Source organism: Pseudoxanthomonas sp. Soil82 (assembly GCF_040446535.1).
GTDB classification, from domain to species: Bacteria; Pseudomonadota; Gammaproteobacteria; order Xanthomonadales; family Xanthomonadaceae; genus Pseudoxanthomonas; species Pseudoxanthomonas kaohsiungensis.
Window position 1 is genome coordinate 508,538 of sequence record NZ_JBEAAK010000003.1, and the last position, 53,731, is coordinate 562,268.

The 53,731-nt window shown below is 70.2% G+C and carries 41 protein-coding genes (1 of these 41 only partly in view); 17 read left to right on the plus strand and 24 right to left on the minus strand.

Features of this window, described 5'->3' with window-relative positions; translation table 11 throughout:
• The 4 genes from tpiA to accD all read right to left on the minus strand — a co-directional run.
• Window positions 1-10, minus strand: partial view of a triose-phosphate isomerase gene (tpiA, locus tag ABKA19_RS11275; protein ID WP_353688970.1) — the start only. 740 nt of this gene lie to the left of the window's left edge; only the first 10 of its 750 coding nucleotides appear in the window; its start codon is at window positions 8-10; its stop codon lies beyond the left edge, outside the window.
• Window positions 11-113: 103 nt separating this feature from the next.
• Window positions 114-1,067 (minus strand): isopenicillin N synthase family dioxygenase, encoded by a 954-nt coding sequence (locus ABKA19_RS11280; protein WP_353688971.1) that lies wholly within the window; start codon window positions 1,065-1,067, stop codon window positions 114-116.
• Window positions 1,068-1,147: 80 nt separating this feature from the next.
• The gene (gene glmM, locus ABKA19_RS11285; protein ID WP_162377966.1) at window positions 1,148-2,506 is read right to left on the minus strand and encodes a phosphoglucosamine mutase; all 1,359 of its coding nucleotides are present in this window, start codon (window positions 2,504-2,506) and stop codon (window positions 1,148-1,150) included.
• The gene (gene accD / locus ABKA19_RS11290) at window positions 2,503-3,396 is read right to left on the minus strand and encodes an acetyl-CoA carboxylase, carboxyltransferase subunit beta (RefSeq protein WP_353688972.1); all 894 of its coding nucleotides are present in this window, start codon (window positions 3,394-3,396) and stop codon (window positions 2,503-2,505) included. Before accD ends, glmM begins: the two co-directional genes overlap by 4 nt.
• A gap of 147 nt (window positions 3,397-3,543) precedes the next feature.
• Between accD and ABKA19_RS11295 the strand changes: the two genes are divergently transcribed.
• Window positions 3,544-4,023 (plus strand): DUF4442 domain-containing protein, encoded by a 480-nt coding sequence (locus ABKA19_RS11295; protein WP_162377964.1) that lies wholly within the window; start codon window positions 3,544-3,546, stop codon window positions 4,021-4,023.
• Here ABKA19_RS11295 and ABKA19_RS11300 read toward each other — a convergent pair.
• Window positions 3,999-5,387 (minus strand): hypothetical protein, encoded by a 1,389-nt coding sequence (locus ABKA19_RS11300; protein ID WP_353688973.1) that lies wholly within the window; start codon window positions 5,385-5,387, stop codon window positions 3,999-4,001. The genes ABKA19_RS11295 and ABKA19_RS11300 overlap by 25 nt on opposite strands.
• A gap of 65 nt (window positions 5,388-5,452) precedes the next feature.
• Between ABKA19_RS11300 and ABKA19_RS11305 the strand changes: the two genes are divergently transcribed.
• The 6 genes from ABKA19_RS11305 (at window position 5,453) to ABKA19_RS11330 (ending at window position 14,662) form a co-directional block, all read left to right on the plus strand.
• Window positions 5,453-6,127, plus strand: a complete 675-nt coding sequence (locus ABKA19_RS11305; RefSeq protein WP_162377962.1) for a DUF502 domain-containing protein — start codon at window positions 5,453-5,455, stop codon at window positions 6,125-6,127.
• Between the two features lie 75 nt (window positions 6,128-6,202).
• Complete coding sequence (locus ABKA19_RS11310) at window positions 6,203-6,973, plus strand: queuosine precursor transporter (protein WP_353689013.1); 771 nt, start codon at window positions 6,203-6,205, stop codon at window positions 6,971-6,973.
• Between the two features lie 79 nt (window positions 6,974-7,052).
• On the plus strand, window positions 7,053-8,918 hold the full coding sequence (locus tag ABKA19_RS11315) for a DUF885 domain-containing protein (RefSeq protein WP_502945770.1): 1,866 nt from the start codon (window positions 7,053-7,055) through the stop codon (window positions 8,916-8,918).
• Window positions 8,919-8,958: 40 nt separating this feature from the next.
• A complete protein-coding gene (locus ABKA19_RS11320) occupies window positions 8,959-10,029 on the plus strand; it encodes a serine hydrolase domain-containing protein (RefSeq protein ID WP_353688974.1) in 1,071 nt (356 codons plus the stop codon).
• A gap of 135 nt (window positions 10,030-10,164) precedes the next feature.
• Window positions 10,165-11,061 carry an ABC transporter ATP-binding protein gene (locus tag ABKA19_RS11325; protein ID WP_162377959.1) on the plus strand — a complete coding sequence of 299 codons (897 nt, stop codon included), beginning with the start codon at window positions 10,165-10,167 and terminating at the stop codon, window positions 11,059-11,061.
• Between the two features lies 1 nt (window position 11,062).
• Entirely contained in the window at window positions 11,063-14,662 is a 3,600-nt protein-coding gene (locus ABKA19_RS11330) for an ABC transporter permease/M1 family aminopeptidase (protein WP_353688975.1), read from the plus strand.
• 590 nt (window positions 14,663-15,252) lie between these two features.
• Here the strand turns inward: ABKA19_RS11330 and ABKA19_RS11335 are convergent.
• The gene (locus tag ABKA19_RS11335) at window positions 15,253-16,854 is read right to left on the minus strand and encodes a phytoene desaturase family protein (protein ID WP_353688976.1); all 1,602 of its coding nucleotides are present in this window, start codon (window positions 16,852-16,854) and stop codon (window positions 15,253-15,255) included.
• Window positions 16,855-17,021: 167 nt separating this feature from the next.
• Between ABKA19_RS11335 and ABKA19_RS11340 the strand changes: the two genes are divergently transcribed.
• Window positions 17,022-18,479, plus strand: a complete 1,458-nt coding sequence (locus tag ABKA19_RS11340; protein WP_353688977.1) for a CHASE2 domain-containing protein — start codon at window positions 17,022-17,024, stop codon at window positions 18,477-18,479.
• Window positions 18,480-18,487: 8 nt separating this feature from the next.
• Here the strand turns inward: ABKA19_RS11340 and ABKA19_RS11345 are convergent, their stop codons facing one another.
• On the minus strand, window positions 18,488-19,873 hold the full coding sequence (locus tag ABKA19_RS11345; protein ID WP_353688978.1) for an MBL fold metallo-hydrolase RNA specificity domain-containing protein: 1,386 nt from the start codon (window positions 19,871-19,873) through the stop codon (window positions 18,488-18,490).
• A 175-nt stretch (window positions 19,874-20,048) separates the two neighbouring features.
• On the opposite strand from ABKA19_RS11345, the gene ABKA19_RS11350 reads away from it, so the two are divergent.
• Both ABKA19_RS11350 and ABKA19_RS11355 read left to right on the plus strand, forming a co-directional pair.
• Window positions 20,049-22,124, plus strand: coding sequence for a M13 family metallopeptidase (locus ABKA19_RS11350; protein ID WP_353689014.1), 2,076 nt, complete (start codon window positions 20,049-20,051; stop codon window positions 22,122-22,124).
• 656 nt (window positions 22,125-22,780) lie between these two features.
• Window positions 22,781-24,781: a M13-type metalloendopeptidase gene (locus tag ABKA19_RS11355; protein ID WP_353688979.1), complete on the plus strand. Its 2,001-nt coding sequence runs from the start codon at window positions 22,781-22,783 to the stop codon at window positions 24,779-24,781.
• Between the two features lie 82 nt (window positions 24,782-24,863).
• Here ABKA19_RS11355 and ABKA19_RS11360 read toward each other — a convergent pair whose 3' ends face one another.
• Window positions 24,864-25,532 carry a rhomboid family intramembrane serine protease gene (locus ABKA19_RS11360; protein WP_162377953.1) on the minus strand — a complete coding sequence of 223 codons (669 nt, stop codon included), beginning with the start codon at window positions 25,530-25,532 and terminating at the stop codon, window positions 24,864-24,866.
• Between the two features lie 277 nt (window positions 25,533-25,809).
• Window positions 25,810-26,160, minus strand: coding sequence for an MGMT family protein (locus ABKA19_RS11365; RefSeq protein WP_353688980.1), 351 nt, complete (start codon window positions 26,158-26,160; stop codon window positions 25,810-25,812).
• 39 nt (window positions 26,161-26,199) lie between these two features.
• On the opposite strand from ABKA19_RS11365, the gene ABKA19_RS11370 reads away from it, so the two are divergent.
• Window positions 26,200-26,610: a hypothetical protein gene (locus ABKA19_RS11370; RefSeq protein ID WP_353688981.1), complete on the plus strand. Its 411-nt coding sequence runs from the start codon at window positions 26,200-26,202 to the stop codon at window positions 26,608-26,610.
• A 130-nt stretch (window positions 26,611-26,740) separates the two neighbouring features.
• Here the strand turns inward: ABKA19_RS11370 and ABKA19_RS11375 are convergent, their stop codons facing one another.
• Both ABKA19_RS11375 and ABKA19_RS11380 read right to left on the minus strand, forming a co-directional pair.
• Window positions 26,741-27,862 carry an inorganic phosphate transporter gene (locus ABKA19_RS11375; RefSeq protein WP_162377950.1) on the minus strand — a complete coding sequence of 374 codons (1,122 nt, stop codon included), beginning with the start codon at window positions 27,860-27,862 and terminating at the stop codon, window positions 26,741-26,743.
• Window positions 27,863-28,052: 190 nt separating this feature from the next.
• Window positions 28,053-28,679 (minus strand): DUF47 domain-containing protein, encoded by a 627-nt coding sequence (locus ABKA19_RS11380; RefSeq protein WP_162377949.1) that lies wholly within the window; start codon window positions 28,677-28,679, stop codon window positions 28,053-28,055.
• Window positions 28,680-28,917: 238 nt separating this feature from the next.
• Here ABKA19_RS11380 and ABKA19_RS11385 point away from each other — a divergent pair, with 238 nt between their 5' ends.
• Both ABKA19_RS11385 and ABKA19_RS11390 read left to right on the plus strand, forming a co-directional pair.
• The gene (locus ABKA19_RS11385) at window positions 28,918-30,234 is read left to right on the plus strand and encodes a hemolysin family protein (protein WP_353688982.1); all 1,317 of its coding nucleotides are present in this window, start codon (window positions 28,918-28,920) and stop codon (window positions 30,232-30,234) included.
• Complete coding sequence (locus ABKA19_RS11390; protein ID WP_353688983.1) at window positions 30,218-30,871, plus strand: exopolysaccharide biosynthesis protein; 654 nt, start codon at window positions 30,218-30,220, stop codon at window positions 30,869-30,871. The genes ABKA19_RS11385 and ABKA19_RS11390 overlap by 17 nt, the downstream gene beginning before the upstream one ends.
• Before the next feature lie 32 nt (window positions 30,872-30,903).
• Here the strand turns inward: ABKA19_RS11390 and ABKA19_RS11395 are convergent, their stop codons facing one another.
• The 3 genes from ABKA19_RS11395 to ABKA19_RS11405 all read right to left on the minus strand — a co-directional run bounded on the left by ABKA19_RS11395 (window position 30,904) and on the right by ABKA19_RS11405 (window position 34,792).
• A complete protein-coding gene (locus ABKA19_RS11395) occupies window positions 30,904-33,033 on the minus strand; it encodes a putative bifunctional diguanylate cyclase/phosphodiesterase (RefSeq protein ID WP_353688984.1) in 2,130 nt (709 codons plus the stop codon).
• A complete protein-coding gene (locus ABKA19_RS11400; protein ID WP_353689015.1) occupies window positions 33,030-33,932 on the minus strand; it encodes a phosphate/phosphite/phosphonate ABC transporter substrate-binding protein in 903 nt (300 codons plus the stop codon). Before ABKA19_RS11400 ends, ABKA19_RS11395 begins: the two co-directional genes overlap by 4 nt.
• A 65-nt stretch (window positions 33,933-33,997) precedes the next feature.
• Window positions 33,998-34,792 (minus strand): RNA methyltransferase, encoded by a 795-nt coding sequence (locus tag ABKA19_RS11405; protein ID WP_353688985.1) that lies wholly within the window; start codon window positions 34,790-34,792, stop codon window positions 33,998-34,000.
• A gap of 92 nt (window positions 34,793-34,884) precedes the next feature.
• Between ABKA19_RS11405 and ABKA19_RS11410 the strand changes: the two genes are divergently transcribed.
• Entirely contained in the window at window positions 34,885-35,709 is an 825-nt protein-coding gene (locus ABKA19_RS11410; RefSeq protein WP_162378566.1) for an inositol monophosphatase family protein, read from the plus strand.
• A gap of 216 nt (window positions 35,710-35,925) precedes the next feature.
• On the opposite strand, the gene secF is transcribed toward ABKA19_RS11410, so the two are convergent.
• The 6 genes from secF to ABKA19_RS11440 form a co-directional block, all read right to left on the minus strand.
• Window positions 35,926-36,891, minus strand: a complete 966-nt coding sequence (gene secF, locus ABKA19_RS11415) for a protein translocase subunit SecF (protein WP_353688986.1) — start codon at window positions 36,889-36,891, stop codon at window positions 35,926-35,928.
• 16 nt (window positions 36,892-36,907) lie between these two features.
• Window positions 36,908-38,749, minus strand: coding sequence for a protein translocase subunit SecD (secD, locus tag ABKA19_RS11420; RefSeq protein WP_353688987.1), 1,842 nt, complete (start codon window positions 38,747-38,749; stop codon window positions 36,908-36,910).
• Between the two features lie 58 nt (window positions 38,750-38,807).
• Window positions 38,808-39,149, minus strand: a complete 342-nt coding sequence (yajC, locus tag ABKA19_RS11425) for a preprotein translocase subunit YajC (protein WP_162378557.1) — start codon at window positions 39,147-39,149, stop codon at window positions 38,808-38,810.
• Window positions 39,150-40,025: 876 nt separating this feature from the next.
• Window positions 40,026-41,141, minus strand: a complete 1,116-nt coding sequence (gene tgt, locus ABKA19_RS11430; RefSeq protein ID WP_353688988.1) for a tRNA guanosine(34) transglycosylase Tgt — start codon at window positions 41,139-41,141, stop codon at window positions 40,026-40,028.
• 808 nt (window positions 41,142-41,949) lie between these two features.
• The gene (gene queA / locus ABKA19_RS11435) at window positions 41,950-43,002 is read right to left on the minus strand and encodes a tRNA preQ1(34) S-adenosylmethionine ribosyltransferase-isomerase QueA (RefSeq protein ID WP_353689016.1); all 1,053 of its coding nucleotides are present in this window, start codon (window positions 43,000-43,002) and stop codon (window positions 41,950-41,952) included.
• A 235-nt stretch (window positions 43,003-43,237) separates the two neighbouring features.
• Window positions 43,238-43,669: an Lrp/AsnC family transcriptional regulator gene (locus ABKA19_RS11440; RefSeq protein ID WP_162378555.1), complete on the minus strand. Its 432-nt coding sequence runs from the start codon at window positions 43,667-43,669 to the stop codon at window positions 43,238-43,240.
• Window positions 43,670-43,800: 131 nt separating this feature from the next.
• On the opposite strand from ABKA19_RS11440, the gene ABKA19_RS11445 reads away from it, so the two are divergent.
• Complete coding sequence (locus ABKA19_RS11445) at window positions 43,801-45,297, plus strand: aminotransferase class III-fold pyridoxal phosphate-dependent enzyme (protein ID WP_353688989.1); 1,497 nt, start codon at window positions 43,801-43,803, stop codon at window positions 45,295-45,297.
• Window positions 45,298-46,107: 810 nt separating this feature from the next.
• On the opposite strand, the gene ABKA19_RS11450 is transcribed toward ABKA19_RS11445, so the two are convergent.
• From ABKA19_RS11450 to ABKA19_RS11460, 3 genes are read right to left on the minus strand one after another with little or no spacing between them, the layout of a single operon-like run.
• Window positions 46,108-46,725 carry an inorganic diphosphatase gene (locus tag ABKA19_RS11450; protein WP_353688990.1) on the minus strand — a complete coding sequence of 206 codons (618 nt, stop codon included), beginning with the start codon at window positions 46,723-46,725 and terminating at the stop codon, window positions 46,108-46,110.
• 45 nt (window positions 46,726-46,770) lie between these two features.
• Complete coding sequence (locus tag ABKA19_RS11455; RefSeq protein ID WP_353688991.1) at window positions 46,771-48,150, minus strand: purple acid phosphatase family protein; 1,380 nt, start codon at window positions 48,148-48,150, stop codon at window positions 46,771-46,773.
• The gene (locus ABKA19_RS11460) at window positions 48,147-49,310 is read right to left on the minus strand and encodes a phytase (protein WP_353688992.1); all 1,164 of its coding nucleotides are present in this window, start codon (window positions 49,308-49,310) and stop codon (window positions 48,147-48,149) included. The genes ABKA19_RS11455 and ABKA19_RS11460 overlap by 4 nt, the downstream gene beginning before the upstream one ends.
• Before the next feature lie 171 nt (window positions 49,311-49,481).
• Between ABKA19_RS11460 and ABKA19_RS11465 the strand changes: the two genes are divergently transcribed.
• Entirely contained in the window at window positions 49,482-51,827 is a 2,346-nt protein-coding gene (locus ABKA19_RS11465; protein WP_353688993.1) for a TonB-dependent receptor plug domain-containing protein, read from the plus strand.
• Window positions 51,828-51,939: 112 nt separating this feature from the next.
• A complete protein-coding gene (gene upp / locus ABKA19_RS11470) occupies window positions 51,940-52,572 on the plus strand; it encodes a uracil phosphoribosyltransferase (protein ID WP_353688994.1) in 633 nt (210 codons plus the stop codon).
• 63 nt (window positions 52,573-52,635) lie between these two features.
• Here upp and ABKA19_RS11475 read toward each other — a convergent pair whose 3' ends face one another.
• Window positions 52,636-53,094 (minus strand): SRPBCC family protein, encoded by a 459-nt coding sequence (locus tag ABKA19_RS11475; RefSeq protein ID WP_353688995.1) that lies wholly within the window; start codon window positions 53,092-53,094, stop codon window positions 52,636-52,638.
• Window positions 53,095-53,731 lie beyond the last annotated feature (637 nt).

The window sequence follows — 53,731 nt, forward strand, 5'->3', positions numbered from 1 at the left end:
TGCGACGCATGCCCTTCCCCGCATAGCCTGTATTGCCGGAAAGGATACCGCGCGGTACGGATGTCCTGCGCGCTGACAACGCAGGACACCGGTCGGGCAGCCCCGGCCCGGCGCTACTTGAGCTTGATCTCGCGCAGCCGCTCCTCGAGGTAGCCCTGCGCGGTTATCGGCTCGGGGTAACGGCTCGGGTTGTCCGCGGTGACCGTGGACGGCAGCACGTCGATCACGAAGTCCGGGTTCGGGTGCAGGAAGAACGGCACCGAGTAGCGCGGCTTGCGCGCCTGTTCGGCCGGCGGGTTGACCACGCGATGGGTGGTCGACGGATACACGTGGTTGGTCAGGCGCTGCAGCATGTCGCCGATGTTGACCACGATGGTGTCGGCGTCGGCGGTGAACGGCACCCACTCGCCCTTGCGCGACAGCACTTCCAGGCCCGAGGCGCTGGCCCCGACCAGCAGCGTGATCAGGTTGATGTCCTCATGCGCGCCGGCGCGCACGTTGGGGATGTCGTCGGCGGTGATCGGCGGATAGTGGATCGGGCGCAGGATCGAGTTGCCCGAGTCGGTCTTGTCGGCGAACCAGTGCTCGGGCAGGCCGATGTGCAGGGCCAGCGCGGAAAGCACGCGCGAACCGAGCTGGTCCAGCGCCCGGTACAGGCCATAGCCGTGCGCGCGGAAGCCCTCGACCTCTTCCGGCCACAGGTTCGGCGGCATCACCGCCCGGTACTTCGAATCGTCCGGGATCTCGCGGCCGATGTGCCAGAACTCCTTGAGGTCGAAGTGCTTGGCACCCTTGGCGGTTTCCACGCCGAACGGGGTATAGCCGCGCGCGCCGCCACCGCCGGGGACGTGATACTTCATCTTCACCGCTTCGGGCAGCGCGAAGAAACGCTTGAACACGTCGTAGGCCGCGTCGATGTCGGCCTGCGGGATGCCGTGGTTGCGGATGCCGGCGAAGCCCCACTCGCGGTACGCGGCGCCCAGCTCGGCGATGAAAGCCTCGCGGTCGGCGGCGCTGGCCGGCGCCGTGAAGCGGGTGATGTCGAGGGTGGGGATGCGTGCAGACATGGTGCGTGCTCCGGTGATCGTCCGCGGCGATTCGACCACGCCGCGGTTCGGGTGTCCTTGATCCTGCGCAGGCGGCCTGGTCAGGCCGCCGCGGCCTCGCGCACGGCGGCGGCCAGGCGGTCCAGGGTGTCCTGCATCAGCAGTGCGTCGTCGGCTTCCACCGTCACCCGCACCACCGGCTCGGTGCCGGACGGACGCAGGAACGCACGTCCCCTGCCCTGCACCGCCGCCTGCGCGCCCTCCAGCGCACCGCGAACGCCGTCGGCTTCCACAATGGCCTTGGCCGAGGCACCTTCCAGGCGCACGTTGATGGTCCTCTGCGGCACCGCGGACAGCCCGTCCAGCGCCTCGCGCAGGCTGCGGCCACTGCGCCGCAGCACGTCCAGCACCTGCAACGCGCTGACGATCGCATCGCCGGTGGTGGCCCGGTCCAGGCACAGCAGGTGGCCGGAGGCCTCGCCGCCGAGCACGCCATCGTTCTCGACCAGCGCCTGGTGGACATAGCGGTCGCCGACCCTGGCCCGCTGGAACGGGATGCCGGCCTGGGCCAGCGCCTTCTCCAGTCCGTAGTTCGTCATCAGCGTGCCGACCACCGGTCCGCGCAGGCGCCCGCTTGCCTGCCAGGCCCGCGCCAGTACGTACAGCAGGCCGTCGCCGTCGACCGGGTTGCCCAGATCGTCGGCCATCAGCACCCGGTCGCCGTCGCCGTCGAAGGCGATGCCCAGGTCGGCACCGGTTTCGCGCACCTTGGCGGCGAGGTTGTCGACATGCATCGAGCCGACGCCGGCATTGATGTTGAGTCCGTCCGGCGAAGCACCGATCGCGGTGACCTCGGCGCCCAGCTCGCGGAACAGCAGCGGAGCGATGTGGTACGTGGCGCCATGCGCGCAGTCGATCACGACCTTCAGCCCGCGCAGGTCGAAGCCGCGCGGCACCGACGCCTTGCAGAATTCGATGTAGCGGCCGACCGCGTCGCGCGCGCGCACCGCCTTGCCCAGTTGCTCCGAGCCGACGGTGGTGAACTGGCCGTCCAGCGCCGCCTCGATCGCCAGCTCGGTGGCGTCGTCCAGCTTCTCGCCCTCGGCCGAGAAGAACTTGATGCCGTTGTCGTAGTGCGGGTTGTGCGAGGCGCTGATGACGATGCCGGCGTCCGCGCCCAGGGTGCGGGTCAGGAATGCGACCGCCGGGGTCGGCATCGGCCCCAGCAGCTGCACGTCTACACCGGCGGCGACCAGGCCGGCCTCCAGCGCCGCCTCGAACATGTAGCCGGAAATGCGGGTGTCCTTGCCGATCACCACCGTGCGCCGGACCGGCTGGCCCGCAGCCAGCACGCGGCCCAGCGCGTTGCCCAGGCGCAGGACGAAGTCGGCGGAGATCACGCCCTCGCCGACCCGGCCGCGAATGCCGTCGGTACCGAAGTAGCGGCGCGCACTGCTCATGCCGCGTCCAGGGTGTCGCTGTCTTCCGGCTGCGGCTGGCGCATCATCATCGCCAGCAGCCCTGCCAGGCGGTCGCGCAGTTCGCGGCGATCGCAGATCTGGTCGATGGCGCCGTGCTCGAGCAGGAATTCCGAACGCTGGAAGCCCTCGGGAAGCTTCTCGCGCACGGTCTGCTCGATCACCCGCGGGCCGGCGAAGCCGATCAGCGCCTCGGGCTCGGCGATGTTCAGGTCGCCGAGCATCGCGAACGAGGCCGAGACGCCGCCGGTGGTCGGATGGGTCAGCACCGAGATGTACGGCAGCCCGGCCGCGCGCAGCTTGCCCAGCGCCGCGGAGGTCTTGGCCATCTGCATCAGCGAGAACAGGCTCTCCTGCATGCGCGCGCCGCCGCTGGCGGAGAAATTGACGAACGGGGAGCCGATCTCCAGCGCCTTCTCCGCGGCCAGGGTGAACTTCTCGCCCACCACCGAGCCCATCGAGCCGCCCATGTAGGCGAAGTCGAACGAGCTGGCGACCAGCGGCCGGCCCTTGAGCAGGCCCTGCATCGCCACCAGCGCGTCGTACTCGCCGGTGGCCTTCTGGGTGGACTTGATCCGCTCGGCGTAGCGCTTGGAATCCTTGAACTTGAGCACGTCGGTCGGCGCCAGGGTCGCGGCGATCTCGGTGGTGCTGCCCGGGTCGAACAGCGAGGCCAGGCGGGCGCGGGCCCGGATCGGCATGTGGAAGTCGCACTTCGGGCAGACCTCCAGGTTCTCCTCCAGCTCCGGCCGGTACAGCACCGCGCCGCAGCGGTCGCACTTCTCCCACAAGCCTTCGGGCACGGAGCGCTTGCGGTTGGCGGCGTTGTCGGTGCGGATGCCGGAGGGCATCAATTTGCTGAGCCAGCTCATTCGAAAGGGTGTGTTCCGTTCAGGGGCCGTCGCCGGCCGGAAAAGGGCGACAGTCTAGCTCACGCGCCCCGCGCCGGTGCCTGCCGCGACCGCATCCGTACTGGCTCGTATGGTACGCTCGCACGCCCTCCGCCCCGTCGTCCCGTGATGAAGCCTTCGATCCTGCGCCACGGCATGAACCTGTGGCCGCCTTTCCTGTTCGCCGGCATCCACGTGGCGGCGATCTCGCCGGACTGGCGGCACGCGCGGGTCGAGCTGAGGATGCGACCGTGGAACCGCAACTACGTGGGCACCCACTTCGGCGGCAGCCTGTTCGCGATGACCGACCCGTTCTGGATGCTGCTGCTGATGCGGTTGCTGGGCCGGGAGTACTACGTCTGGGACCAGTCCGGCGCGATCGACTTCCTCAAGCCCGGCCGCGGCACGGTATCCGCCCGCTTCGACATCGACGACGCGGTCCTGGCGGAGATCCGCCAGGCCACGGCGGGCGGCGCCAAATACCTGCACTGGTTCGAGAACGAGGTCGTCGATGCCGGCGGCGAGGTCGTCGCCCGGGTACGCAAGCAGGTCTACGTGCGCCGCAAGCCGGACCGCCGACCCGCTCAGGGCGACACGCCAGCCGATTGAAGCCGACTGCCCGGCAGCGGCACCGACCAGGTGCCGTCGTGGCCGTGGGTTCCGGACCGGGGCTTCTCGTACAGCGCCGTGCCGAGGGTGCCGGTCGCCAGGTCCAGCCGCAGCGGCCGCTCCGGGCTGCGCAGCGGTGCCGGCGCCCGCGCCAGCGCGGCCTCGTCGATCGGCCCGTCGAGCCCGCGCAGCCACAGCAGCGCCGCCGTGGTCCGCAGGCGCGCGCCGGCGTCCTGCAGGCGCACGCCGTAATCCGCATAGGCGGGCTGGGCGATGTCCGCGAGGATGCACCCGACCGGGTTGGAGGCGCAGCGCAGCGACCACAGCGAAGGCGGCGGCGTCTGGTCCGCCAGTGGCCGGTCCGCGGCGACCAGCGCGCGGGCCTGGTCGCCGCAGTACCAGGCGAAGGTCGGCGCCATCCGCGCGGCGGTGCGTTCGGGATCGAACAGCAGGCGCGTGCCCCAGGCGGGCACGTCGTGGCCGGACGCCTCCGCGGCGATCTGCCCGGTGACCTGGGTACGCATGCCGCCGATGGAAAAACGCCCCTCGCCCAGCATGACGCGACACACGCCCTGCTCCAGCGCCAGCGGGCGCGCCACGGCCTCGGAGCATTGCGCCGGCAGCGGATGCTGGCGTGGCAGTTCGGCCAGCATCTCGGCCAGCAAGGTCGCGTGGCCCTGGACCAGGGCCGCGCCGATCATGCTGGCGATCAGCGAATCGCCCGACTCGATCATGCGCCGGCCCAGCGCCACGCCGTCGCAGGTACCGGCAAGCGCTGCGTCCAGCTCGCCGCGGGCGAAGCGCCAGGCGTTGCGCGTGGGCAGGTGGGTGAGCGACTGGTAGGCCGGGATCGGCATGTCCAGGCGCGCCGCGAACGGGTTGCGGAAATAGTCGTACCCGGCCAGCGCCGAGGAGCGCTCGAGCTGGACCGCATGGCGTTCGATCAGGCCAGCGTAGGCCTCGGGCGCCGCGCGCACCCGCTCGATGCAGCCTGGCTCGCGCAGCGGGCACCATGGCGGAACGCCCGCCTGCGGCGGGTCCAGCCGCGGCCAATCGTCCAGTACGCTGCGCCAGCCCGGCGCGGTGGCACCTTCCTCCATCGACAGCGGCGGAGAGGCGGCGAAACGCCGCACGTCTTCGGCCAGCACGCGCGCCTGGTCGGATGCGGGAACGTCGTGGCCGACGCTGTAGAGCGCTGCGAAGCCGTCGCGCCCGTCCGGAAGCTGCGGCGGCGCATCGACCAGCGCCAGCGCCGCGGACTCGGCCCGGGTAGGACCCATCGCCCGCGAAAGCGCATACACCGCCAGCACGAACATGGCCAGGGCGACGACGCCCGCGGCCAGCCACTTCAGGATCCGGACCATGCTTCCCCCTTTCGGCGCTCCCCGCCGGCCCGCAGCATAACCGCCGCCGGCGCTACAATCGCGCCATGTCCCCCGACCCCCACGCGCCGCAGCGCGCCTCGCTGCAAGGGCTGTTCTTCACCGGCCTGCTGACCCTGCTGCCGATCTGGCTGACCTGGGTCGTGATCAAGTTCGTCTTCGTCATGCTGTCGAGCATCAGCGCGCCATGGGTGGTGCCGCTGTCGGAAAACATCGCCGATTCCTTCCCCGACTACATGGGCTGGGGCAAGGCACTGTGGGTGCAGAACACCATCGCCATGGCCGCCACCGTGCTGGTGATCCTGGGCGTGGGCGTGCTGGCGCGACGCATGGTCGGCCAGCGCCTGCTGGTCTGGTTCGAGGCGGTCATGGCCCGGGTACCCCTGGCCAACCTGGTCTACACCAGCGTGCGCAAGCTGCTGGACATCCTGCAGACCAAGCCCGGCAGCACCCAGCGCGTGGTCCTGGTCGACTTCCCGCACCGGGAAATGAAGGCCATCGGCCTGGTCACCCGCGTGCTGAAGGAGGAAGGCACCGGCCGCGAACTGGCCGCGGTCTACGTGCCGACCACGCCCAACCCGACGTCCGGCTACCTGGAGGTGGTGCCGGTGGAACTGCTGACGCCGACCGACTGGACCGTCGACCAGGCCATGGGCTTCATCATCTCCGGTGGCGCGGTGGCCCCGGAAACCATGCCCTTCACCCGCGCGGGCGAGCGGTAGGGCGGGCTCGCCCCGCTGCCCACGGCCATGACCACCGCACCCGCACCGGATGCCACGGCGGCCGCGCCCACCACCATGGCCGCGCGCCTGCTCGACGACCGCGCGGTCCGGCTGTACATCGGCCTCGCCGCGTTCTTCTGCGTCAACGCGGCGCTGGCGGAGTTCATCGGGGTCAAGATCTTCGCCCTCGAGGACACCCTGGGGGTGGCGCCGCTGGAGTGGAACCTGTTCGGCCAGAGCGGGTCGCTGAATTTCACCGCCGGCACCCTGCTGTGGCCGGTGGTGTTCATCATGACCGACACCATCAACGAGTTCTTCGGCCGGCGCGGGGTGAGGTTCATCTCCTGGCTGGCGGTAGGGTTGATCGCCTACGGCTTCCTGTTCGCCTTCGCCGCGATCGAGCTGGCGCCGGCCGGCTGGTGGCGCGGCGCGGCGCAGGCGCAGGGCGTGCCGGACTACCAGGCGGCATTCGCGGTGGTGTTCGGCCAGGGACTGTGGACCATCGCCGGTTCGATGGTCGCCTTCCTGCTGGGGCAGATGATCGACGTGGTGGTGTTCCACCGCATCCGCCGCGCCACCGGCGAGCGCTGGGTGTGGCTTCGCGCCACCGGCTCCACCGCGGTATCGCAGCTGGTCGACAGCTTCGTGGTGATCTGGATCGCGTTCGTGCTCGGGCCGCAGAAATGGCCGACCTCGCTGTTCCTGGCGGTCAGCACGCTCAACTACGCATGGAAGATGCTGGCGGCCATCGCCCTGATCCCGCTGCTGTACCTGATGCGCCGCTGGATCACGCGCTACCTGGGCGCCGCGCGTGCGCGCGAACTGCGCGAGCAGGCCGCAAGCTGACGCTGCTGTGACCGGCCACGCTGGCCTGCGTCGGCTGGATGCGGCACTCTCGGTGTCTTCACGTCCACGGAAGTCACCCATGACCCGGTTCCCGCTGCGCTGGCTCGCCGCCTTGCCCCTCGCCTTCGTCCTGCTGGCTCCCGCGCCGGCCGATGCGGCGAAGAAGAAGAAGGCGCGACCGGCAGCGGCGGCCAAGGCTGCGCCGGCGAAGAGTGCCGAGACCAAGGCCGGGCAGCTGCAGCGTCTCTACGCCGAGTACTGGGACGCCTCGCTCGCGATCAACCCGTTGCAGGCCACTTTCCAGGGCGACCCGCGCTGGAACGACCAGCTGCCCAACTACCTTTCGCCCGACTTCCGCAAGCAGAGCCACGACTTCACCGCACAGTGGCTGGCCAAGGTCGAGGCGGTCGGCGAGGAAGGCCTGGAAGGCCAGGACCTGCTCAGCTACCGGATCTTCGTGCGCAATGCACGCGACGCGCTGGAGGGCGAGCGCTTCCCCGGCTGGATGCAGCCGGTCAACCAGTTCAACAATCCGGCCACGCTGATGGCGATGCTCGGTTCGGGCACCAGCGCCCAGCCGTTCCAAACGGTCAAGGACTACGAGAACTGGCTCAAGCGCGCCGGCCAGGTGCCGGCCCTGTTCGAGCAGGCGATCGCCAACATGGAGCAGGGCATGGCCGCCGGGGTGGTCCAGCCCCGCCCGCTGATGGAGAAGGTGCTGCCGCAGCTGGATGCACTGATCAAGCCGACCGCGGAAGAGACCCTGTTCTGGAACCCGGTCCGGAACATGCCGGCCGGGTTCTCCGACGCCGATCGCCAGCGCCTGGCTGCCGAGTACAAGTGGACGATCGAGAACCGGCTGCTGCCGTCCTACCGTCGCCTGCGCGGCTTCATCGCCACCCGGTACCTGCCGGCCACCCGCGCCAGCGCCGGCATGGCCGCCCTGCCCGATGGCGCGGCCTGGTACGCCTACAACGCCCGGCAGAGCACCACCACCGACCTGACGCCAGAGCAGATCCACCAGATCGGGCTGGACGAGGTCGCGCGAATCCACGGCCAGATCCGCGAGGTGATGAAGCAGGTCAAGTTCCGCGGCAACATGCAGAAGTTCTTCCGCTTCATGCAGCAGGATCCGCGCTTCCAGTTCGGGAACGAGGACGCGTTGCTGGCCTACTACCGCGGCCTGGAGTCGAAGGTGATGGCCAGGGTGCCGCAGCAGTTCTCGCTGCTGCCCAAGGCCGGCTTCGAGATCCGGCCGGTGGAACCCTACCGCGCGCAGTCGGCCGCCGGCGGCTCGTACATGCGGCCCAGCGAGGACGGCAGCCGGCCGGGCGTGTTCTACGTCAACACCTACGACCTGCCCTCGCGCAAGACCTGGGACGCCGAAGACCTGTTCCTGCACGAGGCCATCCCCGGCCACCACTTCCAGCTCGCGCTGCAGCAGGAACTGGCAGGCCTGCCCGCGTTCCGCCGCTTCGGCGGGGAGACCGCGTTCACCGAAGGCTGGGGCCTGTACGCCGAGTCGCTCGGCCGCGACCTGGGCCTCTACCAGGATCCGTACTCCTATTTCGGCTACCTGCAGAACGAGCTGTGGCGCGCGATCCGCCTGGTCGTCGATACCGGCCTGCACGCCAAGGGCTGGACACGCGAACAGGTGATCAAGTACATGCTCGACAACTCGGCCACCAGCCAGGTCGAGGCGGTCGCCGAGACCGAGCGCTACATGGCCATCCCCGGGCAGGCGCTGGCATACAAGATCGGTGAACTCAAGATCATGGAACTGCGGCGCAGGGCGCAGGCCGCGCTGGGTCCGCGTTTCGACGTGCGCGCCTTCCACGCCGAGGTGCTCAAGGACGGCTCGGTGCCGCTCGACGTGCTGGAGGCCAAGCTCGATGCCTGGATCGCGAGCCAGCAGGGAGCGGCGGCGGCGGCCGCGGCAGGTTAACCTCGACGACGGCGCCGCTGGCGCGCTCCAGGGGGATTGCATGCACGGCTTCCTGCCGTTCCTGACCATCGCGGTGCTCGCAGGCACGCCCACGTCCGCGCCCGGCGCGCACGCCGGCGCGGCCGCGGCCGTCGATGCGCTGCTGCGCGACTACGACGGCGACGTGCCCGGCGCATCGGTGCTGGTGCTGCACGACGGGCAGGCCGTGGTGCGCCGCGGCCATGGCCTGTCCGACCTGGAACAGGGCATCGAGGCCGGGCCGCGGACCAACTACCGCCTGGCATCGATCACCAAGCAGTTCACCGCGGCGGCGATCCTGCTGCTGGCCGAGGACGGCCTCCTGTCGATCGACGATCCGGTACGTCGCTGGTTGCCCGAACTGCCGGCGGCCACCGAGGCGGTGACCCTGCGCCAGCTGCTCAGCCACACCTCCGGCCTGGTCGACTACGAGGACCACATAGCGGATGGTTTCGAAGGCCAGTTGCACGACGCCGACGTGCTCTCGATCCTGGCCGGCCAGGATCGGACCTATTTTCCGCCCGGCAGCGGCTACCGCTACAGCAACAGCGGCTATGCCCTGCTGGCACTGGTGGTGGAACGCGCCTCCGGGATGGACTTCGCCCGCTTCCTCGGCGCGCGCATCTTCCGGCCGCTCGGCATGGCCGACACCGTCGCCCACCGCGAAGGCCAGGACACCGTCGCCCATCGCGCCTGGGGCTACAGCCGGATCGACGGGCGCTGGATCCGCACCGATCAGAGCCAGACCAGCGCCGTGCTCGGCGACGGCGGCATCTACTCGTCGATCGACGACCTGGCCCGGTGGGATGCGGCGCTGTACGACGACCGCCTGCTGCGGCCCGATTCGCTGGCGCTGATGTTCGCGCCGGCCACGGCCACCGACGAGCCCGGCGTGCCGCACTATGGATTCGGCTGGCGGCTCGACGGCGACAGCAACTGGCACAGCGGCGAAAGCATCGGCTTCCGCAACGTGATCCTGCGCTGGCCGCGCGAGCGCCTGACCGTCATCGTCCTCACCAACCGCGACGACCCGGAGCCCTACGCGCTGGCGCAGGCCATCGCCCGCCTGTTCCGGCCGGGGCAAGCGCCGTGAGGCGGTTCCGCACCCTCCCGCCCCATCGCCAGCCGCCTTGCCGGGCGGACCGTTCTCAGGCCATGACTTTCCACCAATAGCCGACCCGTGCCGGACCCGGCAGGATCCGGCCGACATCAATGGAGGATGTACCGCATGCTCGAGATCCGCTCGCTGTCCAAGACCTACGCCAACGGCGTGCAGGCACTCAAGGACGTCAACCTGGACATCCCGCGCGGCATGTTCGGCCTGCTCGGCCCCAACGGCGCCGGCAAATCCACGCTCATGCGGACCATCGCCACGCTGCAGGACGCCGACAGCGGCAGCATCTCGCTGGACGGGCTCGACGTGCTGAAGGACAAGACCGAAGCGCGGCGCCGGCTCGGCTACCTGCCCCAGGAATTCGGCGTGTACCCCAAGGTGTCCGCCGAAGCCATGCTCGACCACTTCGCCGTGCTCAAGGGCGTGACTGCGCGCAAGGAGCGCAAGGACCTGGTCCAGGCGCTGCTGCAGCAGGTGAACCTGTGGAACGTGCGCAAGCGCAAGCTGGGCACCTTCTCCGGCGGCATGCGCCAGCGCTTCGGCATCGCCCAGGCGCTGATCGGCCAGCCGTCGCTGATCATCGTCGACGAGCCCACCGCCGGCCTGGATCCGGAGGAGCGCAACCGCTTCCTCAACCTGCTGGCCGAGATCGGCGAGAACACCGTGGTGATCCTGTCCACCCACATCGTCGAGGACGTGACCGACCTGTGCCCGCGCATGGCGATCATCGCTTCCGGCCAGGTGCGGCTGGCCGGCGAGCCGCGCGAGGCGATCCGCTCGCTGGACGGCCGGATCTGGCGCAAGCGCGTGGACAAGGCCGAGCTGCCCGGCCTGGTGGAGTCACAGGCCGTGCTGTCCACCCGCCTGGTCGGGGGCCAGCCGGTGGTGCACGTGCTGGCCGATGCCGACCCGGGCGAAGGTTTCGCCGCGGTACCGGCCAACCTGGAGGACGTGTACTTCGGCGAGCTGCGCAAGGTCGCGCTGGCCGCCGCCCCGGCGCAGGGGGCCTGACATGTTGCGCCACCTGCTTTCCTTCGAGCGCCGCCTGCTGCTGCGCAACGGCGTGTTCTGGATCGTCATGCTGGTGTTCGGCCTGCTCGCCTTCGGCAGCATGGCCTCGGACAACGTCAGCTTCGGCGGCGGCGTCGGCAACATCCTGCGCAACGCCCCGGCGGTGGTGATCTCCCTGCTGGGCAGCTTCAGCGTGCTGTCGGTGCTGCTGACCACGATCTTCGTGGCCGGCATCGCCCTGCGCGATTTCGAGCAGCGCACCGCCGAGCTGTTCTTCGCAACTCCACTCCGCAAGCGCGACTACCTGCTCGGCCGCTTCGGCGGCGGCTTCATGGCCAGCCTGGCGATCATGCTGGCCACCGCATTGGGCCTGTGGCTGGGCAGCCTGATGCCCTGGCTGGACCAGGCCCGGCTCGGACCGACGCCGTGGAGCGCCTACGCCTGGGCATTCGCCGTGCTGGTGCTGCCGAACCTGCTGTTCCTGTCGGCGCTGCTGTTCCTGCTGGCGACGCTGACCCGCTCGATGCTCTACACCTACATCGGCGTGATCGCGTTCTTCGTGCTGTGGACGGTGGCCGGCTTCCTGACCCAGGACCTCGATTCGCGCTGGATCGGCGCGCTGCTCGATCCCTCGGGCACCACGGCGGTGGGTGAGCACATCCGCTACTGGTCCAGCGCCCAGTACAACCAGCAACTGCCGGCGCTCACCGGGCTGCTGCTGGGCAATCGCGCCCTGTGGCTGGGCGTGACCGCGCTGCTGATGTGGGCCGCGTTCGGCCTGTTCCGCGCCGATCGCGAGGGCATCGTCATCCGGCGCCGGCGCAAGGCCAGCCCGGCCGATGCCGATGCCGCGCTGCCGGGTGTCGTGGCGGTGGGCGCGTCGCTGGCGCTGCCGGCGGTGACGCTGCGCCGGGATGCCTCGGCGCGCTGGACCCAGTACCGCCAGCTGGCCACCTTCGACCTGCGCGGCGCCCTGACCGGCGCGCCGTTCCTGGTGATGCTGGTGCTGGGCCTGCTGATGATCTTCTCGGTCCTCAAGTTCGGCGCGAGCATGTACGGCACCGAGCTGTATCCGGTGACCCGGCGGATGCTGTCGGCGATCGACGGTGGCATGAGCCTGTTCCTGGTCATCATCGTCACCTTCTACGCGGGCGAGCTGGTCTGGCGCGAGCGCAGCCTGCGCGTGGCCGAGGCGACGGATGCGTACGCCCTGCCCGACTGGATTCCGCTGGCCTCGAAGATGACCGCGCTGGTCGGCCTGGTCGCCGCCTTCCTGTTCGCCGGCGCGCTGTTCACCGCCGGCTGGCAGGTGGCGCACGGCCACATGGCGCTGGAACCGCTGCTGTACCTCAAGGGCCTGGCCCTGGCGGTGATCCCGTTCGCGCTGATGGCGGCGCTGGCGGTCTTCCTGCAGGCGGTGAGCGGCAACAAGTTCATCGGCTACCTGCTGATGATCGTGTACCTGGTCGTCCGCGCGACGATGGGCATGCTCGACCTGGACCACCTGCTCTATCGCTATACCGCGGCCACGCCGGCCCCGTACTCGGACATGAACGGCTACGGCCACTTCATCGGACCGCACCTGCTGCTGCGCGGCTACTGGGCCGCCTTCGCCGCCGCGCTGCTGGTGGTCGCCCTGCTGTTCTGGCCACGCGGCACGTCGCTGGGCCTGCGCGACCGCCTGCGCCAGGCGCGTGCCCGGCTGCGCGGCCCGGCGCTGGCGGCGCTGGCCGCGTCGCTGCTGCTGTTCGCGGGGCTGGGCGGCTGGATCTTCTACAACACCAACGTGCTCAACGACTACGTGCCCGGCGACCTGGCCGAGGAGCGCGCGGCGCAGTACGAGAAGGACTACCGCCAGTACAAGGACCTGCCGCAGCCGCGGATCGCCTCGATCCGCGCCGACGTGGACATCTTCCCCGAAGAGCGCCGGGTCGACATCCGCGGCGCCTACCGGCTCGAGAACCGCAGCGGCGCACCGATCGCGGAACTGCATGTCGCGACCAACCCCGACGTGGAGATGCGCAGGCTCGAGTTCGGGCCGCACACGGTGGTGAAGAAGGACGACGTCGCCGGCTACGCGATCTACCGGCTCGCCACGCCGCTGGCACCGGGCGCCTCGCTGGACTTCGAGTTCGAACTGTCCAGCGTCCCGCACGGCTTCCCGATGAACGGCGGCGGTACTTCGGTGGTCTACAACGGCACGTTCTTCAACAACTACGCCGCCCTGCCGCAACTGGGCTACGACGAACGGCGCCAGCTGCAGGACCGCAACGACCGGCGCAAGCACGACCTGCCGGTGCTGCCGCGGATGAACCCGATCGGCGACGCGGCCGCGCGCGGTTCCAACTACCTCACCACCACCGGCGACTGGGTCGACTTCGAGACCACCGTGTCCACCAGCAGCGGCCAGGTCGCGCTGGCCCCAGGCTACCTGCAGCGCGAGTGGGAGCAGGACGGCCGCCGCTACTACCACTACAAGTCCGAGGCGCAGCTGCTGCCGTTCTTCTCCTGGCTGTCGGCGGACTGGCAGGTCGCGCGCGACCGCTGGAACGACGTGGCGATCGAGGTCTACCACCATCCCGCGCACGCCTGGAACGTGCCGAGGATGATCGAGTCGACCAAGAAGTCGCTGGACTACTACACCCGGCACTTCTCGCCCTATCAGTTCCGCCAGTTCCGGATCCTGGAGTTCCCCGGTTACCAGCAGTTCGCCCAGGCCTTCGCCGGCACGATTCCGTACTCCGAATCGATCGGCTTCATCGCCGACCTGCGCGACCGGGAGGACATCGACTACGTGTTCTACGTCACCGCGCACGAGGCCGCGCACCAGTGGTGGGCGCACCAGGTCATCGGCGCCAACGTGCAGGGCGCGACCATGCTGTCCGAATCGCTGGCCCAGTATTCGGCGCTGATGGTGATGGAGGAAGAGTACGGCCCGCGGCAGATGCGGCGGTTCCTCAAGTACGAACTGGACCGCTACCTGATGAGCCGGGCGACCGAACGGGTCGAGGAACTGCCGCTGGCGCTCAACGAGAACCAGCAGTACATCCACTACCAGAAGGGCTCGGTGGTGTTCTACGCCCTGCGCGACGCCATCGGCGAGGAGCAGCTCAACGCGGTGCTGTCGGAATTCGTGCGCCAGTGGGGATTCAAGGGGCCGCCCTACCCGACCACCCGCGACTTCCTCGACCTGCTCTATGCGCGCACCGCGCCGGAGCACCACCCGTTCATCCGCGACCTGTTCGAGCGGATCGTGTTCTGGAACCACCGCGCCACGCGCGCCGACGTGCGCAGGCGCGAGGACGGCAAGTACGTGGTCGCGCTGGAAGTGCACGCGGAGAAGGTGTCCACCGACGGCAAGGGCAAGGAGACCGACGAGCCGGTCGACGTGATGGTGGACATCGGCGTGTTCGCGCGACCCGAGGGCGGCAAGGAATCGGACGAGAAGGTGCTGTACCTGCAGAAGCACCGGATCACCCAGGCCGAGACCACCCTGGAACTGGTGGTCGACGAACTGCCCTTCGAGGCCGGCATCGACCCCTACAACAAGCTCATCGACCGCAATTCCGGCGACAACCGCAAGAAGGCCGTGCTCCAGTAGGAGCCGGCCTTGCCGCCCGCTTTCTTCCTTTTTGCGCCGCCAGCGACGGCGGCGACGGGAAACCGCTAGACCAACAGCTTCGGGCTGGGCCGCGGCAGGCAGCGGGCCTCGCGGTCGGCACGGCGGCACATCCATGTGCCGACGCGCCGACGCTGACATCCCTGTCCGCTGCCGCGAGACCCACTGCCCGCCGCGTCCTGTCGCGACGATCCGGTCGCAGCTCCGCTCTTAGTCGCTGCCTGCAATGCCTGCTGGCCGGGCAATCGAGCCGATGCCCGGACAGGTGCCAACGCGTAACGATCCGAGCTCGCCAGGCCACCTCGGAATGGGAACAGGCATCCGGCCACCGCGCTTCCGCTCGAGCCTATCGAACGAAGCAGAAGCCTCAAAACTCCCGAGGACGCCGTCCGACAGGGGTATGGCGCAAGTGGCACATGGATGTGCCACGACCCGAGTCCGGACAGGACGTCCGGTCGAGGGATGCGCCATGCCCCTGTCGGGCGGCGGCCCCTCCCGAAGCCGAGTGCCCCTTCCGTCCGGCCAGGCCTTTCCGCATCCGCAGCGCAGCGCAACGCAACGGACGCCCACCATCAGCGAAGATCCGAGATCAGCACCTGCGCCGCGTTGTGCCCCGGCGCACCGGTGACACCGCCTCCCGGATGCGTCCCCGAGCCGCACAGGTACAGCCCCGGGATCGCCCCTCGATACCCGGCCTGCCCCAGCATCGGCCGCGCCGAGAACAGCTGGTTCAGGCTCAGCGCGCCGTGGAAGATGTCGCCACCGACCAGGCCGAACACCCGCTCCAGGTCCAGCGGACTGAGCACCTGCCGCCCCAGCACCGAGGCAGCGAAGCCCGGCGCATGGCGGTCGACCGTGGCGATCATCAGGTCCGCCACCTCCTCGCGATGGTCGTCCCAGCTGCGCCCGCCGGGAAGCTCCGGCGCCACGTGCTGGCAGAACAGGCTGGCCACGTGCATGCCCGGCGGCGCCAGCGAATCGTCCAGGGTCGAGGGAATCAGCATCTCCACGATCGGCTCGCGCGACCAGCCATGGTCGTGCGCATCGCGCCAGGCCCGGTCCATGTAGTCCAGCGAGGGCGCGATGATGATCCCCGCGGTGAGGTGGTCGCCCTCGCCGGGCAGCACGGAGAAGTCGGGCAGCCGCGACAGCGCCACGTTCATGCGGAAGGTGCCCGAGCCGCAGCGCCAGTGGCGCATGCGCTCCGCGGTGGCCACCGGCACTGCCGCCGCGGGCAGCAGGCGCTGGTACAGCAACTTCGGATTGACGTTGGCCACGACCGCGCGGGCGCGCAGGACCTCGCCCGAGTCGGTGACCACGCCGGTGGCGCGGCCGCCCTCGACCTGTACTTCGCGTACCCCCGCAGCGGTGCGGATCTCCACCCCGGCGGCAGTGGCGGCGCGCGCCATCGCCTGGGTGATCGCGCCCATGCCGCCGATCGCATGGCCCCACGCGCCCTTGACCCCGTTGACCTCGCCGAACACGTGGTGCAGCAGCACATAAGCCGAACCGGGCGCGTAGGGGCTGGCGAAGTTGCCGACGATGCCGTCGAAGCCGAACAGCGCCTTGATCGGCGCGCTCTCGAACCAGCGGCCCAGGTACTCGGCCGCCGAGATCGAGAACAGGTCCAGCAGTTCCTGGCGCAGCGTTTCATCCAGCGCGTGCAGGCGCCTGCCGAGCCGGGCGCCACGCAACAGCTCCGGCAACGCCTTCCACCAGCCGCCGTCGGTGACGTTGGGCGGCGGTTGCAGCGCCAGCGCGCGCAGCACGTCGGCGATCGCGTCCAGGCGCGCCTCGTAGGCCGGCAGCGCCTCGGCGTCGCGGCGCGAGAACTTCGCCACCTCCGCCGCGGTCTGGCCGCCGCCGGTCAGCAGGTAGCCGCCCTCGGGCAGCGGCAGGAAGTTGTTGCGCCGCCGCTGCACCACGCGCAGGCCATGGCCGTGCAGGTCCAGGTCGGCGATGACCCTGGGCTGCAGGAGCGAAACCGTGTACGAGGCCACCGAGTTGCGGAAGCCGGGGTGGAACTCCTCGGTCACCGCCGCGCCGCCGACCACCGGCCGGCGCTCGAGCACGGTGACGTCGAGCCCGGCGCGGGCCAGGTAGGTGGCGCAGACCAGGCCGTTGTGGCCGCCGCCGACCAGCACGGCATCGCGGATTCTTGCAGGGTTCGTCATCGGCACAGGTATACCACTGCGCCTATACTGGCCGCGCAGGGGGGCTGGCGATCGGGGGAAGCGATGGTCGCAATGCCGCGGATAGCGTCTGCCGTTCCGGCGGCGATCGCATGCGCGCCGACGGGGCGCAGCGGGCGGGCGCGCCGATGAGGCCGGGCGCCGGAACATTGCGATCGGTTCGTCGTGGCGCCCTGGCGCTGGCCGCCGGCGCGCTGGCCGCGCTGCTGGGTGGCCTGGGCCTCGCCGCGCCGCTGGACGACCTGCTGCAACGCTGGCTGTCGCCGACTTCCGGGCCGCAGCCGAGCGCACCCGGAGTCGTGCTCGCGATCGGTCCCGACGACCCCTGGCCGTGGCCCAACGGACGCCTGGCGCAGCTGCTCGAACGCCTGCGCGATGCCAGCGCGCGTGGCATCGCGCTCGACCTTCCGCTGCAGGCCAGCGCCGACGATCCGGCAGGCGATGCGCGCCTGGCGCGCAGCCTGCTCGACAACCGCGTCGCGCTGGGCGTCGCGCTGGACATGGCACCGGGGAAGGCGCCGCGGGCGCGCATGCCGCCGGTGGAGTTCGCCGACGCGGCACGCCTGGGCCATGCGCACCTGGCGCCCGATCGCGACGGCAGGGTCCGCCAGCACCTTTCTTACGTGCTGGCCGCGGACGGAGTGCGCTGGCCCTCGCTGCCCCAGGTGCTCGTGCAGCCGGGCCACCGCGCCGGCGGCGGTGCCCGTGCACTCGATCGCTGGCGGATCGGCCATGCCGGCGGCCTGCCGCCGCCCACCCTGCCCGCATCCCGCGTCCTGGACGGCCGGCTCGGCGCGTCGCAGTTGCATGGCCGCTGGATCCTGGTCGGCCTGGCCGACCCGCGCCTGCAGCCGCGGCTGCCCGGCCCGTTCGGCAGCGCGCCGCTGTATCCGGTCGAGCACCAGGCCCGCGCCCTGGTCGCACTGCTGCGGGGCGCCACGCCGCGGCCGCTGCCGGCCGCGGCGCAGGCCGTGCTCGCCCTGCTGCTGGCCGGCGGCGCAGTGCTGGTCGGCCTGTCCGCCGGCGGCCGCGACTGGCGGCTGCCGGCCGCCGCAATCGGGGGGCTGGTGGCGACACTCGGCCTGTTCGCCTGGCTGCTGGGACGCCAGCTCTGGTTCGCGGCGGGTGGCGTAGTCCTGGTCCTGGCCATCGTGCTGCTGGCATGGTGCCTGACCGCGCTGTGGAAGCTACTGCGCGAGCGCCAGCAAGCGCCGGGCCTGGCCTCGCGCGCCCGCATGGAGGCCGCCCTGCACGCCGTGCGCGCCACCGGCCAGCCGCATGCCCTGCTGCTGGTCGGGATCGCCGCGGGCGACACGCGAAGCGAAGCGGGCCAGGCCGACGCCTGCCGCCTGGCCCGGCTGCTGCGCGAGCGGGCACGGCGTCCCGGCGACATCGCCGCCTGCCTGGGCGATGGCGCTTTCGCCCTGCTGCTGCCGGGTACGCCGGCCAGCGCGGCCGAGCACATCCTCGACGAGATCCGGCAACTCGCCGGGCGCGGGATGGCCTCGCCGGTGCGGGGCAGCGTGCACGGCTGCGATGGCGATCCATGCGAGTGCGGCAGCCGCCTGGGAGCGGGCGCAACCGCAGCCGGCGCCCCGCTGGCCTAGCGCCCCGGTCAGACCTCGCAGCGCATCCCCGGCCGCGCCAGGGTCACGCGCGCGCCGCTGCGCTGCCCGATCTCTCCCGCCAGCGCCTCGCGGGCGCGGTCCTCGCCATGCACCAGCACCAGCGGCGGCGAGCCGCGGAAGTGGCCATACCACTCCATCAGTCCGCGCTGGTCGGTGTGCGCCGAGAGCCCGCCGACGGTATGGATCTGGGCGTTGACCCGGTAGTCCTGGCCATGGATGCGCACCCACTGCGCCCGCTCGACCAGGCGCCGGCCCAGCGTGCCTTCGGCCTGGTAGCCGACGAACACCACGTGGGTGTCGCGCCGTCCCAGCCGGTGCCGCAGGTGGTGCAGGATGCGGCCGCCATTGGCCATGCCCGAGCCGGCGATCACGATCGCGCCACTGCTGATCGAATTGATCGCCATCGACTCCTGGGTGGTGGCCGTGATGTGCAGGTTGGGCAGGCGGAACGGCGAGGGCCACTGCCGCCACACCGCCTGCGCCTGGGCGTCGAACAGCTCGTGGTGGCGGTCATAGACGCCGACCACGCGCCCGGCCATCGGGCTGTCCAGGAAGATGCGCCAGCGTCCAAGGTTCCACTCGTCCCAGTAGCGTGCGAACCAGTACAGCAGCTCCTGGCTGCGCCCGACCGCGAACGCCGGGATCAGCACGTTGCCGCGCTCGCGCCAGGCGTGTTCGAACACCTCGCCCAGTTCAGCCACCGTGGCCTGGCGTTCGCGGTGGTTGCGGTCGCCGTAGGTCGATTCCATGACCACCAGGTCGGCCTGTTCGATCGGGCACGGATCGCGCAGGATCGGCGTGCCCTTCGGCCCCAGGTCGCCGGAGAACACCAGCTTGCGGCTTCGCCCGTGTTCCGTGGCCCACACCTCGACGATGCACGATCCCAGGATATGGCCGGCGTCGCGCAGGGCGATGTCCAGGCCAGGCAGGATCGTGGTGCGCGCGTCGTAGTCCAGGGGCCGCAGCAGCGGAAGCACGCGCGCCACGTCCCGCCGGGTGAACAGCGGCGGCATCGGCGGCTGCTCCGGGTCGCGATGGCGGTTGGCGCGCTGGGCCTCGGACTCGGCCAGCGAGGCGGCGTCCTCCAGCATCACCGGCAGCAGGTCGGCGGTGGCCCCGTGCAGCCAGATCGGCCCGTCGAAGCCGCGCGCCACCAGCAGCGGCACGCGTCCGATATGGTCGATGTGGGCATGGCTGAGGACCAGCGCATCCAGGCTTGCCGGCTCGAACGGGAACGGATCGGCGTTGCGCGCCTCCAGTTCGCGCCGGCCCTGCAGCAGCCCGCAGTCCAGCAGCACCTGCCGGCCGGCGGCGTGGACCAGGTGCATGGATCCGGTGACCTCGCCGGCCGCGCCGTGGAATTCGACCTGCATCTGCCCGTCTCCGTCCAGGGGAGTCAGGCGCCATTGTGCCGCCATGACCTCCGGCAGTCCCTCCGTCCAGCCGTCCGGCGTAGAGTCGCCCCCACTGCCCCGTCCCGGGGCCTCCCACCATGCCCGCCCGGCGGGCCGGAGATCGAGCCACGTGAACATCCGCAAGACCCAGACCCTGCTGCTGCCGGTGGCCATTGCCGTCGCGCTGGCCGCCTGCTCCAAGAAGGAAGACGCCGCGCCGGCCGCCACCGCCGGCGCGCCGGCCACCCCCGAGTACCGCCTCGACGAGAGCACCCTGCCTGGCGTGAACCGCTTCACCCTGGCCGACCTGGACACCACCCAGGACGCCTGCACCGATTTCGCCGCCTACGCCAACAGCAAGTGGCTGGCCGCCAACCCGATCCCCGGCGACCGCACCAGCTGGGGCGCGTTCGAGATGCTCGACGAGCGCTCCAACGCGGTCCAGCGCCAGCTGGCCGAACAGGCGGCGGCCGACGCCGATGCCACTGGCGTGAAGAAGATCGTCGGCGACCTGTGGGCCACCGGCATGGACGAGGCCAAGGTCAACGCCCAGGGCATCGAGCCGCTGGCCGGCCACCTGGCCGCGATCGACGCGCTGGCGGACGGCCCGGCCGTGGCCGAGTACCTGCGCACCAGCGCGGCCAAGGGCGAGAATTTCCTGTTCGGCTTCGGCGCCGAGGCCGACTTCCAGAACCCGGACCTCAACATCGCCTACGCGATGCAGGGCGGCCTGGGCCTGCCCGACAGCAAGTACTACTTCGACGCCGACAAGAAGGACATCCGCGACGCCTACGTGGCCCACATCGCCAAGGTGCTGGAGCTGTCGGGCGTGGCCGCGGCGGACGCGCAGAAGCAGGCGCAGGACGTGATGGCGTTCGAGACCCGCCTGGCCAAGGTGTCCAAGTCGCGCGAGGACATGTCGCGCGACGTGTCGCTGTACTACAACCCGGTCAGCCTGGCCGACGCCGACAAGCTGGCGCCGAATTTCCCCTGGACCAAGTTCTTCGAGTCGCAGGGCGTGGCCGCGCCGCAGATGTTCTCGCTGGCGATCCCTGCGTTCCACCAGGAAGTGAGCAAGGCGTTGGGCGACACCGATGCATCGGTGTGGCGCTCCTACCTGCGCTTCCACACCGTCGACGGCGCCTCGCCGTACCTGAGCGACGCCTTCGCCCAGGAGAACTTCAACTTCTACGCCAAGACCCTGCGCGGCCAGAAGGAAATGAAGCCGCGCTGGAAGCGCGTGCTGGCCACGGTCAACGAGCAGGCCGGCGAAGCGCTGGGCCAGATGTACGTCCAGGTCGCCTTCCCGGCCGAATCCAAGGCCAAGATGGAGGCGCTGGTGGCCAACCTGGGCACCGCGCTGAAGGCACGCATCGAGAACCTGGAGTGGATGGGCGCCGACACCAAGCAGAAGGCGCTGGCCAAGCAGGCCGCGTTCACCCCGAAGATCGGCTATCCGGACAAGTGGCGCGAATGGAACGGCCTGGAGACCAGCCGCGACAGCTACCTGGGCAACATCCTGGCCGCGCAGGAGTTCAACTACCGCTGGAACCTGTCCAAGATCGGCAAGCCGGTGGACAAGACCGAGTGGGGCATGAGCCCGCAGACGGTCAACGCCTACTACAACCCGCTGCAGAACGAGATCGTGTTCCCGGCCGCGATCCTGCAGCCGCCGTTCTTCGACCCCAACGCTCCGGATGAAATGAACTACGGCGGCATCGGCGCGGTGATCGGCCACGAGATGACCCACGGCTACGACGACCAGGGCAGCCGCTTCGGGCCGACCGGCAAGTTCGAGAACTGGTGGACCGAGGCCGATGCCAAGGGCTTCGCCGGGCGCACCGACAAGCTGATCGCGCAGTTCGACGGCTACACCACCGCCGACGGGCAGAAGATCAACGGCCGCCACACCCTGGGCGAGAACATCGCCGACCTGGGCGGCCTGGCCACGGCCTACGACGCGATGAAGGCCGCCGCCGGCGACACCCCGGACCCCATGACCGACGGCCTGAGCCGCGACCAGCGCTTCTTCCTCAACTGGGCCACGGTGTGGCGTCGCAATTTCACCCCGGAGGAGCTGAAGAACCGCATCGCCACCGACGAGCACGCCCCGGCGCAGTTCCGCGCGGTCGGCGCGCCCTCGAACCTGCCGGCCTTCGCCGCCGCGTTCAAGTGCGAGCCGGGCAAGCCGATGGTCCGCCAGGGCGATGGCCAGGTCGTGATCTGGTAAGCCACCAGCAACCGCAACATCCCGCGAGGCCCGGCATGTCCGGGCCTCGCTTTTTCAGGCTCCCTGTCGTTGGGGGAGCCTCGAAGCAACAGCAACGGCAAGGGCGCGTGGTGACGTCGGTTCCTGGGGAGCCACGCCAGGCCGGGGAGGCCACTGCCCCCTCGGGACGGCCTCCTGCCTTTACTTGGGCCCGCAGCACATCCATGTGCTGCTGCAGTGGCCTCCCCCGCCTGGCGTGTCTTTCGCGATCGTGGGGGTCGTCGCTGCGCTCGACTGGGAACAACGATGCATCTTCATGGCTCCGATGCTCCTGCCGTTGTAGGAGCCGATTCATCGGCGACACGGGCGTCGGGTTGACGAGGCTGTCGCCCGTGCCGAGGGTGTCGCGTCGCCGATGAATCGGCTCCTACAAGGACAGAAGCCCCCAAAGCCGGCGCCACCTCCGTTCCCCGCCCTGAGCCGGCACTGCAGCCCAGCCCCGGATTTCGCCACCCCAGGACAAGACCCTGCCGCCACCCGCCTCACGCACCCGGCCAGAAAACGCGAACCACCAACCCGGTTCACGTTTCCGGCAAGACAGCCTGCAGCGCGTGCATGGCGGCCGTGGACGCCTTGCTACACTCCCGCGACACCCAACCGAGGCCCCCGCCCCGATGATGCCCACGCCCCGTCCGCTGGTCCTGGCCCTTGGCCTGGGCCTGCTCGCCCTGGTCTCCACCGCCGACGCCGATGCCCAGCGCAAGAAGAAGGCCCCGGCGGTCAGCGCCCAGTGCACCGATTTCTACGCCTCGGCCAATGCCGACTGGCTCAAGGCCAACCCGCTGCCGGCCGATGCCGGCGCGATCAGCGCCCTGGGCCAGCTGACGGACCTGGCCCTGCAGCAGCAGCGCCAGCTGCTCGATGCGGCGATGAAGTCCCCGCAGACCGACGTGCAGAACCGGCTGGGCGACTTCTGGGCCAGCGGCCTGGACGAAGCGGCCATCGAGGCCGATGGCTCCCGGCCGATCGCCCCGCTGCTGTCGCGCATCGACGCGATCAAGAAGGCCAAGGACGTGCCGGCCTCGATCGCCGCGCTGCACCAGGTCGGCATCCCGGTGGTGTTCAACTTCGCCCCGGACGTGGACCTGAAGGCGCTGGACCGCCACATCGGCTACTTCATGCAGGGCGGCATGGGCCTGCCGGACCCGGCCTTCTACACCCGCAACGACGCCGATACCCAGGCCGTGCTCGCCCGCTACCGCGACTACGTCAAGCAGATCCTGGCGCTGACCGGCACCCCCAAGGAGCGGCTGGACGCCGACGCCAAGGCGGTGATCGACATCGAGACCGCGATCGCGCGCAAGTCGCAGTCGCTGGCCGACCTCAACAACCCGTTCCGCAACTACGTGCCGGTGCCGGTCGCCGACGCGGCCAAGCGCTACCGCAACCTGCAACTGGCCCAGTTCCTCGAGGCCCAGGGCGTGAAGGACGACCTGGTCTCGCTGCCCGACCCGGCGCTGTTCGCCGAGCTCGACGCGATGATCGGCCGGGTCAAGCCCGAGCAGTGGAAGGCCTACCTGCGCTGGCGCGTGGGCGACGCGATGGCGCCCTACCTTTCCAGGAGCTTCCGCGACGCCAGCTTCGGCTTCCGCGGCCAGGTGCTGGCCGGCCAGTCCGTCCCGGCGCCGCGCTGGCAGCAGGTGATCGAGGCGATCAACACCGCCGCCGGCCCGATGCTCGGCCACGAGTACGCCAACCGCTACCTCACCTCCGAGGAACGCCGCCGCGCCACCGTGGTCGCCGACGAGGTCCGCGACGCGCTGGTCGCCTCGGTCGAGGGCAACACCTGGCTCAGCGCGCCGGCCAAGGCCGAGGCGCAGGCCAAGCTCAAGGCGCTGAAGATCGAAGTCGGCACCCCGCGCCGCGACCTGGATTACACCGTGCAGCCGATGGGACGCGGCAGCTTCGGCGGCAACATGCTGATCGCCTCGACCTGGCGCCACCGCGAGGAGATGAAGCGGATCGGCAAGGGCAACGCCGACCGCCGCTGGGACGTGCTGCCGCAACAGCCCGCGCTGGCCTACGACATCGCCCAGAACCGGCTGATCGTCACCGCCGCGGTGCTGCAGCCGCCGGTGCTGGACGTGGACAAGCCCGCCACCGCCTACGGCGCCTATGGCGCGCTGGTCGGCACCCAGCTCAGCCGCGCGATCGACGCCAGGGGCGCGCAGGTCAACGCCCGGGGCGAACTCGGCAACTGGTGGACGCCGGCCGACACAGCCGCCTGGAACACGCTGGGCGAGCGCGTGGCCGCGCAGTACGCCGGCCAGCCCTATCCGGGCGTGAAGGGCGGCAAGGTCAACGGCGGCCTGGTCCGCGACGTCGCCCTCTCCGACCAGGCCGGCCTGCAGCTGGCCTGGGACGCCTATGCCAAGGCGCAGCCGGAGGCCAAGGCGGCGGACCAGCAGGCGTTCTTCGGCGCCTGGTCGAAGCTGTGGGGCCAGCAGGTCTCGGAAAACGTCGCCGCCGAGCGCCTGGCCGCCGAGATCCACGCGCCCGGTCCGCTGCGCAGCAACGTGCCGCTGTCCAACCTGCCCGCCTTCGGTGCGGCGTACGGCTGCAAGGCCGGCCAGCCGATGCAGCGCGCCGAGGCCGACCAGGTCCGCGTCTGGCGCTGAGCTGGCGCGCGCACCATGGGAAAAGGCGCGGATTTCCGCGCCTTTTTTCTTTCCGACGGCGGAACGGCCGCGGCCGTTCCGGTCACTTCACCCGGCGCAGGTGCGACGGACCGCGGGGTGGCCCGCGGCGGCCGAACGGCGGCTGTCCGCGCCAGTAGCGGATCACCAGCCAACCGAACAGCATCCCGCCCAGGTGCGCGAAGTGGGCCACGCCCGGCTGCCAGCCGGTGAACCCCAGGACCAGCTCGGTGATGCCGAACAGGATCACGAACGTGCGCGCTTTCATCGGGATCGGCGGGAACAGCAGCATCATCCGCTGGTTCGGGAACAGCATGCCGTAGGCCAGCAGCAGGCCGAACACGCCGCCCGAGGCGCCCACGGTCGGATAGGCCGCCCCGCCGCCGCTGGTGATCCACCAGCCCACCGCCAACTGGCACAGGCCGGCACCGGCCACGCTGATCAGGTAGAAGGCCAGGAACCGGCGCGGCCCCCAGGTCAGCTCCAGCGGCGCGCCGAACATGTACACGGCCAGCATGTTGAACAGCAGGTGGCCGAAGCTGGCGTGCAGGAAACCATAGGTCAGCAGCTGCCAGGGCTGGAAGTTCTCGCCCGGCGAGAAAGGATCGAAGCCGCCCAGCGGCCACAGCATGAAGGGGGCGAACGTGGACTGGCCCAGCATCAGCTGCAGCAGGAACAGCGCGGTGTTGGCGATCAGCAGGGCCTGTGTGACAGGCGGCAGGCGCGAGAACATGCGGTCGCGGCTCGGGGGAACGGGCGGCCATCATAGCGGCCCGCGTCGTCGACGGCCGGCACGTCCGGTCCGGCCGCCGTGGCGAAGGCTCGTGCGTTGCCTGTCCATTGCGGCGGGGACGCCGACGCGCGACGCCCCGGCATCCCGACGTGGCACTCCCGGGAATGGGCGCCTGCGACGACGCCGGGGCTCGCTGCGTGTAGGAGCCGATCTTCATCGGCGACCCGACGCCGCCGGCACGGGCATCCCGAGACGGTGTCGCCCATGAGGAGGGCTCCTACGCGCTATCGGGGCCCCAGATGGCGGCGTCGAGGTCGGCCGGCCCGCGCGCGCGCCGTACCCGGCCTTTCTCCACCCGCACGCCCTCGGCGCTCAGGCGTCGGCACTGCTCGCGCCAGCCCGGCGAACCTTCGGGAAAGGCGATGCGCCCGTCCGCGCGCAACACGCGATGCCAGGGCAGCGTCGGATCCTCGTTGGCCGCCAGCACCCGGGCCGCCAGCCGTGCCCGCCCCGGCAACCCGGCAAGGCGCGCGACCTCGCCGTAGCCGGCCACCTGCCCGCGCGGGATGGCGCGCACCGCGGCCAGGATGCGGCGGGTGGAATCGTCGCTGGAAGACGTGGCAGCCATCTGCGGCTAGCATAGCGGCGGGGGATCGCGAGGACCGCCATGCGCAATTTCGAACAGATCCGCAGCCACCTGCTGACCGCCGGCTTCCGCCTGACCATGCAGGAGCCCTACGTGGCCTGCGTGGAGTTGTCGCTGGAGGGCGGCAGCCGCCACCAGTCGATCTTCATTTCCGAGCTGGACGGCGACGACCAGCGGCCACTGGTGCGGGTCAGCACGGTGATCGCGCCGACCACCGGCATCGATGCCCGGCGGGCCCTGGTGTTCAACTGGCAGAGCAGCGTCGGCTACCTGGCGATCGGTGAGCTGGACGGCGTGCCCTACCTGCAGCTGTGCGAGAACCGCCCCTATGACGGCCTGACCCCGGCCGAGGTCGAGCGGCTGGTGCTGGAGATCGGCGGCCTGGGCGACCGCATGGAGCGGGCGCTGTCGGCCGAGGGCGACCTGCTGTAACCGTAGGGCGGGGCTTGCCCCGCTGCCCGGTGGGCGGGATCGCGTGCGTCGACAGCGGGGCAAGCCCCGCTCTACGCGTCGGCCGCAGGCCGCAGGCGGGTCCGCCCCACGCCTCGGCGACGCGCCGGCCTCAAGCCCAGCCCATCGCCTCGATCAGCTTGAAGATCAGGTAGGCCACGCCACCGGCGGCCGGGATCGTCAGGATCCAGGCCCAGATGATCCGCTCGACCACGCCGAGCTTGAGCGCGCGCGGGTTCTTGGCGAAGCCCACGCCCATGATCGCGGTGGAGATGCTGTGGGTGGTCGATACCGGCATGCCGAAATGCGCGGCCATCGTCAGCACCGTGGCCGAGCTGGTCTCGGCGGCGAAGCCGTGGATCGGGTGCAGCTTGACCATCTTGTGGCCGAGGGTCTTGATGATGCGCCAGCCACCGGAGGCGGTGCCCAGGGCCATGACGACGGCGCAGGTCAGCACGATCCACATCGCGATCTCGGCCCCGCCCGCATCGCCCGGGTGCAGGAACGCCAGCCAGCCCGGCAGGTTGTCCAGGTGCCCGGCCGATTCGGCGCCGATCAGGGTCAGGGCGATGATGCCCATGGTCTTCTGCGCGTCGTTGTGGCCGTGGGCGTAGCCCATGTAGGCCGCCGACAGGATCTGCGCCTTGCCGAAGAACGCGTTGACCCAGCGCGGCCGAGCCATGCGCGCGAACACGCCACCGAGCCGGACCATCCCGGCGATGAGCGCCCACAGCAGCAGCATCATGGTCACGCCCAGCAGGAACCCGGCCAGCGGCGAGGTCACCATCGGCAGGAACACCTTCCACAACAGGCCCTTGTTCTTGGTCCAGTTGCCGACGGTCTCCGACCAGATCAGCGCGTCCCAGTCGTTGTGCGCGGCGGCCAGGGCCGCGCCGCACAGGCCGCCGATCAGCGCGTGCGAGGACGAGGACGGCAGGCCGAACCACCAGGTGACCAGGTTCCAGATGATGCCGCCCAGCAGCGCGCACAGGATCACCTGCGAGGACGCCTCGACCACGTCGGTGTTGACGATGCCGGTGGCGATGGTCGCCGCCACCGCGGTACCGGTCAGCGCGCCGATCAGGTTCATCACCGCGGCCAGCGACACGGCCGAGCCGGGCGAGAGCACCTTGGTCGCCACCACGGTGGCGATGGAGTTGGCCGTATCGTGGAATCCGTTGATGAACTCGAACACCAGCGCGGTGAAGATCACCACCAGTACCAGCGTCAGCATGGCGTGCCTCCGCCCAGGCATGCGGCACCTGGCATCCGGCGCCCGACGCGGAGCCCACTTGAGTCAAGGGGGCGGCCTCGCCGCGCAGCGGCGACGCGGGGGTTGTGGAAGCACGGCCCGGGGGCATCGGCGCAGCCGATGCCCGGCCTGCCGGAGCGAGGACCGCTGACGGGCTGGACGGCGGCCATCGTCAGCTGTTCTTCAACACGATCTGGTAGGCGACCACGCCGGCCTCGCGGCAGCGGTCGATGGCCTTCTCCAGGATTTCGAAGAACTCCTTGAGCAGGAACATCTGCAGGTGGTCCAGGCGCCCGGAGTAGATGTCGCGGTACAGCTCCAGCATCAGCCGGTCGGCCTCGTTCTCGATCGCGCGCAGCTTCTCGTTGAGCGCGGTCATGCGGTCGATGTTGAGGGTGCGCAGCTCGCGGACCATCTCCACCACCACGCCGGCGGCCTGCTCGAGCATCGCCGCGCGCGGGGCGAAGTCGATGTGGGCCAGGTGCTGGGTCGCCAGCGAGTAGCGATCGGCGAACTTCTCGATCTGCTTGGGGATCTTGTACAGCGCCGACCCCAGCGCCTCGATGTCCTCGCGCTCGATCGGGGTGATGAAGCTCTCCACCAGCGCCTTGCCGATCTTCTCCGAGGCGGTGCGCTCGCGCTGGCGCGCCAGCTTGAACTCGTCCAGCGCCGGTTGCCGGTCCGAGGCCTTCATCATCTGGTGGAGGGCCTTGGCGCTGTCGTGGGCGGCCTCGGCCGCCTCGTCCAGCAGGACGAAGAACTGCTTGCCGGAACCGAAGATCGTCTGCAGGGAGAACATGGTTGGAGGTCCGCCGCCTCGGGAGGGGCGGCCAAATGCTGCGGAATTATGACAGCCCGCCCCGCCGCCCGGGAACCCGTGGGCGCTGACGCCGCCTGCACGGGGGGCCTCTGCTAAGATGCCCCCGTGCCGCTGGCACACCCTATGGACGACGACCCCACCGCCCCCTCTCGCCGCCGTTTCCGCCCCGCGCGCCCCGGCCCCCTGAATCCATCGCGCCGCCGCGGGGGTCCGCCCCATGGCTGAGCTGCTGATCGTCCTCGCGCTGGTCCTGCTCAACGGCTTCTTCGCCATGTCGGAGATGTCGGTGATGACCTCGCGCAAGAGCCGGCTCAAGCAGCTGGCCCAGGCAAGCAGGCGCGCGGCCAAGGCCCTGGCGCTGTCGGAGAAGCCCGAGGCGTTCCTGTCCACGGTGCAGATCGGCATCACCCTGATCGGCATCCTCACCGGCCTGTTCGGCGGCGAGGCGATCGGCCTGGCCATCGCTGCCTGGATCGAGCGGGTCCTGCCCGCGCTGGACCCGTACGCCGAGACCATCGGCAAGTCCATCGCGGTGGCCCTGATCACCTTCCTGACCCTGATCTTCGGCGAGCTGGTGCCCAAGCGCCTGGCGATCACCGCCCCGGAAAAGATCGCCAGCGTCGTGGCGCTGCCGATGGGCTGGCTGGCACGGGCCGCCTTCCCCTTCGTCTGGCTGCTGTCGCACACCACCCGGCTGGTGTTGCGCCTGCTGGGCCTGGGCAAGGACGAGGCCAGCACGATCAGCGAAGAGGAGATCCGCATGCTGGTGGCCGAGAGCCACGAGCAGGGCGTGATCGACGCGCACGAACGCGACATGGTCAACCGGGTGATGCGCCTGGGCGACCGCACCGCCGCCAGCCTGATGACGCCGCGCAACCGCATCGCCTGGCTCGACGCGAACGCGCCGCTGGAAGAGAACCTGGAAACCATGCGCGAGCACCAGTTCTCGCGCTACCCGGTGTACCGCGGCGGCGACCAGGACGTGGCCGGGGTGCTGGAGGTCAAGTCGCTGCTGCATGCGCCCGATCGCCTGGGCGAGGGTGGCCTGTTCCGCAACCTGCGCCATACCCTGTTCGTCTCCGAATCCACCCATGCGATGAAGCTGCTGGAGATCTTCCGCGAAGAGCAGCAGTCGCTGGCGCTGGTGGTGGACGAGTACGGCGAGATCCAGGGCGTGGTCACGGTCAGCGACCTGATGGGCGCGATCGTCGGACGGCTGCAGTCGGTGGAGAACACCGACGAGGACGCGCTGGTGGTCACCCGCGAGGACGGCTCGCTGCTGGTCGGCGGCACGCTGCCCACCGAGGACCTGCGCGAGCTGATGGACGGCGCCGCCCTGCCCGACGCCGAGGAAGGCGACTACCACACCCTGGCCGGCATGTGCATCGCCCACTTCGGCCGCATCCCGCACGTGGGCGAATACTTCGACTGGGCCGGCTGGCGGATCGAGGTCGTGGACCTGGACGGGGCGCGCATCGACAAGCTGCTGCTGCGCCGGCTGGCGCAGCACGATGGCGATGAGCTCGCCGTCTGAACCCGCGGCGCAGGAGGGTGCCGCCGGCACGGCCGGCAACGGCATCGCCCGGCTGCTGCAGTCCTTCGCGCACGGCGATCCAGGCGAGCGGCTGACCATGGACCGCCTGTTGCAGGGCCTGGGCCGCACTGCCTTCGGCATGTTCCTGTTCGTGTCGATCCTGCCCGGGTTCATCCCCATTCCCGGCGCCGGCGGCATGATCAGCGGCCCGCTGGTGGTGCTGATCGGCCTGCAGTTGCTGGTCGGCCTGCGCCGGCCCTGGGTGCCCGGATTCATCGGCCGGCGCGGACCGCAGCGCGGCACCATGGCCCGCTTCTGCCGGCGGATCACCCCATGGATGCGGCGGCTCGAGCACCTGGTCCGCCCGCGCCTGCAGGTGCTCACCGGCAACCGCATGGCCAACGCCTTCACCGGCGTGCTGCTGATCGCCCTGGGCGTGCTGCTGGCGCTGCCGCTGCCGATGACCAACTACCTGTTCGCCGGGACGCTGCTGCTCTTCGCGCTGGCGCTGATGGAACGCGATGGCGCCCTGCTGCTGGTGCTGTGGCTGGTCTCGATCGCCGCGCTGCTGTCGATGGGCCTGCTGTCGGAGCGGCTGGTGGTGCTGGTCGGCGACTGGCTGCGGCAGCTGTTCTAGCTAGCGCGGCGCCGGCCGGGCGTCCCGGGGGCTCAGCGGCCCCGCCGCGCCAGCAGGTGGGCGAACTCGGTCGCGCTGATCGGATGGCTGAGCCAGTAGCCCTGGACCAGGTCGCAGCCGCGCTCGGCCAGCAGGTTGTACTGCGCTTCCTTCTCCACCCCTTCGGCCACGACGGTAATCCCCAGCGAATGGGCCATGGCGATGATCGCCGTGGTCAGCGCCAGGTCGTCGGGGTCGCGCTGCAGGTCGGCGACGAAGCTGCGGTCGATCTTGACCCCGTCCACCGGTACCCGGCGCAGGTGGCTGAGCCCGGAGAAGCCGGTGCCGAAGTCGTCCAGCCAGACCTTGACCCCGGTGCTGTGCAGGCGCGCCAGCATCGCCGCGGCCTGCAGCTCGTCGCTGATCACCGCCGTCTCGGTCAGCTCCAGGTGCAGGCACGAGGCCGGCAGGCCGGTCTCGCGCAGGCACTCGGCGACGATGTCGGGCAGGTCGCCCTTGCGCAGCTGCCGGGGGGAGACGTTGACCGAGACGAACAGGCGCTCGTTGCCCTCGCCCATCGAGGTCCAGCGCATGGCCTCGTTGCAGGCCGCGCGCAGAACGCGCGGTCCGATGCCTTCGATCAGCCCGCTCTGCTCGGCCACGTCGATGAACACCGACGGGGCGATCATGCCCAGCATCGGATGCTGCCAGCGCAGCAGCGCCTCGGCGCCGACCACCCGGCCGTCGCTGGTCCTGCACACCGGCTGGTAGACCACGCTCAGCTCGCCGCGCTCCCAGGCCCCGCGCAGCTCCTGCTCCATGTGCACGCGGCGTTCGACCGCGTGGTCCATGGCCCGGCTGTAGAAGCGGAAACCGTTCTTGCCGGCGACCTTGGCCTGGTACATGGCGATGTCGCCGTTCTTCATCAGCGCGCTGGCGCTGGAAGCGTCCTCGGGGAACAGGGTGATGCCGATCGAGGTGCCCAGGAACACCTGCCGGTCCTGGATGTCCAGCGGCCGCCGCAGCTCGGCCACCAGCACCTCGGCCAGGCGCGTGGCGGCGGCGCGCACGTCCCCTTCCTGGATCAGGATCACGAACTCGTCGCCGCCGAAGCGCGCCAGCAGCGCATCGTCGCCGCCGTACCTGTCCACCGCCTCGCGGATGCGGTTGGCGAACTGCAGCAGCGCCTCGTCGCCGGCTTCGTGGCCGAGGGTATCGTTGACCCGCTTGAAGTCGTCGATGTCGGCGAACAGCAGCGCTAGCTGGCGGCCGGCGCCGCGCAACAGCATCAGCCGGTGGTCCAGGCTTTCGCGGAACGCCAGCCGGTTGGTCAGCCCGGTCAGGGCGTCGGTGTAGGCCATGCGCCGCACTTCGCGGTCGTGCCGGGCAACGCTTTCGTTCATCCGCCCGAAGGTGCGGACCAGGTCGCCCATCTCGTCGGTGCGGGTGCTGTCCAGGCGTTCGATCGCGTAGTCGCCAGACTCGATCCGTCGCGCCGAATCGGCCAGCCAGCGGATCGGCTTGACCAGCGTGTGCTGCACGTAGAGCGCGGCCAGGATCGACGCCAGCGCCAGCAGGCCCAGCGGCAGCGCCAGCCAGCCCAGGTGGCGGCGGGCCAGTTCGTCCATGCGCTCGCGCAGCTCGCCCAGGTTGCGTTCCTGGTAGCGCGCGGCGACCCCCAGGTCCAGGCCCACGCGCACGCCGCCGAGGCGGTCGCTGCCGACCATGACCGGCGCGGATGCGTCGAGCACCTGCGGCGACGACTGCACGAGCATCCCGTCGGCGGCGATCACCGCGGCCGCCAGCGGGTCGTCCATGCGCTGGCCGAAACCGGCGATCTCGATCGAACCGTCGTGGACCAGCCGGCCCTCGACGTCGTAGACCCGGATGTAGTCGACCAGGCTGCCGCGCGACTGGTCGCGCACCACCGCGCCGATCGCGTCCAGGTCGCGGTAATACATCGGGTTGGCAAGCTTCTCGGCCAGCTGCCGCGCCAGCGACTGGCCGTGGTCGCGCAGGTACGCCTCCACCAGGCCATGCACGGCCTGGCGGCTGAGCGCCTCGGTCTCCTCGCGCATCCGCTGCTGCCGGTGCATGAGCAGCACCAGCACCAGCAGCACGACGCCCAGCATCAGCAGCATCGCCACCAGGAACCGTGCCTGCAGGCCGAAGCGCAGCTTCATTCGACCTCCGTGCGCACGCGCTGCACGCCCCGGCGCAGCGTGTCCAGCGAACGCTGCGAAGCCGCATCCAGGGGCAGGAAGCGCGAGGTGTGGAAGAACAACCGCAACGCGTCGCGCGCCGCCGGATCACCGGCGGCCTGCAGCAGCACCTCGCGCAGGCGCGCCTCCACCGCCGGCGGCATGTCCCGGCGCACCAGCTCCAGCGCGCGCGGATAGGGATCGGTTTCGTGGATGACCCGGAAGTCGGCGCGGAACGCCCGCGGCACCCGCTCCGGGTCGGCCCAGTCCAGGCTGCTGACCGCGCCGGCATCGACCAGGCCTTTGTGCACCCAGGAGGCGATGTTGAGCTCGGAACGCGCGAACACGTAGCCGACCCGGTCCGGGGACGGCTGGTCGTTGGGCGCGAGCAGGATCTCGGGCGACAGGTTCGCATCGAGCAGCGCGGTCATCGGCACCATGTAGGCACTGGTCGACGCCGGGCTCTGCAGGCCGAGGGTATGGCCGCGCAGGCCGGCGAGGTCGCGGATCGGAGCGTCCTTCCGCGCGAAGAACACGGTGTGGTAGCTGCTGACTCCGTTGCGTTCGGTGAGCAGCAGCGGCCGGGCCGCGGCGCGGGCCTGCAACTGCACCGCGGTGCTGGCGGTCTCGGTCACCCAGTCGACCCGGTTGCGGCGCAGGTAGCTGGCCATCTGCTGGGCGTCGCGCGCCATCAGGATGCGGCCCTCGGTGATGCCGACGTCGCGCATGCGCGGGACCACGTAGTCCAGCAGCGGCTTGAGCTGGTTGAAGTGCGCGGCGGGATCGTCGCTGATCCGGCCCAGCACCAGGATGTGCTCGTCCTCGGAAGCGTGCGCCGGCAGGCCCAGGGCCACGACGGCAGCACAGCACGCCGCCTGCATCCACCTTCGCACTCTGGACAACGGATACCCCCCGCTCGTGTGGCCAAAGCCTAGCCGGAAACCGCTCAGGACGACAGACGCCCGGCCTGCCCGGCCAGGCGGGCCATGCGCTGGGCATCGGCCAGCACGCCGCGCAGCAACCTGACTTCGTTCACGGTCAGGTCCGTGCGCAGGAACAGGCGGCGCAGCTTGCGCATCGCCGAATCGGGCGTCCGGCCCTTGTGGAAGTCGATCGCCTCCAGCGTCTCGGCCAACTGGGAGAAGAAGCCTTCGACCTGCTCGTGGGTCGCCGGCAGGGCGTCGGGCGCCGGCGGCGGCACGGACCCGGCGGCCGGGACCGCGGCCAGCACCGCCCGCCGCACCTCGTAGGCCAGCACCTGGACCGCGGCGGCCAGGTTGAGCGAACTGAACGCCGGGTCGGACGGGATGTGCACCGAGGCATGGCACAGCTGCAGTTCCTCGTTGGTCAGCCCGGTCCGCTCGCGGCCGAACACCAGCGCCACCGGTCCCTCGCCGGCCAGCCGCAGCAGGCGGCCTGCGGCCACGTCCGGCTCCAGCTGTTCCAGCTGCACCCGCCGGCTGCGGGCGGTACAGCCCAGCACCAGCCGGCAGTCGGCCACCGCCTCGGCCAGGGTGGCGTGTACCGGAGCGGCGTCGAGCACGTCCTCGGCGCCGGCCGAGCGCCGGTAGGCATCGTCGTCCAGCGGCTTCTCCGGGGCCACCAGGACCAGCCGCGACAGGCCCATGGTCTTCATCGCGCGGGCGGCCGCACCGATGTTGCCCGGGTGCTGGGTCCCGACCAGGATGATGCGGAGGTCGCCGGTGGCCGGCGGGGAAGATTCGTTCAGGGGCTCGTGCATGGTGCAGATGGTAAACTGCGCGGCCGGCCACGCGGGCCGGACCGCTCTTTACCTTCGCCCGTTCCATCCCTGCCCTTCCGGGAGCCTTCGCCATGCAATCCCCCGCCGTCAACGTCATGGTCAAGGCCGCCCGCCTCGGCGGCAACGTGCTGCTTCGGAGCATCAACAAGCTCGACTCGCTCAACGTCGTGCAGAAGCAGCGGATGGACTACGCCAGCGAAGTGGACGCCGACGCCGAGAAGGCCATCGTCAAGGAACTGCGCCGCGCCTACCCCGACTACGGCGTGCTGGGCGAGGAAAGCGGCCACATGGCCGGGCGCAACGCGCGCATGCAGTGGGTGATCGACCCGCTCGACGGCACCAGCAACTACCTGCGCGGCTTCCCCCACTACTGCGTGTCCATCGCCCTGGTCGACAACGGCGAGCCGATCGACGCGGTGATCTTCGACCCGCTGCGCAACGAGCTGTTCACCGCCAGCCGCGGCGGCGGCGCGGTGCTCAACGACAAGCGCATCCGCGTGGCCGACCGCAAGGACCTGGGCGGCGCGGTGATCTGCACCGGCTTCCCGCCGCGCGAGCGCGCCCGCGCCAGCGCCCAGCTCAAGTGCGTGGATTCGCTGCTGGTCCAGGCCGAGGACGTGCGCCGCACCGGTTCGGCCGCGCTGGACCTGGCCTACGTGGCCTGCGGCCGCCTGGACGGGTACTTCGAGGCGGGCGTGAAGGCCTGGGACATCGCCGCCGGCGTGCTGCTGGTGCGCGAGGCCGGTGGCCGGGTGTGCGACTTCCGCGGCGCGGCGACCCCGCGCATGGACGAGCGCGGCCCGGAGGCGCGGCCGATCATCGCCGCCAACGTCAAGGTCGCCGACGAACTGCAGAAGCTGGTGGTCAACACCGGCTACGCGGCCGCGTTCAACTGAGTCAGGTCCGGCCGCGCGCGGGCCGGGCATTCCCCTAAGCGAGAATCGCGGGCTGGTAGCGCCGCGGTGCGCGTGATGCGTGGATCGCCGCCAGCGGGAAGCGACACCGGCGCCCGTCCGTGCTCGCAGGCCAGGCTCCGAAAAAGTGGCAGGCCGCACAGAACACGAGAGCCGCCCGGAGGCGGCTCTCGCAACGCGATGCGGCGCGGCCGGTGATCAGGGCCGCCGCGCCAGCGCCTCTTCGTCCTTGGCCTTGGGCAGCAGGTCCTGCTTGGTCACCTTCAGCGGGCCGACCGTCAGCATCGGGCAGGCGATGAAGATCGAAGACAGGGTGCCGATCACCGCGCCGATCATCTGGCTCAGCGCCAGGCCTTCGAGCGAACCGCCGCCGTACAGGTACAGCGCCAGCACCGACAGGAAGAACACCAGCGAGGTGATGATGGTGCGCGACAGGGTCTGGTTGATCGAGCGGTTCATCACCTCCAGCGGCTCCACGCGCAGGCTGCGGAAGTTCTCGCGGACGCGGTCGAACACGACGATGGTGTCGTTGATCGAGAAGCCCATCACCGCCAGCAGGCCGGCGAGCACGGTCAGGTCGAAGTCGCGGCCGGTCCAGGAGAAGAACGCGGCCGTCACCAGCACGTCGAACAGCGTGGTCACGGTGGCGACCACCGCGAACTTCCATTCGAAGCGGAAGCCGATGTAGATCAGGAAGCCGACCACCACGAACAGCGCCGCGTACAGGCCGTTGCGGGCCAGCTCGTCGCCTACCTGCGGGCCGACGAACTCGGTGCGCAGCAGGTGCGCCTGATTGTCCGGCAGCGAGGCCGCGGCCAGCACGTCCTGGGCGGTGCGGTTGTTGGCGTCGGTGGTGGTCTGGCCGTCGCGCGGCTGCAGCCGGACCAGCAGGTCCGTGCCGCTGCCGAAGCTCTGCACCTGGGCGCCCTCGTAGCCGGCGTCGGCCAGGCGCTCGCGCACCCCGTCGATGCTGGCCGGGCGGTCGAAGCGCACCTCCACCACGGTGCCGCCGGTGAAGTCCAGCGCGTAGTTGAAGCCATTGACGACGATGGTGCCGATCGAGGCGGCGAACAGCAGCGCGGCGATGGCCAGGGACACCCAGCGCATCCGCATGAAGTCGATGCGGGTGTCGTTGGGGATCAGGGTCAGCGGGAAGATCTTCATGTGCGTTCCGTTCCCGTCAGATGGCCAGGGACTTGAGCTTCTTGCGGCGGGCGTAGACCAGGGTCACGATCGCGCGCGAGACGGTGATGGCGGTGAACATCGAGGCCAGCACGCCGATCACCAGGGTGACGGCGAAGCCCTTCAGCGGGCCGGTGCCGAACGCGTACAGGGCGATGCCGGCGATGATCGCGGTCAGGTTGGCGTCGAGGATGGTGCCGCCCGCCTTGTCGTAGCCGGAGACGATCGCCGTCTTCGGCGGCACCCCGGCGCGCAGCTCCTCACGGATGCGCTCGTTGATCAGCACGTTGGCGTCCACCGACAGGCCGATCGACAGGGCCAGGCCGGCGAAGCCCGGCAAGGTCATGGTCGCGCCGAAGATCGACATGACGGCAACGACGATGAGCAGGTTGAACAGCAGCGCCATGCCGGTGATCACGCCGAACATGCGGTAGTAGACGGCGAAGAACACCAGGGTGAACAGGAACGCGTACAGGACCGCGGTCACGCCGCGCTCCACGTTCTCCTTGCCCAGGCTCGGGCCGACGATGCGTTCCTCGACGAAGTCCATCGGCGCGGCCAGCGAACCGGCGCGCAGCAGCTTGGCCAGGTCCTCGGCCTCGGTCTTCTCCAGGCCCGTGGTCTGGAACTGCTTGCCGAACACGCCCTGGATGTTGGCCACCGAGATGACTTCCTCCTTGACCCGGAAGCTGCGCACCTCCTCGCCGTTGACCTCGGTCACCTGCGGGATGCGCTCGGTGTAGACCACCGCCATCGGCTTGCCGACGTTGGCGCTGGTGAAGTCGAACATGCGGTCGCCGCCGACGTTGTTCAGGGTCACGCTGACCGCCGGCTGGCCGTTCTGGTCGACGGTGGTGGTCGCGGCGACCATCTGGTCGCCGGTGACGATCACGCGCTTGCTCAGCAGCTCGGGGCGGCCGTCGCGGCGGTAGAACACCTTGGCTTCCGGCGGCACCCGGCCGCTGGCCACGGCATCGGCGGCATTGCCTTCGATCACCGCGCGGTATTCCAGGGTCGCGGTGGCGCCGATCATGCGCTTGGCCGCGGCGGTGTCCTGCACGCCGGGCAGCTGCACGACGATGCGGTCGTTGCCCTGGCGCTGGATGATCGGCTCGGCCACGCCCAGCTCGTTGACGCGGTTGCGCAGGGTGGCGATGTTCTGCTCGATCGCCGAGCCGGCGATGGAGGTCAGCTCGGTCTCCGGGATCCGCACCACCAGGCGGTTACCCTCGCCTTCCATGGTCATGGCCGGCATGACCTTGGCCAGCTGCGCGCGCGCGGCGGCCGGGTCGGCGTCGGAGGCCAGGTTGATGGCGATGCTGTGGTCCGGGCGCCGGTCGACCGCGGTGTAGCGGATGCGGTTGTCGCGCAGGGTCACGCGCACGTCCTCGACGTAGGCGTCCACGCGCTTCTCCAGCGCCGCTTTCTGGTCGACCTGGAGGACGAAGTGCACGCCGCCCTGCAGGTCCAGGCCCAGCACCATCGGCTGCGCGCCCAGGCGGTCCAGCCACGGCGGCACGTTCGAGGCCAGGTTCAGCGCGACGGTGTAGTTCTCGCCGAGGTTGCCGCGCAGGGTATCGGCGGCCAGGGTCTGGGCGTCGGCGTCGGCCAGGCGCACCAGCAGGCTCTCGTTCTCCACCGCCACCGACTTCGGCTGCACGCCTGCCTCGGCAAGGTAGCCACCCACGCGGGTCTTGAGCGCCTCGTCCAGCACCGCGCCACGGTTGGCGGTGACCTGCACGGCGTAATCGCTCTGGAACACGTTGGGCAGCGCGTAGACCACGCTCAGCGCCAGCACGAGCAGGATGACGAAGTACTTCCAGCGGGGAAATTCGAGCATTGCGGAACCCCGCGCGGCCCCGCCGCGCGGGACCACGCTCAACGGTGGGACGGGAGGATCAGGCGGACTTCAGGGTGCCCTTGGGCAGGACGTTGCCGATGGCGCCCTTCTGCACGCGGATGCGGACGTTGTCGGCGATCTCGACGGTGACGAAGTTGTCGCCGATGTCGGTGACCACGCCGGCCAGGCCGCCCGAGGTCAGGACCTCGTCGCCGCGCGAGAGCTTGTCCAGCATCGCCTTGTGTTCCTTCTGCCGCTTCATCTGCGGGCGGATCATCAGGAAGTACATGATCGCGATCAGGATGATCGGGAACAGCAGCATGCCGAAGCCACCACCCTGCGGCTGGCCGGCGGCGGCCTGGGCGTGGGCGGTCGGGATCAGGAAATCGAGGAAGCTCATCGGGATCGTCCGGTTGTGCGGAAAATAGCCGCGGATTATGCCATAGGGACGCAGCGGCCCCTTTCCAAGCCCGTTCGGACCGTTTTTCGCGGCCGGGGGTTCCCGGCGGCACCCCCGGCCGCCGAACGGTAGCGGCCGGCGCCCGCGGACCGTTGCTCCGCGACCGCCACGGCTCGATGCGGACCAGGCCGGGATGACGACGCGTCGGGAGACGACGCAGCAGGGACCGTCCCTTCAGGGCGGAGTTCCCGACCAGCCCGTCGCTTTGCGGAGTGAAAAGCAAAGCCTCGGCGCCGGACGGGGCCGCCGCACCCCGGGGGCCGGGCTTACCCCTCGGGACGGCATCCTGCCTTTACGAGGGGCCGTGGCACATCCATGTGCCACTTGCGCCCGGCCCCCGGGGTACGACGTCCTCGGGCGACCTGAAAGATCACCACTCCGTCCGCCCGAGACTGACGCGGCGCCCGTCGACCACGACGCCCCCGCGCTTCCTGTAGGAGCCCATCCTCATGGGCGACCGGGGCATCTGACCGCCGAGGCGTCGTCCGTGCCGACGGCGTCGGGTCGCCTATGAATCGGCGCCTACACATGCAGAGCGGAGCAGTGATCCGAAAGCCCCTCAAAAGCCGCTGCGTTCCTGTAGGAGCCCATCCTCATGGGCGACCAGGGCGTCTCACCGCCAGGGCGTCATCCGTGCCGACGCCGTCGGGTCGCCGATAAATCGGCTCCTACACATGCAGAGAGCGGAGCTACGACCCGAAAGCTCCCGAAGACGCGGTGCGCCGGGGCTGTCGCGGTTCCCACCGAAGTCGACCTCGACCGGCGCTCCTGCGGTTGCGGTTGCGGCCATCGAACTCCACAGGCACACCGCCGGGCCTATCCGCCGCGTGCTGCGTAGAACGCCCTGCGGAACGCCTCGAACCGCCCCTGCGCGATCGCCTCACGCATGTCCGCCATCAGCTTCTGGTAGTACCAGAGGTTGTGCAGCGTGCCGAGCATCGGCGCGAGCATCTCGTTGCAGCGGTCCAGGTGGCGCAGGTAGCTGCGGGTATAGCCGCCGGCGCAGGCCACGCAGCCGCAGCCCGGCTCGATAGGGTCCAGGTCGCGCTCGTACTTCGCATTGCGGATGCGCACCGTGCCGAACGAGGTGAAATAGTGGCCGTTGCGCGCATTGCGCGTCGGCATCACGCAGTCGAACATGTCCACGCCGCGGGCCACGCCTTCCACCAGGTCCTCGGGCCGGCCCACGCCCATCAGGTAGCGGGGCCGGTCGGCCGGCAGGCGCGGATGCAGGTGCTCGAGCATGGCGTTGCGCTCGTGCTCGGGCTCGCCTACCGCAAGTCCGCCGATCGCGTAGCCGTCGAAGCCGATCGCCTGCAGCCCGTCCAGCGAACGGCTGCGCAGGTCCGGATACACGCTGCCCTGGACGATGCCGAACAGCGCCGCGTCGTTGCCCAGGCCGTCGTGCGCGTCGCGCGAGCGCCGCGCCCAGCGCAGGCTCAGCTCCATCGATCGGCGCGCCACGTCCTCGGTCGCCGGATACGGCGTGCACTCGTCGAAGATCATCACCACGTCCGAGTCGAGCACCTGCTGGATGCGCATGCTCTCCTCCGGGCCGAGGAACACCTTGGCCCCGTCGGTCGGCGAGGCGAAGGTCACGCCCTGCTCGGTGATCTTGCGCCGGTGCGCCAGCGAGAACACCTGGAAGCCGCCGGAGTCGGTCAGGATCGGCCCGTCCCAGCGGGTGAAGCCGTGCAGCCCGCCGTGCGCGCCAATGACGTCGAGGCCCGGGCGCAGGTACAGGTGGAAGGTGTTGCCGAGGATGATCTCCGCGCCCAGCGCGCGCACCTGGTCCGGCAGCACGCCCTTGACCGAACCATAGGTGCCCACCGGCATGAACGCCGGCGTCTCCACCGTGCCGCGCGGGAAAGTCAGGCGGCCGCGCCGGGCGGTGCCGTCGGTGCTCTGGAGCTGGAACTGCAGTCGGGACATGGAACCGGTCGGGCTTGCGGGGCCGTATTGTCGCCGATCGCCGGGGAATGGGGGCGGAGCGCGGCGCTCCAGCCGGATCCCGAACCTTGAAAAGCGCAGGAGCCTGGCTCCGGACGGGGCCGCCGCACCCCGGGGGCGGCTTACCCCTCGGGACGGCCTCCCAGCGACGATGCGCTATCGCCGTTTTGCTCCTGTAGGAGCCCATCCTCATGGGCGACCGGGCGTCGGACCACGAGCGCGCCGCCTGCGCAGAACGCCTCGGGTCGCCGATGAATCGGCGGCTCCTACACTGAGGAAACAGCGCCCTGCACCTTGATCGCCGCCGCGCTCCCTGTAGGAGCCCATCCTCATGGGCGACCGGGCGTCGGACCACGGGCGCGCCGCCTGCGCAGAACGCCTCGGGTCGCCGATGAACCGGCTCCTACACTGAGGAAACAGCGCCCTGCACCTCAATCGCCGCTTCGCTCCTGTAGGAGCCCATCCTCATGGGCGACCGGGCGTCGAACGATGAAGGGTCACCTGCGCCGATGACGTTGGGTCGCCGATGAATCGGCTCCTACATGAAGAGCGAAGCGGCGACCCAGAAGCCTCCGAAGACGCGGTGGGCCGGGGGTGTCGCGGGAGCGGACAGGGATGTCCGCGCCGGATCGTCGGCACAGGGATGTGCCGCCGAGCCGGCCGCGACACCTCCGGCCCACCGCGGCTCCCGCCGAAGCCGATTGGCACGGCGCTCTTGCAATCGCCGTGGCGGTTGCGGTCGTTCGAAGCCGTCGAAATGGCTCCGATGCGGCACACCCACCCGCAGCCGTTACCGCGGAGACTGCCCCCACAGCAGCATCGCGTCGCCGTATGAGAAGAACCGGTAGCGCTGCTCCACGGCATGCCGGTAGGCGTCGAAAATCCGCTCCTTGCCGGCGAAAGCCGACACCAGCATCAGCAGCGTGCTTTCCGGCAGGTGGAAGTTGGTCAGCAGCGCATCGACACTGCGGATCCGGTAACCAGGGAAGATGAAGATCCGGGTCTCGCCGGCGAACGGCCGCAGCTCGCCCTCCGGCATCGCCTCGCTGCAATGCCATGCACTTTCCAGCGCGCGCACCACCGTCGTGCCCACCGCGACCACCCTCCCCCCCGCCTCGCGCGTGCGGCGCACCTGCGCGACCAGCTCGGCGCCGACGTTGAGCCACTCGCTGTGCATGGTGTGCTGGCGCACGTCTTCCACCCTCACCGGCTGGAACGTGCCCGCGCCCACGTGCAGGGTCACATGGCCGAACTGGATCCCGCGTTCGCGCAGCGTGGCCAGCAGCGCCTCGTCGAAATGCAGGCCCGCGGTGGGCGCGGCCACCGCGCCGACCTGGCGGGCGAACACGGTCTGGTAGCGCTCGGCGTCGTCCTGACCAGGTTCGCGGCGGATGTACGGCGGCAACGGCAGACGGCCTACCTTGAGCAGCCACGGCTCCAGCCCACCCTCGACCTCGAAGTGCAACTGATAGAACTCGCCGTCGCGGCCGAGCACCTGCGCGTGGCCGCCGCCATCGAGCACGATCCGGCTGCCGGCCTTGGGCGACTTGCTGGCGCGCACCTGCGCCCGCGCCTGCTCGCCTGGCAGCAGCCGCTCGATCAGGATCTCCACCCGCCCGCCACTGTCCTTCTGCCCGAACAGCCGCGCCGGGATCACCCGGGTGTCGTTGAACACCAGCAGGTCGCCCGGCTGCAGCAGGCCCGGCAGGTCGCGCACGTGCAGGTCGGAAAACGCGGCCTGGCCCGGCGGCACCAGCAACAGCCGGCTGGCCGAGCGCTCGGGCAGCGGAGCCTGGGCGATCAGCTCCTCGGGCAGCTCGTAATGGAAGTCGGACTTCTTCAAGGCATCGGCCATGCGTGCAACCGGGCGCCACCGTGCGCCCGCGGAAGCCGGCCATTGTACCGGCCCGCCGCGCGCGGCCCCGGGACCCGTAGAGCGGGGCTTGCCCCGCTGCCGACGCCCGCCGCCCGCGCCTTCGCGGGAGCAGCGGGGCAAGCCCCGCTCTACACGCAGCGCCTTCGCGGGAGCAGCGGGGCGAGCCCCGCTCTACGTGGGCGATGACACGTGCCTGCGCGACTCAGCGCTCGAACTTGGTCGACAGCACGATCGAGGTGGAGGTGCGCTCGACCCCGTCGATCGCGCCGATCCGGTCGGTCAGCACGTCCATCTGGTGGACATCGCCCACCACGCCCAGCGCGACCAGGTCGAAGGAGCCGCTCACCGACTGCAGGGTGCGCACCTCGGGGATGCCGTGCAGCTCCTTGACCACCGCCGCCATCTTCTTGGGCAGCACCGTGATCATGATGTGGGCCCGGATCCGCGCCTGCTCCACGCCCTCGTCCACGCGCACGGTGTAGCCGCGGATCACCCCGGCCCGCTCGAGCCGGTCGATCCGGCTCTGCACCGTGGTCCGCGACAGGTCCAGGCGGCGGGCGATCTGCGCGGTCGAGGCGCGTGCGTCCTCGCGCAGCAGGGAGAGCAGTTGCTCGTCGGCCTCGGTGATCTTCACTCGCGCACCCTTTTGCCCAGCAGATTTCGTCGATCCGACGAAAATCGCCGGATTCCTGCCGGATCATAGCTGCCAATCGACGATCCCATCCAGATAATAGGGAAAGCATCCGCCGGTCCCGGGAGAACCGCATGTCCATCCTCGCCCCCCTTGCCCCCCTGCGCGCCCACGCCGGCCAGCGCCTGACCGCCGGCCTGGACGACGCCACCGTCGCCGGCCTGGCCGCCTCACACCCGGACCTGGCCGCCGCCATCGCCGCGGCCGCCGCCGAATACGAGCGCGTCCGCGGGGAAGCGGCCGACCTGCTGGACCTGGACGAGGCGGCGCAGATCGATGCCCTGCAGGCCGGCTTCGTCAATTTCTACGCCGACGACTGCGTCACTCCCTACGTGGCCCTGGCCGCCCGCGGCCCCTGGGTGGTCACGCTCAAGGGCGCGGTGCTGTACGACGCCGGCGGCTACGGCATGCTCGGCTTCGGCCACACCCCGGGCCCGGTGCTGGAGGCGATGGCCCGGCCGCAGGTGATGGCCAACGTGATGACCCCCAGCCTGGCCCAGCGCCGCTTCGCCAGCGCGCTGCGCGAGCGGATCGGACAGGCCCGCGGCGGCTGCCCCTACGAGCGCTTCATGTGCCTCAACTCCGGTTCCGAAGCGGTCGGCCTGGCCACCCGCATCGTCGACATCAACGCCAAGCTGCAGACCGACCCCGGCGCGCGCCACGCCGGCGCCACGATCAAGCGGCTGGTGGTCAAGGGCAGCTTCCACGGCCGCACCGACCGCCCGGGCCTGTATTCCGATTCCAGCCGCCGCGCCTACGTGCAGCACCTGGCCAGCTATCGTGGCGAAGACTCGGTGATCGTGATCCCGCCCTACGACGTGGCCGCCCTGCGCCAGGCCTTCGCCGAGGCGGGCAAGCGCGGCTGGTTCATCGAAGCGGTGTTCCTGGAGCCGGTGATGGGCGAAGGCGACCCGGGCCGCGCCGTGCCGGTGGAGTTCTACGCCGCCGCGCGCGAGCTCACGGCCGAACACGGCAGCCTGCTGCTGGTCGACTCGATCCAGGCCGGCCTGCGCGCGCACGGCGTGCTGTCGCTGGTGGACTACCCCGGCTTCGAGGGCGTGCAGCCGCCGGACATGGAGACCTATTCCAAGGCGCTCAACGCCGCCCAGTTCCCGCTGTCGGTGCTGGCGGTGACCGCGCACGCCGCCTCGCTGTACCGCAAGGGCGTGTACGGCAACACCATGACCACCAACCCGCGCGCACTGGACGTGGCCTGCGCCACCCTGGCGATGTTCACCCCGCAGGTGGCCGAGAACATCCGCGTGCGCGGCGCCCAGGCGCTGCAGAAGCTCGAACAGCTCAAGGCCTCGCTCGGCGGCCTGATCACCAAGGTCCAGGGCACCGGCCTGCTGTTCTCGTGCGAACTGGCCCCGCAGTTCAAGTGTTATGGCTCGGGCTCCACCGAGGAGTGGCTGCGCCAGCACGGCGTCAACGTGATCCATGGCGGCGAGAACTCGCTGCGCTTCACCCCGCACTTCGGCATGGACGAGGCCGAACTGGACCTGCTGGTCTCCATGGTCGGCCGCGCCCTGCGCGAGGGGCCGCAGCGGCAGCAGGCGTCGGCGGCCTGAGGCGAGAGGCAGGATCCGGTCTCGGCTCAGGAAGGGGTCGCCGCCGACGGACCCGGAGCGAAGCCGCGGCTCCAGACGCCCGCGCTTGACTGGAAAAGAGCGAAGCCCCGCTCCGGAAGGGGCCGCCGCACCCCGGAGGCCGGGCTTACCCCTCGGGACGGCATCCTGCCTTTACGAGCGGCCGTGGCACATCCATGTGCCACTTGCGCCCGGCCCCCGGGGTACGGCGTCCTCGGGCGACGTTGGACGCCACACTCCGTTGGACAGAAGCTGACGCACCCAACGATCAGGCCGCCGTGCTTCCTGTAGGAGCCCATCCTCATGGGCGACCGGGGCATCTGACCCCCTGGGTGTCGTCCGTGCCGACGCCGTCGGGTCGCCGATAAATCGGCTCCTACACACACGCAGAGCGGAGCCACGACCCGAAAGCGCCTCAAAAACCGCTTTGCTTCCTGTAGGAGCCCATCCTCATGGGCGACCGGGGCATCTGACCCCTTGGGTGTCGTCCGGGCCGACGGCGTCGGGTCGCCGATAAATCGGCTCCTACACACATGCGGAGCGGAGACGCGACCCGAAAGCCCCCCGAAGACGCGGTGGGCCGGGGGTGTCGCGGGAGCGGACAGGGATGTCCGCGCCGGATCGTCGGCACAGGGATGTGCCGCCGAGCCGGCCGCGACACCCCCGGCCCATCGCGGCTCCCACCGAAGCCGACCACAAGCAGCGCTCCTGCGGTTGCGGCTGCGGTTGCGGTCATGGTCGCCCTGCCCTCGCTCGCTGCCGGAAGCAGGCCGTTGCCATCGCAGCCCGCCGCTAGTCCCCGCTGCCGAACCGTGCCAGCGACTCCGCCACCCGCGCCCGCGCCTCGGCGGCGTCGCCCCACCCGGCCAGCCGCACCGCATTGCCGCCTTCCGGCAGGTCCTTGTAGACCCGGAAGAACGCCTCGATCCGCTGCCGCTCGATCGCCGGCAGGTCGACCAGGTCGCGGATGCCGGCATAGGTGGGATCGACCTGGTCGACCGGCACGCCGATGATCTTCTCGTCCTGCTCGCCCTTGTCGGTCATGCGCAGCACCGCGACCGGGCGGAAGCGCACCAGCACGCCCGGATGCAGCGGCTGCCGGGTCAGCACAAGCGCGTCGAGCGGATCGCCATCGCCGGCCAGCGTGCGCGGCATCGAACCGTAGTTCGCCGGATAGGCCACCGGCATCGACAGCACCCGGTCGACGAACACCAGGCCATCCTCGCCGATCTCGTACTTGACCGACGTCCCCGCCGGAATCTCCACCGCCAGCAGCACCTCCGCCGGCGCCTGCGCCGGCTGCGTGGCCAGGAACGGATGGCCCACGTACGCATCGCGGCCGCCGGCCACGGCTGACAGCGACAGGAGCAACAGCAGGAAGGGCGGCAGGCGCAGGAACAGAATCGACATGGTGTCCTCGTCAGGGAGAAAAGCGGATGTGCGCTGCCGCGGCGCTTATTCCCAGCACCGGTCCGCGCGCCCCTTCAGCGTCTTCGCGCGCTCGCACCGGCGCTGGTCGATGCGGCCCTCCGGCAGGTCCACCAGCGATTTCGCATTGCCGTCGTCGCGCAACTCGAACGCGTCGTACAGGCGCCCGGTGGCGGTGCGCGCCTCGTAGCGCAGGCGCGCGCCATCGATGCGCACGACCTGGAACAGCTGCGTGTCCTCGGCCACCGGACGCATGGTCCGGCGCGCCTGCTCCGACAGCCGGTACTGCTTGGCGCCGGCCACCGAGACCACGAACACCGGCGTCGGCGCTTCGCCCGGCAGGCGCCGGCCGTAGACATGGTCGTGGCCCTGCAGCACCAGGTCCACCGCGTGCCGGCGGATCACCGGCAGCAGGTGCTTGCGCAGCAACTCGTTGTCGCGACCGGCGCGCGGCGAATAGAACGGCTGGTGGGTCACCACGATGTTCCAGCGGTGCGGACTGGCCGCCAGCACCCCGTCGAGCCAGCGCGCCTGTGCCTGCGCCGTGCCCAGGTCCAGCGCGGAGGTGCCGTCGATCACCGCCACCCGGACGTCCTGGTAGTCGAACCAGTAACTGGTCCGCTCCGCGCCCGGCGCGCCGTTGCCGGGCAGCGCGAACTGCAGCGGCCAATGCGCACCGAGTACCCGGCGTTCCCGCGGCGTGTCCTCGAACTCCTCGAAGTACTCGTGGTTGCCCGGCGCCGGCGCCACCGCCATCGAGGTCGGCAGCGATTCGTTGGCCTCGAACCACTCGCCCCATTCGTTGTCGTCCTCGCCATCGCCGCCGCTGACCAGGTCGCCCGCGAACAGCGCCAGCCGCGCGTCGGGGGCGTGGCGCATCGCCTCGCGGACCACGCGCGTGGTCAGGCTGACGTTCTTGTTCTGGGTGTCGCCGAAATACAGCAGCGCCAGCGGCGCGCCCGGCTCCGGCGCGGTGCGGGTGTGGTGCCAGGCGCTCCAGGTGCCGCCGCCCTGCACGCGCCAGGCGTACAGGGTGTCGGCCTGCAGGCCGTCCACCTCGGCGCGGTGGTGCCGGGCGATGCCGTTTTCGGTGCGCAGCTCGCGCGAGCTGGCGCGCACCTGCCGCGGCGTGCCCATGTCCGGCGAATCGCCGGCCGGCACGATCTCCAGCACGGGCGCGGCCACCGTCGCGTCGGTGCGCCAGGCCACCGCGAAGCCGTGCGCGGCGTCCTGCGCCGGCGACAGCACGATGCGGTCGGGGAACACGCTCGGCGCATAGCGCACGACGCCGGCGGGCACGCGGGTGTTCGGCTCCGGCGCACGCGCGGCGTCCTGCGCCCACAGCGGCGCGCAGCCGGCGCACAGCAGCAGGCCGAGCAGCGCGCGCAGCGGCATGCCCCGGCTCAACGCCGGCACTCCCGCAGCTCCAGCGCCGCGGCGATCTCGCGCCAGTCGAACGCGGCCACGCCTAGGTCCAGGTGCGAGGCGTAGAACACGCCCTGCGGGAACCTCTCATCGCCGCGCTCGTCCAGCCACACGCCATCGGTCAATCCGGTCACCTCGCCGGCGAACGACCCCACATGCGCCAGGCTTCGGCGATCGAACAGGTGGAACACCGTGCGGTCGGCGAACTGGTCGCTGGCCACCCACCAGCCGCTGCCGTCGGCGCAACGCATCAGGGCGATGCCCTCGGCCTGGGCCACGTACTGGCCCTTGCCGACGTCGCGCCCGAGGTAGCGGCCCTGCAGGTCGTACTCGCGCAGCAGGGTGCCGGTCGGCACGTCCTCCTCGGCCACCAGCAGGCGATTGTTGGCCGCGTCGCCGAACAGCGACTCGGGCACGCGGATCGCCCCGGCCGCGCCGGTATCGCCGAAGGCACCGGCGTCGCGCGCCGTCCACTGGCCGCCCGCCTGCGCCACCTCGTAGCGGCGGAAGCGGCGGTCCAGCTGCGCCAGCGGCGGAACGATGTCCTCGCCCTGCGCATCCTCGCCGGCCATGTAGGCATCGCTGACCAGCACCTCGTAGCCCTCGCCCTTCGGCTGCACCCACAGGCCGTACGGCTGCTGCAGCGCGTCGGCACCGAAGGCCAGCAGCGGGGTGAAGTCCGGCAGCTGGAACATCTGCACGCGGCGGTTGTCGCGCTCGACCACGAACAGGTAGCGGTCGTCGATGGTGGCCACGCCGTTGGGGCGCTGCAGCTGGCCCAGCGCGGTACCGGTGCCGCCGACCGTGCGCAGGCGCTGGCCGGTATCGCCGTCGTAGACGACCAGCTGGTCGGTCGCCTTGGCGCTGGCCACCAGCATGCGCTTGCCGTCCTGCAGCCAGCTGGCCGGCGAATCGATGTTCTCCTCCGGCGTGGACGGGGTCACGAAGGCTTCCTTCACCACCACGTGCGCGACGTCATGGTCCCGCAACAGGACGTCGTCAGCCTCGTACTCGTCGGGTTCGCGCGCGTCGGCCGGAGCGTCGGCCGGAGCCGCAACCGAAGTCGCAGCCGGATCGGGCGGATCGGCCGAACAGGCGGCAAGCAGAAGCGCGAGCGCCGGTGCCAGGAAGCGGAAGTCCATGCAGCTGTCCCCTTTGCGAAGGTTCGAAGAAATGCGAGGCATCCTATGAAGCAATTGTGACAATCGCGAGTAGCGCGATGCGCGGATGACAGCGCGGTTGCGTGTCACATGCGTGCCACATCGCCGGGTGAAAGTTCCGTTCATTTTCCACCCCACGGAACTTCCCTGCAGATGAAACGCCACGCCCTGACCATCGGCCTGTCACACGCCATCGCCTGCGCCACCCTGTTGCCCACCGGCGCCGCGTTCGCCTACTCCGCCTCGCCGGACGGCGCCGCCGATCCGGCCGGCGAGCCGCGCCAGCTCGACACCGTGGTGGTGCAGGGCGAGATCACCTACCGCAACCGCACCGCCGACATCGCCCCGGCGCTCTCCTACGACCTGGAGTACTTCCAGCGCTTCGAGCCGTCCACCGTGGGCGACATGATCAAGCGCCTGCCCAGCGCGGTGTTCGTCTCCGACGTGCTGGAGTACGACGCCGTGCAGCTGCGCGGCCTGGCGCCGGGCTACACCCGCGTGCTGATCAACGGCAAGGACGTGCCCGGCGCCGGCGACGACCGCTCGTTCTGGGTGGACCGGATCCCGGCCGAGATGGTCGAGCGGATCGAGATCATCCGCTCCGGCAGCGCCAACCGCTCCGGCGACGCGATCGCCGGCGCGATCAACATCATCCTGCGCGATGCCTACGAGTTCGACGGCGCCTACCTGCGCGTGGGCGCGATGCGCTACGACGACGGCGAAGCGCAGCCGACCTTCGGCGGCGTGGCCTCCGGCGCGGCGCTGGGCGGCCGCATCCTGGCCGGCTTCAACGTGCAGGACCGCTACAACCCCAAGGTCAAGCGCAGCGACCGCTTCGACAACCCCGACGACAGGAACCTGGTGTCCTGGGAAGACCAGACCGACACCCGCGACGGCCAGGACTACTCGGGCAACGTGTCCTACACCGCCGACGTCGGCCAGACCGGCCGGGTGTCGATCGACGGCTTCTACGTGAAGACCGACCGCGAGCAGGTCGAGGTGTCCCACGAGGAGGAATACGACGGCGACGAGGTCGTGACCTCCGACGTGCCGGGCCGGGTCGACGTGGACCAGTCCAACTGGGGCCTGGGCCTGGGCCATGCGCAGAACATGGCCGGCGGCACCACCGAGTTCGGCATCAAGTACGCCGGCTTCAAGGACCGCAGCAACGAGAGCGAGGAAAAGATCGAGTTCGTCGACGGGGAGTGGGACGCGCACGAGGCCGAGGCGCTGGACATCGATGTTGACGACCGCGAGACCAGCCTGCGGGCCGCGCACAAGCGCAGCGTCGGTGACTCGGCGGTGCGGATGGAGTTCGGCGTCGACTACCGCGACAAGAAGCGCGACACCACCCACGTCTACTCCGCCTTCGAGGCCGAGGACGAAGGCGATCCGGTGGTCTACGAGGCCGACGGCGTGGTCCACAGCCTGATCGACGAAACCCGGCTCGACCCCTACCTGATGTTCTCCAGCGCCGCCGGCGCGCTTTCCTGGGAGGCGGGCCTGCGCTGGGAGACGACCGACTCGGAGATCCGCTACCGCGCCGACCTGGACGAACCCACCGAAACCGTGTCGCAGGACTACGACGTGCTGCTGCCGTCGGCGCACCTGAAGTGGAACCTGACCGAGGCCAGCCGGATCAACTTCTCGCTGGCCCGCAGCCTGCGCCGCCCGGCGTTCAACGACCTCATCCCGGCCCTGCTGTCGGAGGAGTTCGGCGACAACGACTTCATCGGCAATCCGCTGCTGGAGCCGGAGACCGCCAACGGCCTGGACCTGGGCTTCGAGCACCAGCTCGGCGAGCGGGGCGTGGCCGGCATCAACTTCTTCTACCGCGACGTCAAGGACGTGATCGAGCTGGTCAACACCGGCGTGCCCAACGAGGCCGCGTACGACGACTGGGCTGATGACGTCGAGGACTACATGGACGACAACGGCGTCGACCAGGACACCGCCGAGGCGGCCGTGCCGTTCGAGCCGAACAGCTTCATCTACACCATGGACAACGTCGGCGACGGCGAGGTCTGGGGCGTGGAGTTGGACCTGGCCACGCCGCTGACCGCGATCGGCCTGCCCAACACCGGCGTGTTCGCCAACTACTCCTGGCTGGACAGCGAGATCGAGGACTTCATCGGCAAGCGCCGCTTCAACAACCAGGCCAGGTACGTCTACAACGTCGGCTTCATCCAGGACCTGCCGGACCTGGCCGCCTCCTTCGGCGCCAGCTACCGCAAGCAGGGCGATGCGTTCTCGCGCGTGCTCGGCGAAGAGGTGCTCACCACCTACGACGCCGACCTGGAGGTGTTCATCGAGAAGCGCTTCGGTGACAGCTTCTCGGTGCGGCTGAGCGGTACCAACCTGCTGGACGCGAAGAAGCGCGAGTACTTCAGCAAGTTCGACAACGAGGCCGACCAGGTGGACCGGGATTTCGACGAGTACGAGGAAGAGGCCGAGTGGGCCGGCCCGCGCTACCAGCTGGTCATGCGCTGGTCGTTCTGACCCGCGACGGTGGGGCCACGGAAGGGCCGGCGCGAGCCGGCCCTTGCCGTTCGTGCGCTTCCAACCGGCGGGCGCGTTGAGGCAGACTGCCCGCAAATCCGGAGCCGCCGCCATGAAGACCGTCGAAGTCCGCCACCCGCTGGTCCAGCACAAGATCGGCCTGCTGCGCGACGCCGCGCTCAGCACCAAGGGCTTCCGCGAACTGGTCACCGAACTGGGCACCCTGCTCGCCTACGAGGCCACCGCCGACCTGGAAACCGAGGCGGCGACCATGCCCGGCTGGGCCGGCGAAGTGCAGGTTCGTCGCATCGCCGGGGCCAAGATCACCGTGGTGCCGATCCTGCGCGCCGGCCTGGGCATGCTGCCGGGCGTGCTCGCGCTGATCCCGGCGGCCAAGGTCAGCGTGGTCGGCCTGCAGCGCGACGAGGAAACGCTGCAGCCGGTGCCCTACTTCGAACGCCTGACCGGCCGCCTGGACGAACGCGACGCGCTGATCCTGGACCCGATGCTGGCCACCGGCGGCACCCTCATCGCCACCATCGACATGCTCAAGCGCGCCGGCGCGCGCCGGATCAAGGGCATCTTCCTGGTCGCCGCACCGGAAGGCCTGGCCAACCTGGAGGCCGCGCACCCGGACGTGGCGGTGTACACCGCCGCGATCGACCAGCGCCTCAACGAAAAGGGCTACATCCTGCCCGGCCTGGGCGATGCGGGCGACCGGATCTTCGGTACGCGGGTGGAGTAAGCGCGCCCGGGCGGGCGCCAGCGCGCGTCCGCAAAGGCGGTCGCAGATCAGGTTCAGCGAGGGTCAGCTCGCAGCCCTGGTCTCGCAAAGCCCAGCCAGCAGGCGCAGTGCCTTCGGCCAAGCCTGACCCAGGTGCTCCGCCCATTCGGCGGGAACGTCCTGGTCGATCACGAGCCGGGTGCCGCCCTGTACCGGCTGGAGCGTGTAATTCTCGTAGGCCGGCGCCCAGGCGCGCACGGCCTCGCTCGTCATGTCTTCCGTACCGTTGGCGATGAATCCAAGGTGGCGGATTGAAATGAACTCGTTCCTTCGGCTCTCGGCGATCTCCGAGACCATCCCGTCCCCGCTTGGCGCCAGGAAGCGGATCCTCGCCCCCTCCTCCCAGGAACCCTGGAAGTACGAGCCCTCCGCGAACGCCGAGGTCCACTGCTTGTAGCTGTCCAGAGAAGTGATGTGGTGCCACACCACGTCCGCGGGAGCCTGGATGGTGGTTTCAAACCGGATGCGGTTGAGGTCGGGCATGACGATCACCAGGATTGGATGGAAAGCGACTGGGCGACGTCGCTGACCAGCACACCAGGTTGCTGGCTTAGCTGGAGGGCGGCACTTCGAACTCGTCGCTGTAACGGCCGATTGTTCTTGGGCCGGGCTTTGGCATGGGAGCACTCTGAGGGTTAGGTCAGGGTGTCCACTGAACCGTAGGAACTACCGCTTCGGCTTGAATGAACTGTTAGGCGGCGCCGCGATGATCCGCGCGAACCGCTCGCCACCCCAAGTAGCTAGATAGTACGCCGAAGCCCAGCGCGAGCAGCATGGCGATGTGGGCTTGGCGGCAACGGAACTCTTCTGCGAAGAGCGAGAACCTGCCCCCGCAGTAGCCAGACGCCAGACTTGCCGCAGAAAGAATCCAGAGTGCGCAGTACAGGCAAGCGAGGAAGCTAAGTACCGCACCCAGCGAGAACCACACGCGCGATTTACTAGCCATAGCCGCCCAACGCCTGAATTAAGCCGACCCGCGAAGCGGGTTCGGCTTGAATGATGGGATGGACTCCTCCCGCGTCACCACACGGCTTCGATGAGCCAGACCGATACTGGATCGGGACACGGGATCACGAGAGGAGTCCACGCCATGCATGCTAGTACCGTTGCCATCGACCTG

Coding starts and splice junctions, on each gene's coding strand:
- ABKA19_RS11375 (WP_162377950.1), bottom strand. CDS start 27,862: ATGCTGACGCTGGTACTGGTGGTGATCTTCACCGCGCTGGTGTTCGAG.
- ABKA19_RS11305 (WP_162377962.1), top strand. CDS start 5,453: ATGTCCCCCGACCCCCACGCGCCGCAGCGCGCCTCGCTGCAAGGGCTG.
- ABKA19_RS11320 (WP_353688974.1), top strand. CDS start 8,959: ATGCACGGCTTCCTGCCGTTCCTGACCATCGCGGTGCTCGCAGGCACG.
- ABKA19_RS11310 (WP_353689013.1), top strand. CDS start 6,203: ATGGCCGCGCGCCTGCTCGACGACCGCGCGGTCCGGCTGTACATCGGC.
- ABKA19_RS11295 (WP_162377964.1), top strand. CDS start 3,544: ATGAAGCCTTCGATCCTGCGCCACGGCATGAACCTGTGGCCGCCTTTC.
- ABKA19_RS11345 (WP_353688978.1), bottom strand. CDS start 19,873: ATGCAGGTCGAATTCCACGGCGCGGCCGGCGAGGTCACCGGATCCATG.
- ABKA19_RS11370 (WP_353688981.1), top strand. CDS start 26,200: ATGCGCAATTTCGAACAGATCCGCAGCCACCTGCTGACCGCCGGCTTC.
- ABKA19_RS11475 (WP_353688995.1), bottom strand. CDS start 53,094: ATGCCCGACCTCAACCGCATCCGGTTTGAAACCACCATCCAGGCTCCC.
- ABKA19_RS11465 (WP_353688993.1), top strand. CDS start 49,482: ATGAAACGCCACGCCCTGACCATCGGCCTGTCACACGCCATCGCCTGC.
- ABKA19_RS11410 (WP_162378566.1), top strand. CDS start 34,885: ATGCAATCCCCCGCCGTCAACGTCATGGTCAAGGCCGCCCGCCTCGGC.
- ABKA19_RS11330 (WP_353688975.1), top strand. CDS start 11,063: ATGTTGCGCCACCTGCTTTCCTTCGAGCGCCGCCTGCTGCTGCGCAAC.
- ABKA19_RS11300 (WP_353688973.1), bottom strand. CDS start 5,387: ATGGTCCGGATCCTGAAGTGGCTGGCCGCGGGCGTCGTCGCCCTGGCC.
- ABKA19_RS11280 (WP_353688971.1), bottom strand. CDS start 1,067: ATGTCTGCACGCATCCCCACCCTCGACATCACCCGCTTCACGGCGCCG.
- yajC (WP_162378557.1), bottom strand. CDS start 39,149: ATGAGCTTCCTCGATTTCCTGATCCCGACCGCCCACGCCCAGGCCGCC.
- ABKA19_RS11405 (WP_353688985.1), bottom strand. CDS start 34,792: ATGCACGAGCCCCTGAACGAATCTTCCCCGCCGGCCACCGGCGACCTC.
- tgt (WP_353688988.1), bottom strand. CDS start 41,141: ATGTCCCGACTGCAGTTCCAGCTCCAGAGCACCGACGGCACCGCCCGG.
- ABKA19_RS11385 (WP_353688982.1), top strand. CDS start 28,918: ATGGCTGAGCTGCTGATCGTCCTCGCGCTGGTCCTGCTCAACGGCTTC.
- ABKA19_RS11395 (WP_353688984.1), bottom strand. CDS start 33,033: ATGAAGCTGCGCTTCGGCCTGCAGGCACGGTTCCTGGTGGCGATGCTG.
- upp (WP_353688994.1), top strand. CDS start 51,940: ATGAAGACCGTCGAAGTCCGCCACCCGCTGGTCCAGCACAAGATCGGC.
- ABKA19_RS11355 (WP_353688979.1), top strand. CDS start 22,781: ATGCCCACGCCCCGTCCGCTGGTCCTGGCCCTTGGCCTGGGCCTGCTC.
- ABKA19_RS11460 (WP_353688992.1), bottom strand. CDS start 49,310: ATGGACTTCCGCTTCCTGGCACCGGCGCTCGCGCTTCTGCTTGCCGCC.
- ABKA19_RS11380 (WP_162377949.1), bottom strand. CDS start 28,679: ATGTTCTCCCTGCAGACGATCTTCGGTTCCGGCAAGCAGTTCTTCGTC.
- ABKA19_RS11390 (WP_353688983.1), top strand. CDS start 30,218: ATGAGCTCGCCGTCTGAACCCGCGGCGCAGGAGGGTGCCGCCGGCACG.
- ABKA19_RS11365 (WP_353688980.1), bottom strand. CDS start 26,160: ATGGCTGCCACGTCTTCCAGCGACGATTCCACCCGCCGCATCCTGGCC.
- ABKA19_RS11450 (WP_353688990.1), bottom strand. CDS start 46,725: ATGTCGATTCTGTTCCTGCGCCTGCCGCCCTTCCTGCTGTTGCTCCTG.
- ABKA19_RS11335 (WP_353688976.1), bottom strand. CDS start 16,854: ATGACGAACCCTGCAAGAATCCGCGATGCCGTGCTGGTCGGCGGCGGC.
- glmM (WP_162377966.1), bottom strand. CDS start 2,506: ATGAGCAGTGCGCGCCGCTACTTCGGTACCGACGGCATTCGCGGCCGG.
- secD (WP_353688987.1), bottom strand. CDS start 38,749: ATGCTCGAATTTCCCCGCTGGAAGTACTTCGTCATCCTGCTCGTGCTG.
- accD (WP_353688972.1), bottom strand. CDS start 3,396: ATGAGCTGGCTCAGCAAATTGATGCCCTCCGGCATCCGCACCGACAAC.
- ABKA19_RS11315 (WP_502945770.1), top strand. CDS start 7,053: ATGACCCGGTTCCCGCTGCGCTGGCTCGCCGCCTTGCCCCTCGCCTTC.
- ABKA19_RS11360 (WP_162377953.1), bottom strand. CDS start 25,532: ATGTTCTCGCGCCTGCCGCCTGTCACACAGGCCCTGCTGATCGCCAAC.
- ABKA19_RS11445 (WP_353688989.1), top strand. CDS start 43,801: ATGTCCATCCTCGCCCCCCTTGCCCCCCTGCGCGCCCACGCCGGCCAG.
- ABKA19_RS11400 (WP_353689015.1), bottom strand. CDS start 33,932: ATGCAGGCGGCGTGCTGTGCTGCCGTCGTGGCCCTGGGCCTGCCGGCG.
- ABKA19_RS11325 (WP_162377959.1), top strand. CDS start 10,165: ATGCTCGAGATCCGCTCGCTGTCCAAGACCTACGCCAACGGCGTGCAG.
- secF (WP_353688986.1), bottom strand. CDS start 36,891: ATGAAGATCTTCCCGCTGACCCTGATCCCCAACGACACCCGCATCGAC.